General features: G+C 60.0%; 51 protein-coding genes. 28 read left to right on the top strand and 23 right to left on the bottom strand.

From position 1 onward, the window contains the following. The first annotated feature begins 92 nt into the window (after positions 1-92). Complete coding sequence (locus ACM110_RS24435) at positions 93-1,292, top strand: MFS transporter (RefSeq protein ID WP_416129789.1); 1,200 nt, start codon at positions 93-95, stop codon at positions 1,290-1,292. Here ACM110_RS24435 and arfB read toward each other — a convergent pair. The 9 genes from arfB to ACM110_RS24390 all read right to left on the bottom strand — a co-directional run bounded on the left by arfB (position 1,289) and on the right by ACM110_RS24390 (position 9,783). After that, the gene (gene arfB, locus ACM110_RS24430) at positions 1,289-1,702 is read right to left on the bottom strand and encodes an alternative ribosome rescue aminoacyl-tRNA hydrolase ArfB (RefSeq protein WP_416129788.1); all 414 of its coding nucleotides are present in this window, start codon (positions 1,700-1,702) and stop codon (positions 1,289-1,291) included. The genes ACM110_RS24435 and arfB overlap by 4 nt on opposite strands. A gap of 421 nt (positions 1,703-2,123) precedes the next feature. Next, a complete protein-coding gene (locus ACM110_RS24425; protein ID WP_416129787.1) occupies positions 2,124-2,546 on the bottom strand; it encodes a DUF4225 domain-containing protein in 423 nt (140 codons plus the stop codon). Further along, positions 2,536-2,652 (bottom strand): type VI secretion system tube protein Hcp, encoded by a 117-nt coding sequence (locus ACM110_RS24420; protein ID WP_416129813.1) that lies wholly within the window; start codon positions 2,650-2,652, stop codon positions 2,536-2,538. Before ACM110_RS24420 ends, ACM110_RS24425 begins: the two co-directional genes overlap by 11 nt. Positions 2,653-2,768: 116 nt before the next feature. Further along, on the bottom strand, positions 2,769-4,181 hold the full coding sequence (locus ACM110_RS24415; protein ID WP_416129786.1) for an amino acid permease: 1,413 nt from the start codon (positions 4,179-4,181) through the stop codon (positions 2,769-2,771). A gap of 830 nt (positions 4,182-5,011) precedes the next feature. Beyond that, positions 5,012-6,223, bottom strand: coding sequence for a 23S rRNA pseudouridine(2605) synthase RluB (gene rluB, locus ACM110_RS24410; RefSeq protein WP_416129785.1), 1,212 nt, complete (start codon positions 6,221-6,223; stop codon positions 5,012-5,014). Between the two features lie 251 nt (positions 6,224-6,474). Next, entirely contained in the window at positions 6,475-7,446 is a 972-nt protein-coding gene (gene scpB / locus ACM110_RS24405) for an SMC-Scp complex subunit ScpB (protein ID WP_416129784.1), read from the bottom strand. Positions 7,447-7,457: 11 nt separating this feature from the next. Continuing rightward, on the bottom strand, positions 7,458-8,156 hold the full coding sequence (locus tag ACM110_RS24400) for a segregation and condensation protein A (protein WP_416129812.1): 699 nt from the start codon (positions 8,154-8,156) through the stop codon (positions 7,458-7,460). Positions 8,157-8,276: 120 nt separating this feature from the next. After that, the gene (locus ACM110_RS24395; protein WP_338582410.1) at positions 8,277-8,906 is read right to left on the bottom strand and encodes an L-threonylcarbamoyladenylate synthase; all 630 of its coding nucleotides are present in this window, start codon (positions 8,904-8,906) and stop codon (positions 8,277-8,279) included. Positions 8,907-8,919: 13 nt separating this feature from the next. Beyond that, positions 8,920-9,783: a PHP domain-containing protein gene (locus tag ACM110_RS24390; RefSeq protein WP_416129783.1), complete on the bottom strand. Its 864-nt coding sequence runs from the start codon at positions 9,781-9,783 to the stop codon at positions 8,920-8,922. Positions 9,784-9,870: 87 nt separating this feature from the next. Between ACM110_RS24390 and ACM110_RS24385 the strand changes: the two genes are divergently transcribed. The 6 genes from ACM110_RS24385 (at position 9,871) to ACM110_RS24360 (ending at position 14,168) form a co-directional block, all read left to right on the top strand. After that, positions 9,871-10,467, top strand: coding sequence for a septation protein A (locus ACM110_RS24385; protein ID WP_416129782.1), 597 nt, complete (start codon positions 9,871-9,873; stop codon positions 10,465-10,467). A gap of 1 nt (position 10,468) precedes the next feature. Next, on the top strand, positions 10,469-10,768 hold the full coding sequence (locus tag ACM110_RS24380; protein WP_008156126.1) for a YciI family protein: 300 nt from the start codon (positions 10,469-10,471) through the stop codon (positions 10,766-10,768). A 111-nt stretch (positions 10,769-10,879) separates the two neighbouring features. Then, positions 10,880-11,293 carry a translation initiation factor 2 gene (locus ACM110_RS24375; protein WP_416129781.1) on the top strand — a complete coding sequence of 138 codons (414 nt, stop codon included), beginning with the start codon at positions 10,880-10,882 and terminating at the stop codon, positions 11,291-11,293. 7 nt (positions 11,294-11,300) lie between these two features. Next, the gene (locus ACM110_RS24370; protein WP_338582414.1) at positions 11,301-11,978 is read left to right on the top strand and encodes a response regulator transcription factor; all 678 of its coding nucleotides are present in this window, start codon (positions 11,301-11,303) and stop codon (positions 11,976-11,978) included. A gap of 221 nt (positions 11,979-12,199) precedes the next feature. Further along, positions 12,200-12,649: a Spy/CpxP family protein refolding chaperone gene (locus tag ACM110_RS24365; RefSeq protein ID WP_416129780.1), complete on the top strand. Its 450-nt coding sequence runs from the start codon at positions 12,200-12,202 to the stop codon at positions 12,647-12,649. Between the two features lie 175 nt (positions 12,650-12,824). Then, positions 12,825-14,168, top strand: coding sequence for a sensor histidine kinase (locus ACM110_RS24360; protein ID WP_416129779.1), 1,344 nt, complete (start codon positions 12,825-12,827; stop codon positions 14,166-14,168). A gap of 112 nt (positions 14,169-14,280) precedes the next feature. Here ACM110_RS24360 and ACM110_RS24355 read toward each other — a convergent pair whose 3' ends face one another. After that, a complete protein-coding gene (locus ACM110_RS24355; RefSeq protein ID WP_416129778.1) occupies positions 14,281-14,847 on the bottom strand; it encodes an NAD(P)H nitroreductase in 567 nt (188 codons plus the stop codon). A 122-nt stretch (positions 14,848-14,969) separates the two neighbouring features. Between ACM110_RS24355 and ACM110_RS24350 the strand changes: the two genes are divergently transcribed. Beyond that, positions 14,970-16,424, top strand: a complete 1,455-nt coding sequence (locus ACM110_RS24350; RefSeq protein WP_416129777.1) for a TrkH family potassium uptake protein — start codon at positions 14,970-14,972, stop codon at positions 16,422-16,424. On the opposite strand, the gene ACM110_RS24345 is transcribed toward ACM110_RS24350, so the two are convergent. Further along, entirely contained in the window at positions 16,381-17,442 is a 1,062-nt protein-coding gene (locus ACM110_RS24345; RefSeq protein ID WP_416129776.1) for an AraC family transcriptional regulator, read from the bottom strand. The two genes, ACM110_RS24350 and ACM110_RS24345, sit on opposite strands and share 44 nt — an antisense overlap. A 160-nt stretch (positions 17,443-17,602) precedes the next feature. Here ACM110_RS24345 and ACM110_RS24340 point away from each other — a divergent pair, with 160 nt between their 5' ends. Both ACM110_RS24340 and ACM110_RS24335 read left to right on the top strand, forming a co-directional pair. Then, positions 17,603-17,914, top strand: a complete 312-nt coding sequence (locus ACM110_RS24340; protein ID WP_056853062.1) for a DUF962 domain-containing protein — start codon at positions 17,603-17,605, stop codon at positions 17,912-17,914. A gap of 18 nt (positions 17,915-17,932) precedes the next feature. Continuing rightward, positions 17,933-18,523: an HD domain-containing protein gene (locus ACM110_RS24335; RefSeq protein ID WP_416129775.1), complete on the top strand. Its 591-nt coding sequence runs from the start codon at positions 17,933-17,935 to the stop codon at positions 18,521-18,523. A 149-nt stretch (positions 18,524-18,672) separates the two neighbouring features. On the opposite strand, the gene ACM110_RS24330 is transcribed toward ACM110_RS24335, so the two are convergent. Next, a complete protein-coding gene (locus tag ACM110_RS24330; protein ID WP_416129774.1) occupies positions 18,673-19,488 on the bottom strand; it encodes a UDP-2,3-diacylglucosamine diphosphatase in 816 nt (271 codons plus the stop codon). A gap of 135 nt (positions 19,489-19,623) precedes the next feature. On the opposite strand from ACM110_RS24330, the gene ACM110_RS24325 reads away from it, so the two are divergent. Both ACM110_RS24325 and ACM110_RS24320 read left to right on the top strand, forming a co-directional pair. Next, complete coding sequence (locus ACM110_RS24325; protein WP_416129773.1) at positions 19,624-20,382, top strand: AraC family transcriptional regulator; 759 nt, start codon at positions 19,624-19,626, stop codon at positions 20,380-20,382. Between the two features lie 225 nt (positions 20,383-20,607). Next, a complete protein-coding gene (locus ACM110_RS24320) occupies positions 20,608-21,501 on the top strand; it encodes a DMT family transporter (protein WP_416129772.1) in 894 nt (297 codons plus the stop codon). Here the strand turns inward: ACM110_RS24320 and ACM110_RS24315 are convergent. The 4 genes from ACM110_RS24315 to recQ all read right to left on the bottom strand — a co-directional run bounded on the left by ACM110_RS24315 (position 21,495) and on the right by recQ (position 26,293). Continuing rightward, the gene (locus tag ACM110_RS24315; protein WP_416129771.1) at positions 21,495-21,782 is read right to left on the bottom strand and encodes a SelT/SelW/SelH family protein; all 288 of its coding nucleotides are present in this window, start codon (positions 21,780-21,782) and stop codon (positions 21,495-21,497) included. The genes ACM110_RS24320 and ACM110_RS24315 overlap by 7 nt on opposite strands. 47 nt (positions 21,783-21,829) lie before the next feature. Continuing rightward, on the bottom strand, positions 21,830-23,485 hold the full coding sequence (locus ACM110_RS24310; protein WP_416129811.1) for a FimV/HubP family polar landmark protein: 1,656 nt from the start codon (positions 23,483-23,485) through the stop codon (positions 21,830-21,832). Positions 23,486-23,612: 127 nt separating this feature from the next. After that, positions 23,613-24,047 (bottom strand): MarR family transcriptional regulator, encoded by a 435-nt coding sequence (locus tag ACM110_RS24305; protein WP_416129770.1) that lies wholly within the window; start codon positions 24,045-24,047, stop codon positions 23,613-23,615. A gap of 119 nt (positions 24,048-24,166) precedes the next feature. Beyond that, complete coding sequence (recQ, locus tag ACM110_RS24300) at positions 24,167-26,293, bottom strand: DNA helicase RecQ (RefSeq protein ID WP_416129769.1); 2,127 nt, start codon at positions 26,291-26,293, stop codon at positions 24,167-24,169. 273 nt (positions 26,294-26,566) lie between these two features. Between recQ and ACM110_RS24295 the strand changes: the two genes are divergently transcribed. The 4 genes from ACM110_RS24295 to lapD all read left to right on the top strand — a co-directional run bounded on the left by ACM110_RS24295 (position 26,567) and on the right by lapD (position 30,860). Beyond that, positions 26,567-27,154 carry a YecA family protein gene (locus ACM110_RS24295; protein WP_338582428.1) on the top strand — a complete coding sequence of 196 codons (588 nt, stop codon included), beginning with the start codon at positions 26,567-26,569 and terminating at the stop codon, positions 27,152-27,154. Positions 27,155-27,164: 10 nt separating this feature from the next. Next, positions 27,165-27,560, top strand: a complete 396-nt coding sequence (locus ACM110_RS24290; protein ID WP_416129768.1) for a YbaN family protein — start codon at positions 27,165-27,167, stop codon at positions 27,558-27,560. Positions 27,561-28,189: 629 nt separating this feature from the next. Continuing rightward, on the top strand, positions 28,190-28,897 hold the full coding sequence (lapG, locus tag ACM110_RS24285; RefSeq protein ID WP_416129767.1) for a cysteine protease LapG: 708 nt from the start codon (positions 28,190-28,192) through the stop codon (positions 28,895-28,897). A gap of 22 nt (positions 28,898-28,919) precedes the next feature. Beyond that, on the top strand, positions 28,920-30,860 hold the full coding sequence (lapD, locus tag ACM110_RS24280) for a cyclic di-GMP receptor LapD (RefSeq protein ID WP_416129766.1): 1,941 nt from the start codon (positions 28,920-28,922) through the stop codon (positions 30,858-30,860). Positions 30,861-30,967: 107 nt separating this feature from the next. On the opposite strand, the gene ACM110_RS24275 is transcribed toward lapD, so the two are convergent. Then, entirely contained in the window at positions 30,968-38,095 is a 7,128-nt protein-coding gene (locus tag ACM110_RS24275; protein ID WP_416129765.1) for a retention module-containing protein, read from the bottom strand. A gap of 593 nt (positions 38,096-38,688) precedes the next feature. Between ACM110_RS24275 and ACM110_RS24270 the strand changes: the two genes are divergently transcribed. The 3 genes from ACM110_RS24270 to ACM110_RS24260 all read left to right on the top strand — a co-directional run bounded on the left by ACM110_RS24270 (position 38,689) and on the right by ACM110_RS24260 (position 43,728). Next, entirely contained in the window at positions 38,689-40,047 is a 1,359-nt protein-coding gene (locus ACM110_RS24270; RefSeq protein ID WP_416129764.1) for a TolC family outer membrane protein, read from the top strand. Between the two features lie 147 nt (positions 40,048-40,194). Continuing rightward, positions 40,195-42,354 carry a type I secretion system permease/ATPase gene (locus ACM110_RS24265; protein ID WP_338582434.1) on the top strand — a complete coding sequence of 720 codons (2,160 nt, stop codon included), beginning with the start codon at positions 40,195-40,197 and terminating at the stop codon, positions 42,352-42,354. Positions 42,355-42,363: 9 nt separating this feature from the next. Continuing rightward, on the top strand, positions 42,364-43,728 hold the full coding sequence (locus tag ACM110_RS24260) for an HlyD family type I secretion periplasmic adaptor subunit (RefSeq protein ID WP_416129763.1): 1,365 nt from the start codon (positions 42,364-42,366) through the stop codon (positions 43,726-43,728). An 84-nt stretch (positions 43,729-43,812) separates the two neighbouring features. On the opposite strand, the gene ACM110_RS24255 is transcribed toward ACM110_RS24260, so the two are convergent. Together ACM110_RS24255 and ACM110_RS24250 are read right to left on the bottom strand one after the other, a co-directional pair. Next, positions 43,813-44,406, bottom strand: a complete 594-nt coding sequence (locus tag ACM110_RS24255; RefSeq protein WP_416129762.1) for a tRNA-uridine aminocarboxypropyltransferase — start codon at positions 44,404-44,406, stop codon at positions 43,813-43,815. A gap of 5 nt (positions 44,407-44,411) precedes the next feature. Next, positions 44,412-45,305 (bottom strand): LysR family transcriptional regulator, encoded by an 894-nt coding sequence (locus tag ACM110_RS24250; RefSeq protein WP_007972518.1) that lies wholly within the window; start codon positions 45,303-45,305, stop codon positions 44,412-44,414. A 347-nt stretch (positions 45,306-45,652) separates the two neighbouring features. Between ACM110_RS24250 and speB the strand changes: the two genes are divergently transcribed. From speB to ACM110_RS24225, 5 genes are all read left to right on the top strand, one after another. Then, positions 45,653-46,603, top strand: coding sequence for an agmatinase (gene speB, locus ACM110_RS24245; RefSeq protein WP_416129761.1), 951 nt, complete (start codon positions 45,653-45,655; stop codon positions 46,601-46,603). Positions 46,604-46,612: 9 nt separating this feature from the next. Further along, positions 46,613-47,035 carry a YybH family protein gene (locus ACM110_RS24240; protein ID WP_416129760.1) on the top strand — a complete coding sequence of 141 codons (423 nt, stop codon included), beginning with the start codon at positions 46,613-46,615 and terminating at the stop codon, positions 47,033-47,035. Positions 47,036-47,089: 54 nt separating this feature from the next. Beyond that, positions 47,090-48,598: a purine-cytosine permease family protein gene (locus ACM110_RS24235; protein ID WP_416129759.1), complete on the top strand. Its 1,509-nt coding sequence runs from the start codon at positions 47,090-47,092 to the stop codon at positions 48,596-48,598. A gap of 42 nt (positions 48,599-48,640) precedes the next feature. Continuing rightward, positions 48,641-50,020, top strand: a complete 1,380-nt coding sequence (locus ACM110_RS24230; RefSeq protein WP_416129758.1) for a sodium:solute symporter — start codon at positions 48,641-48,643, stop codon at positions 50,018-50,020. A gap of 168 nt (positions 50,021-50,188) precedes the next feature. After that, a complete protein-coding gene (locus ACM110_RS24225; protein ID WP_416129757.1) occupies positions 50,189-50,440 on the top strand; it encodes an acyl carrier protein in 252 nt (83 codons plus the stop codon). A 201-nt stretch (positions 50,441-50,641) separates the two neighbouring features. On the opposite strand, the gene ACM110_RS24220 is transcribed toward ACM110_RS24225, so the two are convergent. Together ACM110_RS24220 and ptrR are read right to left on the bottom strand one after the other, a co-directional pair. Then, positions 50,642-50,770: a PA1414 family protein gene (locus tag ACM110_RS24220; protein ID WP_007914492.1), complete on the bottom strand. Its 129-nt coding sequence runs from the start codon at positions 50,768-50,770 to the stop codon at positions 50,642-50,644. A gap of 139 nt (positions 50,771-50,909) precedes the next feature. Continuing rightward, positions 50,910-51,803 carry a putrescine utilization regulator PtrR gene (gene ptrR, locus ACM110_RS24215; RefSeq protein ID WP_416129756.1) on the bottom strand — a complete coding sequence of 298 codons (894 nt, stop codon included), beginning with the start codon at positions 51,801-51,803 and terminating at the stop codon, positions 50,910-50,912. A 103-nt stretch (positions 51,804-51,906) separates the two neighbouring features. On the opposite strand from ptrR, the gene ACM110_RS24210 reads away from it, so the two are divergent. Next, positions 51,907-53,088, top strand: coding sequence for an MFS transporter (locus tag ACM110_RS24210; protein ID WP_416129755.1), 1,182 nt, complete (start codon positions 51,907-51,909; stop codon positions 53,086-53,088). Here the strand turns inward: ACM110_RS24210 and ACM110_RS24205 are convergent. Both ACM110_RS24205 and ACM110_RS24200 read right to left on the bottom strand, forming a co-directional pair. Then, positions 53,033-53,965 (bottom strand): DMT family transporter, encoded by a 933-nt coding sequence (locus ACM110_RS24205; RefSeq protein WP_416129754.1) that lies wholly within the window; start codon positions 53,963-53,965, stop codon positions 53,033-53,035. The genes ACM110_RS24210 and ACM110_RS24205 overlap by 56 nt on opposite strands. A gap of 156 nt (positions 53,966-54,121) precedes the next feature. Further along, positions 54,122-54,958, bottom strand: a complete 837-nt coding sequence (locus ACM110_RS24200; RefSeq protein WP_338586569.1) for a S1 RNA-binding domain-containing protein — start codon at positions 54,956-54,958, stop codon at positions 54,122-54,124. 349 nt (positions 54,959-55,307) lie between these two features. Here ACM110_RS24200 and ACM110_RS24195 point away from each other — a divergent pair, with 349 nt between their 5' ends. From ACM110_RS24195 to ACM110_RS24185, 3 genes are all read left to right on the top strand, one after another. Next, positions 55,308-55,496, top strand: coding sequence for a hypothetical protein (locus tag ACM110_RS24195; protein ID WP_028621608.1), 189 nt, complete (start codon positions 55,308-55,310; stop codon positions 55,494-55,496). A 208-nt stretch (positions 55,497-55,704) separates the two neighbouring features. Further along, positions 55,705-56,427: a TorF family putative porin gene (locus ACM110_RS24190; RefSeq protein WP_416129753.1), complete on the top strand. Its 723-nt coding sequence runs from the start codon at positions 55,705-55,707 to the stop codon at positions 56,425-56,427. A 77-nt stretch (positions 56,428-56,504) separates the two neighbouring features. Then, the gene (locus tag ACM110_RS24185) at positions 56,505-57,374 is read left to right on the top strand and encodes a DUF6279 family lipoprotein (RefSeq protein WP_416129752.1); all 870 of its coding nucleotides are present in this window, start codon (positions 56,505-56,507) and stop codon (positions 57,372-57,374) included. The last annotated feature ends 108 nt before the right edge of the window (positions 57,375-57,482 follow it).

The raw sequence follows: 57,482 nt of genomic DNA, 5'->3' as shown, positions 1-57,482 counted from the left end.
AGGCAAATAGTTTTACTTTTTCACAACCCACGACAGCCAGCACCGCTATCATAAGCAGCCTATCTATCCTGCTTTGCCGTGGACCTTTACCCATGTCTGAAAACCAGCGCCCCCTGGCGGTCACGCTGCAAGTTGTTTCCATCGTCCTTTTTACCTTCATCGGCTACCTGAACATCGGCATTCCCCTCGCCGTATTGCCGGGTTACGTCCACAGCGACCTGGGTTTCGGCGCGGTGATCGCAGGTCTGGTGATCAGCGTGCAATACCTGGCTACCCTGCTGAGCCGCCCGTATGCCGGGAAAATCATCGATAACAAAGGCAGCAAACTGGCGGTCATGTACGGCCTCGCCGGTTGCGGTTTAAGTGGCGTATTCATGTTGATTTCGGCATGGACGCAAAGCTTGCCGATGCTCAGCCTGATCAGCCTGTTGATCGGTCGCCTGGTACTCGGCAGCGCGGAAAGCCTGGTGGGTTCGGGTTCGATTGGCTGGGGCATTGGCCGCGTCGGCGCGGCGAACACCGCCAAAGTCATTTCGTGGAACGGCATCGCCAGTTACGGCGCACTGGCGGTCGGCGCACCGCTGGGGGTGCTGCTGGTCAATCAAATGGGCTTGTGGAGCATGGGCGTGAGCATTGTGCTGCTGGCGGTGCTTGGCCTGCTGTTGGCCTGGCCGAAAACCGCCGCGCCGATTGTTGTCGGTGAACGTCTGCCGTTCATGCATGTGCTCGGCCGCGTGCTGCCCCACGGTTGCGGCCTGGCCTTGGGCTCCATCGGTTTCGGCACCATCGCCACGTTCATCACCCTGTATTACGCCACGCAGCACTGGGATAACGCGGTGCTGTGCCTGAGCCTGTTCGGCGCCAGCTTCATCGGCGCGCGTCTGTTGTTCGGCAACCTGATCAATCGTCTCGGCGGTTTTCGCGTAGCGATTGTCTGTCTGTCGGTGGAGACCCTGGGCCTGTTGCTGCTGTGGCTGGCACCGGATGCTCATTGGGCGCTGGCGGGCGCAGCGTTGAGCGGTTTCGGTTTCTCGCTGGTATTTCCGGCGTTGGGAGTGGAAGCAGTCAATCTGGTGCCAGCTTCCAGCCGTGGCGCGGCGGTCGGTGCTTACTCGCTGTTCATCGATTTGTCGCTGGGCATCACCGGACCGTTGGCCGGTGCGATTGCGGCAGGTTTCGGCTTTGCTTCGATCTTTCTGTTCGCCGCACTGGCCGCACTCAGCGGCCTGGGGCTCAGCGTTTACTTGTACCGGCAGGCGCCGAAGCAACGCGAAGCGCGGGACATGCGTTAGAAATCGACTTTGCCGCGCCCGGCCTTGATGTTGCCGCGCTTGGATTTGGATTCCAGCCGACGGGTTTTCGAACCGAAGGTCGGCTTGGTCGGACGGCGTTTCTTTTCGACCTTGGTGGCGCTCTGGATCAACTCGACCAGACGTTCCAGCGCATCGGCACGGTTCTGCTCCTGCGTCCGGTATTGCTGGGCCTTGATGATCAACACGCCATCGCTGGTGATCCGGCTGTCGCGCAGCGCCAACAACCGCTCCTTGTAGAACTCAGGCAAGGACGAGGCCGGAATGTCAAAGCGCAGGTGCACCGCACTGGAGACCTTGTTGACGTTCTGCCCACCGGCACCCTGTGCGCGAATGGCCGTCAACTCGATCTCGGCATCCGGCAGATGCACGTTGTTGGAAATCACCAGCATGGAAAAGCGTCCGGGTTCTTGAGGGTGCAGGATACCGCGAATAACGTCCTGAATTGCAGATGATCACGGGCACAAGCGAAACCTTGAAAGCCCCTGACTTTTCTTACAGTGTTTTCGTATTTACACAGTGGAAGTTGCATTGTTTCTAACGGTGATGATACTAACCTAAGCCCCTAATGGACAGAATTAGCCAAAGTGAACTTTGAAAATATTAGATACCACATCGCGGTTACCTTACTGGTTCTAGGCTGCTCAATTCCAATCACGGGCGCGGTTGTCTGGGTAATTACTGAAATAGTCCCATTGGAGGAATGCTCCCTAGATATTGCCTATGTAGCTACGTATATACCTATTGCGCTATTGGGCTTGCGCTTCTATTTGCCAAGGATGCGTGGCTGGACATAACTAAAGCTTGCTAAAATCACTTTTCTACACCCTCCTTTAACCGTACTTCCTCCGCGATCATATTCAAGGTTATCGAATCCGCCAGCCCCTCAAATAACAATGCCAGAGCTCCGGCTTGCCGATAGGCCTTTTCATGACTCATTGGATCGAATCTAAATAGCTGCGCAGAACCAGGCTTACGCACAACCCTAAACGCCCCAAAGCCCGAGAGAATCAAGTCGGTTGTGTAATACGCCACATTACCTTTATAACTATCCTTAAAGAGAACTTTATATCCTTGCCGGATAGGTCCCTGAGCACTAGGTGCATCGGGACCGTTGTAAATATTAGCCGCGCTTTCGGCAATATTATTTCCCCCATGAGCTATTAAAAGCGCACCTGGCACAACCCCAGCGCCTCCCGACATTCCCGTTATGGCTATGCCAGCCTCAATTTGCATTGCACCCGCCAGTACGGTAGAAATTTATGACGCACTCGACTTCTTCACACTCATGCAGCGCGCTCGCTAACAGCGGTGACGATTTATCGATAGCCTTGGTAATCATGATCGGCATGTGCTTACCACGACCGCCTGAAATGGGAATAAGCCAGCACGATGATTTCAAAAGCATCAAGAACAAATAACCCGGCACATGGCCGGGTTTTTTGTTTTTTCGCGGAGTTACTCCGTCGCAGCCTGCAAGGTGCGCTGGGCACTGCGCTTGTTCTTGATGCCGTAGCAGACCCACATGAACACGAGCCACACCGGAATCGCGTACACGGATGTCTGGATCCCCGGAATCAACAGCATCACGCCGAGGATGAACAACACGAACGCCAGGCAGATGTAGTTGCCATACGGATACCAAAAGGCCTTGAACAGCGGCGTCTGCTTGGTTTTGTTCATGTGTTGGCGGAACTTGAAGTGCGAGTAGCTGATCATCGCCCAGTTGATCACCAGCGTGGCCACTACCAGCGACATCAGCAACTCGAGCGCGCTGTGCGGGATCAGGTAGTTCAGCAGTACGGCAATCAGCGTAACGGCAGCCGAAGCCAGGATCGAACGCACCGGCACGCCGCGCTTGTCGATCTTCGCCAAGGCCTTCGGCGCGTCGCCCTGCTCGGCCATACCCAGCAGCATGCGGCTGTTGCAGTAGGTGCCGCTGTTGTACACCGACAACGCCGCAGTCAGGACCACGAAGTTGAGGATGTGCGCGGCGGTGTTGCTGCCGAGCATCGAGAACACTTGCACGAACGGACTGCCGCTGTAGGAATCACCGGAGGCGTTCAGCGTGGTCAGCAAGCTGTCCCACGGGGTCAGCGACAGCAGGATCACCAGGGCACCGATGTAGAAAATCAGGATCCGGTAGATCACCTGGTTGATGGCCTTCGGGATTACGGTTTTCGGTTTGTCGGCTTCGGCTGCGGTGAAACCGAGCATTTCCAGGCCGCCAAAGGAGAACATGATGAACGCCATGGCCATGATCAGGCCGGTCGTGCCGTTCGGGAAGAAGCCACCGTGGGACCACAGGTTGCTGACCGCTGCTTGCGGGCCGCCATTACCGCTGACCAGCAGGTAGCTGCCCAGGGCAATCATGCCGACGATCGCCACGACCTTGATGATCGCGAACCAGAACTCGGCCTCGCCGAACACTTTGACGTTGGCCAGGTTGATCGCGTTGATCAGCACGAAGAAGGCCGCCGCAGAGACCCAGGTCGGGATGTCCGGCGCCCAGTAGTGGATGTATTTGCCGACCGCGGTCAGTTCCGACATGCCCACCAGAATGTACAGAATCCAGCAGTTCCAGCCCGACAGGAAGCCGGCAAAGCCGCCCCAGTACTTGTGCGCAAAATGGCTGAAGGAGCCGGCTACCGGATCTTCGACGATCATTTCGCCCAGTTGGCGCATGATCATGAAGGCAATGAAGCCGCAGATGGCATAGCCGAGGATCATCGACGGCCCGGCGGATTTCAGCACCCCGGCCGAGCCGAGGAACAATCCGGTACCGATCGCGCCACCGAGGGCAATCAATTGAATGTGGCGATTCTTCAGGCCGCGTTTCAGCTCGCCTGAATGCGAGTTTTGTCCACTCATGAAAAGGGTCTCACGCAAGGTTTGATGATGTTCGAAAGACGTTGCAGCTTGGGAAAAACGTTAAGCGGCACCGATCAAACCCCAGCGCAGGCACCAGGAGTTCAGCGTATTTACAACGGTCATGCGTCACCTGTTTGTTTTTATCTGTGACGAAATCGAACCCGACACGCTCGTGACGCGGCGGAGTGAACAAGGCGGATAGCCTTGAGGTTTGCGCAGGTGCGCAGGAGGTCACAGGTAAAACGCGGCGCATTGTACACCGCTAACCCCCTGCTGCCAGACCCGCTGGATCAGCGTGTCGGTTGCCGGGATTGCCTGTGTCCGCCCCGATGGCTTCGGGCGGCTGCAAAAAAGGAGTCAGACCTTTGCGGGTCGTTGACGGGGACGATGGAAAAACCGGCCCGCGCGAAGAGCTGGAAACGGATTGCGGCGTTCATTGCGCCTCCTTTTTGTTATGCACCTGCACGACAGGCATGGGGCGCATGACACCTTGCATCAGTCACTGAAACAAGCGGGCTAGAGGGCTTGGAGGGTTAAAGATGGCGCCGATTCGTAAGCGGTTTTTTACAGTATTGAGAGCGTGGCGAATTCAGGGGGGAAAGCTGTGGATTTCGTAAGGCTTTCTTTACGGGGCGTAATGCTTGATTTCCACTTGGACATATTCGGTGCGGCGACTGGCGCTATCGCGAGCAGGCTCGCTCCTACAGGAGACCGAGTTATCTGATGCAAATGCGATCCCCTGATGGCGCCCTTAAAAACAACACAGACATAAAAGCCAGACAAAAAAACGCCAACCCGAAGGTTGGCGTTTTTTATGAAGCGCTTGCCGATTACTCAGGCTTGCGACGACCGAAGCCCGGGCGCTGACCCGATCCGGCCGGTGCACCGCGACGCTTGCCCGACGGCTTGTCGCCATCGACCAGTTTGATCCCCGGACGCTTCGGCGCAGGCTTGGCCGGGCGCTTGGTGTCGGCTGGGCGATCGGCTACCGGCGTACCACGACTTTCGCCGCGCTCGGTACGACCATTGGCCGGACGTGGCGTGCGAGGACCGCGCTCGCCGTCCTGACGCGCAACTGGCTTGCGACCTGGACGCTCGCCTTCGATCTGTGGCTCGCGGTTTTCCCGCGGCGCGGCAGGTGCGGCAGAGGCCGGACGCAAGGTACGCACACGTTCAGCTTTGGCCATCGGACGCGACGATTTACGCTGCATCCGGTCGAGCTTGTCTTTGCTCTTGGCGTTCATCTGCGGCATCGCGACCGGCGTCAGGCCGACCTCGGCACTCAGGATGTCGACTTCGTACTGGCTCATTTCGCGCCAGCGGCCCATCGGCAAGTCGGAGTTGAGGAACACCGGACCGAAACGCACGCGCTTCAGTCGGCTGACCACCAGGCCCTGGGATTCCCACAGACGACGCACTTCACGGTTACGACCTTCCATCACCACGCAGTGATACCAGTGGTTGAAACCTTCACCACCTGGCGCCTGCTTGATGTCGGTGAACTTGGCCGGGCCGTCTTCGAGGACAACGCCAGCCTTCAGGCGCTCGATCATCTCGTCATCGACTTCGCCACGTACACGTACCGCGTATTCACGGTCCATTTCGTAGGAAGGGTGCATCAGGCGGTTGGCCAGCTCACCGTCAGTGGTGAACATCAACAGACCGGTGGTGTTGATGTCGAGACGACCGATGTTGATCCAGCGGCCTTCTTTCGGCTTTGGCATCTTGTCGAATACGGTCGGGCGACCTTCCGGGTCGACACGGGTGCAGATCTCGCCGTCAGGCTTGTTGTACATGATCACGCGGCGGACCGACTCGGCGGCCTCTTCGCGCTTGATCACCTTGCCATCGATGGTGATGGCGTCGTGCATATCGACGCGCTGGCCAAGGGTGGCGTCTTTGCCGTTGACCTTGATGCGGCCGTGGCTGATCCAGGCTTCCACGTCACGGCGCGAGCCGACGCCGATACGGGCGAGGACTTTCTGCAGTTTTTCGCCTGCTGGGCCGATTTCCTGGTCGTCTTTCTGGTCTTTGATACTCATCTGGGCACCTCCCGGTGTGTTCTGAAAACTGGGTACTCGGGCGAAGGGATCGCCGAAGGGTCGCGAATCATACGCGCATGAATGCGTTTGCGCATCAGAGACTAGCTGATCGAGGCAAGGTTATTGGATTTTCCGCCGATCGGTGGTGCTGTCTGTTAAGAGCAAGATTAAAAGATCGCAGCCTGCGGCAGCTCCTACATTGGAATGCGTTCCTCTGTAGGAGCTGCCGCAGGCTGCGATCTTTTGACGCTTCAGTCTTCGAATTCGCGGCGTTCAGCTTCGATAGCTTCGGCGAGCGCCAGGGCTTCGGCTTCTTCGTCGCTTAACTCGGGCTCGGATTTCGGCTGTTCCAGCGCGGCAACGGCGGCCAGGAGTTTTTCACGAGCCTCGGCTACGCCAAGAATGTCGTCTTCCTGCTCGGGTTCAATTTCCGGTTCAGGCTCGATTTGGGCAGTTTCAGGTTCCGGTTCGATGTCGGGCTGCTCCGAATCAAACTCAGGCGCCACGCCGTCTCGCAACAAATCATCGAAATCGGTCTTGATCCCCTCTTCCATGCTGTCCAGTTCCAGCAACAGCGTATGGAAACTGGTCTCTTCCTTCGGCTCTTCCGGCTCGGCGCTAGCATCGGCCAACTCTTGCAGCGATGCCGGCACAGGTGCGTCGTCGAAATCGAGGACTGGATCGGGTTCCAGCTCACGCAACTCCGCCAGCGGCGGCAGGTCGTCGAGGTTCTTCAGGTTGAAGTGATCGAGAAACGCCTTGGTGGTGGCGAACATCGCCGGTTTACCTGGCACGTCGCGGTATCCGACGATGCGGATCCACTCGCGTTCCATCAGCGTCTTGACGATTTGGCTGTTGACCGCCACGCCCCGCACATCTTCGATTTCGCCGCGAGTAATCGGCTGTCGGTAGGCGATCAGCGCGATGGTTTCGAGCATGGCGCGCGAGTAACGCTGCGGCCGCTCTTCCCACAAACGCCCGACCCACGGCGAAAACTTCTCGCGAATCTGCAGGCGATAGCCGGAAGCGACTTCCTTCAACTCATACGCGCGACCATCGCAGGACTTGCCCAGAATGGTCAGGGCTTTTTTGAAAACCGCGGGCTCCGGGCGCTCGCCTTCTTCGAAGAGTTCGAACAGGCGCTCCAGGGATTGCGGTTTTCCCGAGGCCAACAGAAAGGCTTCAAGCAGTGGCGCCAGCTCGCGGGGTTCACTCAGGTTCATGATTCGACTCGTTATTCGGCTCGGGCTCGCACATGGATCGCGGCGAACGGCTCATTCTGCACCAGCTCGACCAAAGATTCCTTCACCAGTTCGAGGATCGCCATAAAGGTCACGACGACCCCCAGCTTCCCCTCTTCCGCGGTGAACAGCTCGACGAACGGCACGAAACCGCCGCCCTTGAGGCGTTCGAGCACATCGCTCATGCGTTCGCGGGTGGACAGCGCCTCGCGGCTGACCTGGTGACTTTCGAACATGTCGCCACGGCGCAGCACCTCGGCCATGGACAGCAGCAGCTCCGACAGACGCACGTCCGGCAACAGCTTGCGCGCCCGGGCCTCCGGGGCATCGAGCTTGGGTACCACCACGTCGCGACCGACGCGGGTCAGGCCATCGATGCCTTCAGCGGCAGCCTTGAAGCGCTCGTACTCCTGCAAGCGGCGAATCAGCTCGGCGCGAGGGTCTTCTTCCTCGTCCTCGACGGTTTCGGCCCGGGGCAGCAGCATCCGCGATTTGATCTCGGCGAGCATCGCGGCCATCACCAGGTACTCGGCAGCGAGTTCCAGGCGCACCGATTGCATCAACTCGACATAGCCCATGTACTGGCGAGTGATTTCCGCCACCGGGATGTCGAGGATGTTGATGTTCTGTTTGCGGATCAGGTACAGCAGCAGGTCGAGCGGGCCTTCGAAGGCTTCGAGAAAGACTTCCAGTGCATCCGGCGGGATGTACAGGTCCAGCGGCATTTCCATGACCGCCTGGCCATAGACCATGGCAAAGGGCAGCTCTTGCTGGGCTCCGGCCTGACTGTCGACGGGTTCTACTGCGGACATCTAGGCCTCGGCCATGAACGGCGCTGGGTCGCCGCAACCGACGCGGATCACTTCCGGTTCGCCATCGGCGAGGCTGATCACGGTGGACGCCTTGATCCCGCCGAAACCGCCGTCGATGATCAGGTCGACCTGATGCTCCAGCAACTGGCGCATTTCATAGGGATCAAACATCGGGTCGGTTTCACCGGGCATGATCAGGCTCACGCTCATCAACGGCTCGCCGAGTTGATCCAGCAGTGCCAGCGCGATTGGATGACTGGGCACCCGCAGGCCGATGGTGCGTTTTTTCGGGTGCAACAACAGCCGCGGGACTTCGCGGGTGGCGTTGAGAATGAAGGTATACGGCCCCGGCAGATGAGCCTTGAGGATGCGGAAGGTGCCGGTGTCAATCTTGGCGAACAGGCCCAGTTGCGACAGGTCGCTGCAGATCAGCGCGAAGTTGTGCTTGTCGTCCAGCCCACGCAAACGGCGCACACGTTCCACGGCGACCTTGTCACCGATCTGGCAACCGATTGCGTAGGAGGAGTCCGTGGGATAAATCACCACCCCGCCGCTACGGATGATTTCGACAGCCTGTTTGATCAGGCGCGGTTGCGGGTTTTCCGGATGAATCTGGAAAAATTGACTCACATTCTCTACCTGTTCAGACGGCGGCAATAACTGGGTCATGTTTGAACCGACACCACAGGGGTGGCAGATCCTCCGGGAGCGGGCGGTACTCACCGATTTCCGACCACCCGCCTGGGCCATGGAAATCACTGCCGGCGCTGACCAGCAGACCGAACTCGCGGGCCAGAATGGCCAGGCTGCCCACTTGATCGGCAGGCTGATAGCCATTGACCACTTCGATCGCGTGGCCCCCCGCTTGAATATAGTCGGCAATCAGGCGGCGACGCTTGCTGCGAGTAAATTCGTAATGCCAGGGATGGGCCAGACTGACCCAGGCCTTGGCTGCGCGCAGGGTTTCGACCGTGTCTTCCAGGGTCGGCCAGTGCTGCTTGACGTCCCCGAGCTTACCGGCGCCCAGCCATTTGCGAAACGCTTCGGCGCGATCCTTGACGAAACCTTCACGCACCATCCAATCGGCGAAGTGCGGTCGGGCAGGTGCGTTGCCGCTATCGCCCAGTTCCTGCTGGATCTCGCGCGCGCCTTCCAGCGCGCCGGGCATGCCTTTGAGCGCCAGTTTGCGGCTTATTTCTTCGGACCGCAGCCAGCGGCCATCGTGCAATTTGGCAATCGCTTCGACCAACGGCGCGGCATTGACATCGAAACCGTAGCCCAGCACATGAATGGTCGCGCCGCCCCAGGTGCAGGACAATTCGACGCCGTTGACCAGTTGCATCCCCAGCGCAGTCGCCGCTTCCCGGGCTTCAGCGATGCCTTCGAGGGTGTCGTGATCGGTCAAGGCCAGGACTCGCACGCCTTTCTCGAACGCACGCGCAACCAGAACCGCGGGCGCCAGGGCGCCATCGGAGGCCGTGCTATGGCAGTGCAAATCAACATTCACGGGGCTTTGTAACCTCAAATCAGCTGGCGCTATCGCGCGCCCATATGTTTGTTATTATGCCGCCACATCCTGCTTCTGGCTGCCACTGTGAAACAATTCATCGATTTCATCCCGCTCCTGCTGTTTTTCATCGTCTTCAAAATCGATCCACGGGTCGTCGACATTGCCGGCCACGAGGTAACTGTAGGCGGTATTTACAGCGCCACCGCGATGCTGATCATCAGTTCGCTGGTGGTCTACGGCACGCTGTTCATCAAACAGCGCAAGCTGGAGAAGAGCCAGTGGCTGACCCTCGTCGCCTGCCTGGTCTTCGGCAGCCTGACCCTGGCCTTCCACAGCGAGACATTCCTGAAATGGAAAGCCCCGGTGGTCAACTGGCTGTTCGCCCTGGGTTTCATCGGCAGCCACTTCATCGGTGACCGCCTGCTGATCAAACGCATCATGGGCCACGCGCTGACCCTGCCGGAGCCGGTCTGGACGCGCCTGAACATCGCCTGGATCGTGTTTTTCCTGTTTTGCGGTGCCGCCAACCTGTTCGTCGCGTTCACCTTCCAGAGCTACTGGGTCGACTTCAAGGTCTTCGGCAGCCTGGGCATGACACTGATTTTCCTGGTCGGCCAGGGCATCTACCTGTCCCGCCACCTGCACGATGCCGATACCACATCGCCAAAAACCGAGGACTGACATGCTTTACGCAATCATTGCCACAGACGTCGCCAACTCCCTGGAAGCCCGCCTGGCCGCACGCCCGGCACACCTTGAGCGCCTGCAAGTGCTCAAAGGCGAAGGTCGCATCGTATTGGCCGGCCCGCACCCGGCGGTCGACAGCAATGATCCGGGCGCAGCGGGTTTCACCGGCAGCCTGATCGTCGCCGAATTCGACTCCCTGAGCGCCGCCCAGGCCTGGGCCGACGCCGATCCGTACATCGCCGCCGGCGTCTACGCCAACGTCTCGGTCAAGCCGTTCAAGCAAGTCCTTCCGTAATATCCTTCCGCGCGATGAACCTTTAACGGTTCATCGCGATCTCAATCGCTCATTATTCTCGTTTGCCTGCCGACAACCTGCCAAATACCCGTATTGGAATCAGGAGTCGCGATGCGCAAAGGTCCTTTGTGTCTGATGTTGGTCACGCTGTCGATCGTGGCCCCCGCCCACGGTGAAGAAAGCGCCGAGGGTGGCGGTTCGACGCCTTTGTCCTTGAGCGCCGGCAGCCAGATCAACGAATTGCAGCAACGCTTGAAGGAAAGCGAGCGGCAACGAGAAGAACTGAACAAACAATTGCAGACTGCCGATGGCGAACGCGAAAGCGCCCAACTGACCCGGTTGCGCCAGGAGAACCAGCGTTTGAAGCTGCAACTCAAGGAAACCCAGGCCGGCAGTTCGATCCCGCGCTTGCTGACCGATCAGCAACAGTGGTTCGTCATTGGCGCCGGAGTTGCGCTACTGGCCCTGCTCTGCGGTATCTTCGCCAGTGGTGCAAGTCGAAAACGTCGACAATGGCTAAATTGAGTGAGTCATGAGCGAGCTGTTACTAATTGATGATGACCAGGAGCTGTGTGAGCTCCTGAGCAGTTGGCTGAGCCAGGAAGGCTTTCAGGTACGTGCCTGTCACGATGGCCAGAGCGCTCGTCGCGCGCTGGCCGAAACCTCTCCGGCAGCCGTGGTGCTGGATGTGATGCTGCCGGACGGCAGCGGCCTGGAACTGCTCAAGCAGTTGCGCAGCGATCATCCGGATTTGCCGGTGCTGATGCTCTCGGCCCGGGGCGAACCCCTGGACCGCATCCTCGGCCTGGAACTGGGCGCCGACGATTACCTGGCCAAGCCCTGCGATCCACGGGAATTGACAGCCCGCCTGCGCGCCGTATTGCGGCGCAGTCATCCGGCGGCGGTGTCCAGCCAGTTGGAGCTGGGCGACCTGTGTTTCAGCCCGGTGCGCGGTGTGGTCAGCATTGATGAGCAAGAGTTTTCCCTCACCGTTTCCGAAAGCCGTTTGCTCGAAGCCCTGCTCAAGCAACCCGGCGAGCCGCTGGACAAACAGGAACTGGCGCAAATCGCCCTCGGCCGCAAGCTGACCCTGTACGACCGCAGCCTCGACATGCACGTCAGCAACCTGCGCAAGAAGATCGGCCCGCATCCTGATGGCCGCCCGCGCATCGTGGCCCTGCGTAGTCGCGGCTATTACTACAGCCTCTGAATCCTTCTGTAGGAGCTGCCGGAGGCTGCGATCTTTTGACTTTGGTTCAGAAGATCAAAAGATCGCAGCCTTCGGCAGCTCCTACACAGCCGGTAAGTTTTGTCAGGTCAGCCGAAAATCATGTTTACCAAAGCTTTACGCTCCGCTGACCGCCGCTGACCTTGATCTCCGTAATCTGCACACATCCGGAACGTACCGGGAATGAGACAAGGAGATTCACCATGCGCAAGACTCTTATCGCTCTGATGTTCGCCGCTGCCCTGCCGACCGTTGCCATGGCCATGCCTGAAGGCGCCGGCCCGATGGGTGGCCCAATGGACGGTTCGCGCCATGGCGGTCAGATGCACGGCATGCACGGTAAAGGCCCCTACAGCCAGCTGGACCTGAGCCGCGAACAGCGCGAGCAGATCCGCAAGATCATGGGCGAGCAGATGCACGAGCGTAAGCAACTGGTCGACAAATACCTGGAGAAACTCTCCCCGGCCGACCAGAAAGCCATGAAAGACGAAATGGCCGCCAAGCATCAGAAAGCCGAAGCCGATGTGCGCGCCGTGTTGAAACCGGATCAACAGAGGAAATTCGACGAGATCCAGAAAAAACAGGCTGAACGTCGCGCCGAATGGGCAGAGTTCAAAGCCTGGAAAGCGCAACAACCGCAAAAAGCGCAATAATGCACTGACCCCGGACCCAACGGCTGAACACCGTTGGGTCTTGCACTACACAATCCACTGTGGGAGCGAGCTTGCTCGCGATGGCGGACTTTCTGACACGTTGATGTCGGATGTGTCTACGCCTTCGCGAGCAAGCCCGCTCCCACACTGATCTGTGTTTGATTGAGGATTTTCCGTGCGTTCACTGTTCTGGCGTATCCTGGCGAGCTTCTGGCTGGCCATCGCTCTGGTTGCAGGGCTGTCCATATTGCTCGGGCACATGCTCAACCAGGACGCATGGATTCTCAGCCGCCATCCGGGCCTCAACACCCTGGCCGAACAGTGGACGCAAACCTACGAAGCCCAAGGCGAAGTAGACGCCCAGGACCTACTGGAAGAGCGCAAGCGCCAGTATCACATCGACGTCCAGGTGCTCAACGAGAGCGGTGACCCGGTGGTGCGCGGCACCTTTCCGCGCCGCGCCGCCGCCTTCGAAGCACGGCAGAACAACGACGACCGACGCCTGCCATGGCGGCGCCTGACCGACGAATACACCAGCGAAAAAACCGGCGACACCTACCTGTTCATCTACCGGATCCCCCACCCCGAACTCAACGCCTGGCACCGCGAAAGCCTGCTCTGGCCGCTGAGTGCACTGGGCATTGCCCTGGTGGTGCTGACCTTGTTCAGCCTGTTCGTTACCCTTTCCATCACCCGTCCCCTCAGCCGTTTACGCGGCGCGGTGCATGATCTCGGGCAAACCACGTACCAACAGAACAGCCTGATCAAACTGGCAAACCGGCGCGATGAATTCGGGGTACTGGCCAACGACTTCAACCGCATGGGTTCGCGCCTGCAAAGCCTGATCGGCAGCCAACGTCAGCTGCTGCGAGACGTCTCCCACGAACTGCGCTCCCCGCTTGCCCGACTGCGCATCGCCCTTGCATTGGCCGAACGGGCCACGCCTGAGGAACGGGAAAAACTCTGGCCGCGCCTCACCCGCGAATGCGACCGGCTCGAAGCGTTGATCAGTGAAATCCTGGTACTGGCGCGGGTCGATGCCGACAACGCCAGCGCTGAAGACGTAGACCTGAACTCGCTGCTCAATACTCTGCAAAAAGATGCGCAACTGGGTTCACCGGATCAACTGGTCCATCTCGAAGCCGAGGCGCAACTGAGTCTCAAGGGCTGGCCGACCATGATCGAACGCGCCGTCGACAACCTGCTGCGCAATGCCCAACGCTTCAATCCGGTCGGCGGCCTGCCAATTGAAATGCAGGCGTTGCGCAATGGCGAACGGATCGTGGTGAGCGTGCGTGATCATGGGCCGGGGGTTGATGCTGAACATTTGAACCAGCTCGGCGAACCGTTCTACCGTGCGCCGGGGCAGACAGCTGCCGGGCATGGCCTGGGCCTGGCAATTGCCCGGCGTGCGGCGGAGCGCCATGGCGGAAATCTGGTGCTGGCCAATCACCCGGAGGGCGGTTTTATTGCCAGTCTGGAATTGCCGTTGGTGCCGGGGGCTGTCGTTTCGCCGTAAAAATGGGGTGATGCAAAAAGATCGCAGCCTCATTTCACTCGACAGTTCCTACAAGTTTTTGTGTACGCCTGTAGGAGCTGTCGAGTGAAACGAGGCTGCGATCTTTTGATCTTCAGGCCTTACCGGGCCAGGCGCTGACGAATTCGGCCAGATCGACTTTCTCCGCCACTCGCGGTTCCTTCTGTGGTGTGCCGAGGTACAGGAAGGCAATCACCTCTTCGCCTTCCGCCAACCCCAACCCCTTGGCCACGTGCGGCGAATAAGCCAGATCCCCGGTGCGCCATACCGCGCCAATACCCTGCGCATAGGCCGCCAGCAAAATCCCGTGGGCCGCACAACCTGCCGCCAGCAATTGCTCGGACTTCGGATACTTGACGTGGTCCTGCACCTTAGCGATCACGACCACCACCAACGGCGCCCGCAGCGGTCCGTTACGCGCCTTGTCGATGGCCGCTTCGGTGACTTCGCTGTCCTGCAGCTTTGCCGCCTCGGCCAGCAACTCGCCCATTTGCTCACGCGCCTCGCCTTCGACGGTGAGGAACCGCCACGGCTGCAAATGACCGTGATCCGGTGCGCGCATGGCGGCGGCAAACAGCACTTCGCGCTGTGCCTGGGACGGTGCCGGCTCGATCAGGCGCGGGACGGAAACACGGTTGAGCAAAACGTCGAGAGCCTGCATCGGCCACCTCCAGAAAAAATTGTGCGGCTATTCTAGCTGTAACCGCGAAGGCAGTGCCGGTTTACATGCCCTGCCCCGCAGGTAGAATGGCGCCCTTCCCTATTTCAGCCCGAGCGGACTTCATGGCGTTGCCGACCTTACGTCTCATTGGTTTCATCATCGGCATCTTCCTGATAACCCTGGCCATCGCCATGGTCGTACCGATGGGCACGCTGGTGATCTTCGATCGCACCGGCGACCTGCCGTCGTTCCTCTGGGCCAGCATGATCACCTTTGTCGCCGGTCTGGCCCTGGTGATTCCCGGGCGCCCCGAGCATGTACACCTGCGACCGCGGGACATGTACCTGCTGACCGTCAGCAGTTGGCTGGTGGTGTGTATCTTTGCCGCGCTGCCGTTTTTGTTGACCCAGCACATCAGCTACACCGACTCATTCTTCGAAAGCATGTCCGGCATCACGGCCACCGGTTCGACCGTGCTCAACCATCTGGACGAAATGTCCCCCGGCATCCTGATGTGGCGCTCGCTGTTGCACTGGATCGGCGGCATCGGCTTCATCGGTATGGCGGTCGCGATTCTGCCGCTGCTGCGTATCGGTGGCATGCGGCTGTTCCAGACCGAATCGTCGGACCGATCGGAAAAGGTCATGCCCCGCTCGCACATGGTGGCGCGCCTGATCGTGGCGGCCTACGTCGGTATCACGATTCTCGGCAGCCTGGCGTTCTGGTGGGCCGGGATGAGCCCGTTCGATGCGATCAACCATGCGATGTCGGCGATTTCCACCGGCGGTTTCTCGACCTCGGACCAATCACTGGCCAAGTGGACGCAACCGGCGGTGCACTGGGTGGCGATCGTCATCATGATTCTCGGCAGCCTGCCGTTCACCCTCTACGTGGCGACTCTGCGCGGCAACCGCCGGGCGCTGATCAAGGATCAACAGGTGCAAGGCCTGCTCGGCATGCTGCTGGTGACCTGGCTGGTGCTCGGCACCTGGTATTGGTGGACCACCCAGCTGCATTGGCTGGACGCGTTACGGCATGTGGCGTTGAACGTGACCTCGGTGGTCACCACCACCGGTTTCGCGCTGGGGGACTACAGCCTGTGGGGCAACTTCTCACTGATGTTGTTCTTTTATCTGGGCTTCGTTGGCGGTTGTTCCGGCTCGACTGCCGGCGGGATCAAGATTTTCCGCTTCCAGGTGGCCTACATCCTGCTCAAGGCCAACCTTAACCAACTGATTCACCCGCGTGCGGTGATCAAGCAGAAGTACAACGGTCACCGCCTCGACGAAGAGATCGTGCGTTCGATTCTGACGTTCTCGTTCTTCTTCGCCATCACCATCTGCGTGATCGCGCTGTTGCTGTCGCTGCTCGGCGTCGACTGGATGACCGCCCTCACAGGCGCGGCCAGCACCGTGTCCGGCGTCGGTCCGGGCCTCGGGGAAACCATTGGCCCGGCGGGCAACTTCGCCACTCTGCCTGACGCCGCCAAGTGGATTCTGTCGTTCGGCATGCTGCTGGGCCGACTGGAGATCATCACCGTGTTTGTGCTGTGTATTCCGGCATTTTGGCGTCATTGACCGCCGCAGGCATTTGCAGCAGCCGCGCCCGGTATTCGCCGGGCGTGGTGTCGAACCAGCGGCGGAAGGCGCGGAAAAAATTGCTCGGATCGGCAAACCCCAGCAGGTAGGCAATTTCCAGGAGGGTCATGGTCGGTTGCGCCAGATACTGCTCGGCCAGCTCGCGCCGGGTGTCATCGAGCAACGTCTGGAAACTCGTGCCCTCTTCCTGCAACCGTCGCTGCAAGGTGCGCTGCGACAGGTGCAGCGTCTGCGCCACCGTATCGCGCTTCGGTTCACCTTGAGGCAACAAGCGGCATAACACCTGCCGTGCCTTGTGGGTCACGCGACTCTCGGAAAACCGCGCCAGGTATTCACCGGCAAACCGGTCATGCAGCAGCGCCATCGCCTCGTTGGCGGTCGGCAGCGGCGCTTCCATATCGGCACGTTCGAAAATCAACGCATCGTACGGCGCGTTGAACACCAGCGGCGCATGGAAGGCTTGTTTGTAGGGTTCGAGATTGACCGGTTGATCGCCCTGCACCAGCACCTTGCGCGGTTGCAGCGTACGCCCGGTCAACCAGCCACATAACGCCAGGGCGCAGGCCAGCGAGGCCTCGGCGCTTTGCCGGGTCGGCGGCAAGTGGTCGCCGTGCACCGTCAGGATCAGTGCGTAGCCTTCATCCAGCAGGCGAAAACTCAGGTCGGCACTTTCGGCAATGATGCGTTGAAATCGCACCAGACGCTGAAAGCCTTCGGCCAGGGTCTGGCTGGACATCAAGGCATAGCCCGCAACGTGAAATTGCGCAGGCCGCACCACTTTGCCCATGTTCAGGCCAATCGCCGGGTTGCCGGACAGCTCGACCGCGCGCTGCCACAGTCGTGTCATGGAATCTTGCGGGAAGCGTGCATCCGGATCATCCAGTGCCGCGTAGTCGAGCCCCAGCTGTTTGAACAGAACCCGGCAATCCAGGCCGTCCATTTCCAGTGCTTTGACAATCCCCATCGCCCAGCTTGCAGAAGTCGTTCGTTCGCTCATGTCGGGTTCTTGCATGATGAGCCGTATTTCACGGCCAATTTCCGAAGGATACTAAAGTGGCGCCGATTGTCACTGGCTGACGCCATTGATCACTCTAGACTCAAATAAGCTACCCGCAGAACAACTTGCAGTCAGAACAATAACCACAGAGATCGCAGTCGTGGAAAACATCAAGCGTTTCAACAGCTTCGCTGAGTTTTACCCGTATTACCTCAGCGAGCACAGCAACAGCACCTGCCGACGACTGCACTTCATCGGCACCACGCTGGTGATTTTCATTCTGGCACTGACCATCGGTCGGGGCGCCTGGATGCTGTTGTGGGCCTTGCCGCTGGCGGGCTACAGCTTCGCCTGGGTCGGCCATTTCTTCTTCGAGAAGAATCGTCCTGCGACTTTCCAGCATCCTTTCTACAGCCTGCTCGGCGATTTCGTCATGTATCGCGACATGATTCTGGGGCGCGTGCCGTTCTAGATCACAAGAGGATTGCCGATGAATGCCAATGCTCGTTTCACCCACATGAAGGACGGCACGCAAGAAGACTGGGCGATCATTGCCGCGGACTTCAGTGCCTATGCCCGCCAATTGCCGACACGGATCGCGGCGCACCTGAAGCTGCTGGAGGGTGATTTCGGCGGTTTTCCGGTGGATCGCCTGACCCATTCCCTGCAAACCGCCACCCGCGCCTGGCGCGACGGTCGCGATGAAGAGTACGTGGTCTGCGCCCTGCTCCACGATATCGGCGACACCTTGGGCTCCTACAATCACCCGGATATCGCGGCGGCGATTCTCAAGCCGTTCGTCAGCGCCGAAAATCTGTGGATGGTGGAGAAACACGGGATTTTCCAGGGCTACTATTTCTTCCATCACCTGGGCATGGACCGGCACCTGCGCGAGCAATTCAGCGAACATCCGCAGTACAAGGCGACCATCGAGTTTTGCGCCAAGTACGATGCCGCGGCGTTCGATCCGGCGTATGACACGCTGCCGCTGAGCTTCTTCGAGCCGATGATGGAGCGGTTGTTTGCGCAGCCGAAGAACTCGATTTACAAGGCGGCGATGCAAGAGCATTCGCCGGCCTGACAGATCCAGCGGGACCGCTGCGCGGTCCATCGCGGGCAAGCCCGCTCCCACAGGGTTCCTGGCGTTCACAAACTGTGTGTTCACCTCGAACACTGTGGGAGCGGGCTTGCCCGCGAAGAGGCCCTTTCAGGCACTGCATTGCTAACAGACTATGCCGGCTCGGCGACCTTCAAAGCCTTCAACTGCGCCGCCCGCGCCTGTGCATCGGCCAGGCGATACAACTCGATCGTGCCATCCCAATGCTCGATCAACGCCGTGCACGACTCCACCCAATCACCGCAATTGAGGTAGTCCACCTCACCCACCTTGCGAATCTCGGCATGGTGAATGTGGCCGCACACCACGCCGTGCAACTCGCGCTTGACGCACTCATGGGCGATGGCTTCTTCGAAGTCGCTGATGAAGCTGACTGCGGTTTTCACCTTGTGCTTGAGGTACGCCGACAGCGACCAGTAGCCGTAGCCATAACGCGCGCGCCAATGGTTGAGCCAGCGGTTGAGGGTCAGGGTGATTTCGTAGGCCGAGTCGCCAAGAAAGGCCAGCCAGCGGTGGTAGCGAGTAATCACGTCGAACTGGTCGCCGTGGATCACCAGCAGGTGCCGGCCATCAGCGGTGACGTGCACGGCTTCGTCCACCAACTGGATGTTGCCCAGAATCAGCTTCGAATAGCGGCGCAGGAATTCGTCGTGGTTGCCGGTGACGTAGATCACCTCGGTGCCGCGCTTGCTCATGGTCAGCAGGCGCCGGATGACATTGGTGTGCGCCTGCGGCCAATACATGCCGCCGCGCAGTTTCCAGCCGTCGATGATGTCGCCGACCAAATAGATCTTGTCTGCGTGGTAACCCTTGAGAAACTGCGACAAGTGCTCGGCCTGGCAATCGCGGGTGCCAAGATGCACGTCGGAAATCCACAGGGTCCGCACTCGTTGTTTACGGCTGGGTTTGGCGAGCTCGGCGCTGGTCATGGGCAACCCTCAGGACAAGTTTTGGCAAGCTTGCGCCGGTCGGGTTAATGGCCCATGACAGCGGCAAGTCAGTCCTGTGACAGCGCGTGCAGGCCGGGTCGGTGTAGACTGGCGCCCAGAACCGGGAGACCCGTGATGAGACCGATCCTCACCCTGCGCCAATACACCGAAGACCTGATCGTCCACAGCCACGAGCATGCGCAACTGGTGTTCGGGCTGTCGGGTGCGCTGGATTTCGAGGTCGACGGGCTCGGCAGTCAGGTGGTCCAGCAAAGTTTCGTGGTGATTCCCTCAGGCTTTCATCATGCCTGCGGCAGCGCCAATGGCAGCCGTTGCCTGGTACTGGACGTGCCCGGCGACCAGTGGATTGGCCAGTCACTGGGCGAGCATGCCGAGGCCAGTCGACGCTTGCTCGACAACGCCGGGCGTTTGTCACTGGATGCTGGTCAGAGCCAATTGGTCGATTGGCTGGCCAACAGCAAGGTCGATGACCCGCTGATTGCGCAACAGGGCGCGGTGCTGTTGCTGGCCAGTCTCAACAACGCCAGGCCCGAGAGCATCGGCGGTCGGCGCCTGCCCTATGCCGCGTTGAATGCGCACATCGACCAGTACGCCGCCTACCCGCTGCAAGTCGCCGATCTCGCTCGCGTGGCCGGTCTCTCCAGCGCTCGTTTGCATGCACGCTTCGTTGCCGAATGCGGGCAGACGCCGATGGATTACATCCGCAGCCGTCGCCTGCACAAGGCCGTCGCATTGCTGCGAAACTCGCAACTGCCCATCGGCGAGGTTGCCTGTCGGGTCGGCTACAGCTCCCAAAGTGCCTTTGCTGCTGCGGTACTGCGCGAGTTCGGCGCATCACCCGGCAAGCTGCGGCGCGAGGCTGGCGACAAATAACGCGAGTCTGGCGACAGACAGGACCAAGCGTTGCGCGATTAAATGTAGCAGCTGGCGAAGCCTGCGTTCGACTGCGAAGCGGTCGCGATCCGGATGAATGCGATTTACCTGACCCACCGATTAGATCGGTTTTACGACCGCTTCGCAGTCGAACGCAGGCTCCGCCAGCTGCTACAGGACGACGGTGTCTGTCGGTCTCGTTTTATACATTTCTCAAGGATTGCCATGACTCCCCGCACCGCCCTTGGCGCCCTGCATATCGGCGCACTGATGTTCGGCCTGACCGGCGTGTTCGGCAAGCTCGCCGCCGCGTCGCCGGCGATCATCGTGTTCGGCCGGGCGGCGTTCGCGGTGTTGGCGCTGGCGTTCTTTGCGCGCTTCGCCAGCAATACCCGCTGGCAAAAACTCGAAGCCGTGGATGTGCGCCGACTGTTGCTCAGCGGCTTGTTGCTGGCCGGACACTGGGTGAGCTTCTTCATTTCGGTGAAGATCGCCGGCGTAGCCATCGCGACCCTGGGCTTTGCCAGTTTCCCGGCCTTTACCGTGATCCTCGAAGGGCTGATTTTCCGCGAGCGCATTCGTGCCAATGAAGTCCTGCTGGTGGCGCTGGTCAGCATCGGGTTGGTGCTGGTCACGCCTGAGTTCGATCTGGCCAGCGGTGCTACCACAGGCCTGCTGTGGTCGGTGCTTTCCGGATTACTGTTCTCCCTGTTGTCGCTGACCAACCGCGCGAGTTCCGCACGCATCCCGCCGGTACAGGCCGCGCTGTGTCAGAACGTTGTGGTCGCATTGTGTCTGTTGCCGGCGGCGGCACCGCACTTGAGTGAAGTGCGTACCATCGACTGGTTGTGGATCGGCCTGCTCGGGGTGTTCTGTACCGGGGTCGCCCACAGTTTGTTCGTCGCCAGCCTTGCAGTGATCAAGGCGCGGACCGCCGCCGTGGTCTTCGCGCTGGAGCCGGTTTACGGCATCACCATGGCGTGGTTGCTGTTCAATGAAAACCCGACCCTGCGCATGCTGCTCGGCGGTGCGCTGATCATCGTCGCAATCGTGGTGTCCAGCCGACTCGCCGGCAGTTCAAGCAAGAAAGCCGTGGCGGCCGAAGCGACGTCTCACTGAGTGCGATCGTTGTGTCCCAGGTCGCGGTCCGGATCAATTTGATCGCGGACCTTTTGTTTCAGCACTTTTGCTTCGGGGAAGCCGCCATCGGCCTTGCGTTCCCAGATCTGCACGTCGTCGCAGAAGATGTGAAAGACCCCGCCGGTGCCGGGCACCAGGGACACTTTGCCAAGGTCGTCGCCAAACGTACTGAGTAGTTCCTGGGCCAGCCAGGCCGCACGCAACAGCCACTGGCACTGGGTGCAATAGGTGATGACGATTTCCGGTTTATGGGCGGTCATGGGTGACGGGGTTCCTGAGGTAGAGTGATCGATCTCGATACCCAAGGTTATCGTATTCCGGCCAGTAAACTTCGGGCGGTCTGCTTCAGCGGCTCATCGGCGTCCCTTAGCAGCTCGTTGAGCAGTTCGATGGCGCTGTCCAGGTCACCGTCGTCGATGCAGGTCTGAGCCTGCTCCAGTTTGCCTGCGTTACCGGGCCCGGTCGGTTCCAGGTTCAGTGGCTCAAGTTCGAACGACTGATCCGGCTCGCTGAATGCCTCAAGAAAGCTGTCGTCCAGGGATTGGGCAACCGGCTCGATTTCCCACTCTATCTCCGGCTCGGGCAGCGTTGGCACGCTCGATGGCTTGCCAGAAGATGAACTGGCTTCCATTGGGTCCAGGTCCCAATTGGTGTCCATCGAAAGGTCATCCAGATTCAACTGGAACTCGTCCTTCGGCATCGGCTCCGGCATCGTAGCAACCGGCCCCAGTTTCGGATGATGCGCACGCATCTCCTGAAGTTTCTGCCCATCGAACCCGGCATTACGCAGGCTGGTTTCCTGCGCGTTGTAAGCAGTCACATCACCCTGTTTGCCGAGAACTTCCAGCAACTGCACAGCGACATCGGTGCGCTGCGGCTCCTTGATCATCGCCTCTCGCAGCAGACTAATTGCTTCGCCATAGCGGCCGTAGGTCAGATAGATCGCGACCGCTTCGAGCACATCGCTCGCGGGTGTTTCTTCGTGGTGTGCATGTGTGGGTTGCAGTGCGGCAGCTTGTACAGCGGGTTCTGACATGTGATCTGGCAGCGATTCATGTAGGGGTGGATGAGAGGATGTCGATCCGAACGTTGCCTGATCCTGCTGCCGTTGCCGACGAATCCACACAGCCAGAATCACCAACGCGACCAATCCCAACAATCCGCCCATCAACAGCCAGTTTGTCCCGGGCTCCTCGACAACCACGGGCGCCGGAGCCACAGCAACGGGTGCAACTGGCTCCGGCGGCACTTGCTTGACCTCGGCCAATCGGGTTTGCAGCTCGGCTACCTGTTTTTTCTCAGCGGCGATCTGCTCGTCCTGAGCCTGAAGCTTCGCTTTAAACTCATCGATGGTGGCCTGCAATTGCTGGTTCTGCAGGACGCTGGCGGCCAGTTGCTCTGCGAGCGGATCCGCCGCGGGTGCAGCGACAGGTTTTGGCAGCGGTTCCTTTGCTGTTGGCTTTGCCGCGACGGCGGGCCGGACACTCGGAAAGGCCGAAGCTGGACGACTGGCCACCGGTTCATCGATGGCGGGCTCAATGCCCGGCGTCCCCGGCGGATCGATCAACACCGTGTACTCGCGCAGCACTCGGCCGTTGGGCTGATTGAGTTGTACGAGGAAATTCAGGAACGGTTCATTGACCGGTTTGCTGGACGTGACCTGGATCAGGCTGCGGTTGCCTCGCAGGACAGGTGTGAATTTGAGATCGTTGAGGAAGAGCACCCGCTCGACACCCGCACGATTGAACTCATCCGCCGTCGCCAGCCTGGCCGACAGCTCGCCCTCTTCGAGACCGGCGGCGTCCACCAAAGCGATGTCGGCACGCAGCGGCTGATTCAGCGCCGAGTGCAGGGTGATATCACCCAGGCCCAAAGCTGGCGCCAGCGCTGACCAAGTGACAGCAACAGCGGCCAGCAACCACCGCAAACAACAGCGTACAACGACTCGCCGACTTTCAAGCATGAGCATCCCTTAGGTAACCAGAACCGACCTGCACGTGTTCGCACATCCGGTACGAACACGATATTGCGCAGTAGTTCTTATAGTCGGCTCAACGCGGTATCTCAAAAACCTGGCGCGGGGTTATGCCTCAAGATTTTTCAAGGTTACCCAGGATGTGCCCGTGAACCCGCATGCAGATCCGCAAATCCGCCTCATCGACGCCTTCGAACAGTTCGTGGCGCAGTTGAGTGGCAATGGTTTCAATTTGTTCGATCAGGGGAAGCGCCGGGGCGCAGAGGACGATTTTTTTCGCCCGACGGTCTTCCAGCACCGCTTGGCGTTGTACCAGACCCTGGCTTTCCAGGCTGTCGAGCAAACGCGCCAGGGTCGGACCCTCGACGCCGACACTCTGCGCCAGTTCACGTTGGGTCGGGGCCTCTTCGAAACGTGCCAGATGCAGCAGCACCAGCCAGCGGGCCTGGGACAGCCCGAGGCCGGCAAGTCGGCGATCCAGTTCAGCGCGCCAGCCGCGCGACATCTGGGCCAATTGCATGCCAAAGCGGTGTTGATCGGTTAACGGCATAAAACACTCATGGTTAGACTGAAATAGAGAAAAACTAATTATTAGTCAGCTAAGCATGAGCCTCGACTGGAGGCAAGGACTGTTCTGTACTGAATCGTTACATCAGTGAGAGCTATTACTCAAATTTCAAATTCGGACTGTAAAGCGGCCCGAACGCAATACAAAACCCCTTCCGGCACTCGTCCGGCAAACAGTGCGGAAATCTCCGAAACGGGCGGCAACTCACCTTCACCGTCGAGGAACGCGTCCTGAACTTCGCCCATCAGTTCTTCGGGCAGATCCAGCGCCTGCTCCAGCGACAACTGCTGTTTGCCAATGGCTTCGGCGAGCATGGTATAGACGTTCTTTTCCGAACATTGCAGTTGACCGGCGATCTGCAACGGCGTCATGCCGGCGCGGGCCAGGGTGATCAGTTCGTGGCGCACATCGGCCACCGGTTTCGGCGCCTCGACCTGACCGCCGAGGACTTCGAGGAAGGCCTCGCCGTAGCGTTCGAGCTTGCGCGCACCGACGCCGCTGACCGTGGCCATTTCCGCCAGCGAGGTTGGCTGGCTGCGCAGCATTTCCAGCAAGGTCGAGTCGGGAAAAATGACGTACGGTGGCACGCCATGTTCTTCGGCGAGTTTGCGCCGCAGGGCGCGCAAAGCTTCCCACTGCTCGCGCTCTTCACCGCGGACCAGTTGGCTCGCCTGGCTCTTGCTGCTTTTGGCAGTGGTTTGCGCCTTGAGGTCGCGGCGCAGCTCCAGGGTCACTTCACCTTTGAGCAATGGCCGGCACGTGTCACTCAGGCGCAACCCGCCATAACCTTCATGATCGACATCGGCCAGACCGCGAGCCACCAACTGGCGGAACAGCGATCGCCACTCCCCTTCGGCCCGCGCCTTGCCGACCCCGAACACCGACAGGTGCTGATGGCCGAAACTGCGGACTTTTTCGTTGTCTTTGCCCAACAAGACGTCCACCAGATGCCCGACGCCGTAGCGCTGGCCGGTACGGTAGATCGCCGAAAGCGCCTGACGCGCAGGCTCAGTAGCATCCCAGGTTTGCACACCGTCGACACAGTTGTCGCAATGGCCGCACGGCTCTGGCATGTCTTCGTCGAAGTAGGCCAGCAGGGTCTGGCGGCGGCAGCGGGTTTCTTCGCACAGCGAGAGCATGGCGTCGAGCTTGTGCTGCTCCAGACGCTTGTGGCGCTCGTCGCCCTCGGAGTTTTGCAGCATCTGCTTGAGCATCACCACGTCTTGCAGGCCGTAGGCCATCCAGGCATCCGCCGGCAGACCGTCACGGCCACCGCGCCCGGTTTCCTGGTAATAGGCCTCAAGGGATTTCGGCAAATCGAGGTGCGCAACGAAACGCACGTTCGGCTTGTCGATGCCCATGCCGAACGCCACGGTGGCGACCATGATCAAGCCTTCCTCGTTGAGGAAGCGCTTCTGGTGGTGGGCCCGCGTGTCGTTGGGCAGGCCGGCGTGGTACGGCAGCGCCGGGAAGCCTTGTTCACTGAGGAACACCGCGACTTCGTCGACTTTCTTGCGTGACAGGCAATAGACGATGCCGGCATCGCTGCGCCGCTCGGCGAGGAACGCCAGCAACTGCTTGCGCGGCTGTTCCTTGGGCACGATGCGGTAAAAAATGTTCGGTCGGTCGAAGCTCGACAGGAAGCGCTCGGCATTCTGCAAATGAAGGCGAGTGACGATCTCTTCGCGGGTACGCTTGTCGGCGGTGGCGGTCAGGGCGATGCGCGGCACGTCGGGGAACACCTCCGCCAACTGACCCAATTGCAGGTATTCCGGGCGGAAGTCATGGCCCCACTGCGACACGCAGTGCGCTTCGTCGATGGCGAACAGGGAAATGTTCAGCCCTTGCAGGAAGGACAGCATGCGCGGCTGGACCAGGCGTTCCGGGGCGAGGTAAAGCATTTTCACCTCACCGCGACGGATGCGGGCCGCCAGATCGCGTTGCTGCTCGGCGCTGAGGGTGGAGTTCAACGCAGCGGCAGCCACACCCAGCTCTTCGAGGGTGGCGACCTGATCGTCCATCAACGCGATCAACGGCGACACCACTACCGCCAGGCCTTCGCGCAACAGCGCCGGGACCTGGAAGCACAGGGACTTGCCGCCACCGGTAGGCATCAGGACCAGGGCATCGCCGCCACTGGCCACGCGCTCAATGATTGCACCCTGGCGGCCACGGAAACTGTCGTAGCCGAAGATGTCCTTGAGGACGCGTTGAGCCTGTTCGAGCATAAAAACTCCAAAAATCACCGAAACATCCCTGCAAGGCTGGTTCAGAACCCGCGACGCTGCACCGACAAATCGTAAGTGCGCATTGCATGACGCTTCACATTTCAGCCGTGAAGCCGGCAGGGCATCACAAAACGCGCGAGTATACCCGAGCCCTGTCCGGCAAAGGGCGCCGCTGATAAGACACATGGACGCGCAAATATGCCTTGCGGCTGGCCCAAGCGCGCAAGAAGGCCTAGAATTCCCGCATCGAATATTCCCCAAGGTAGTCCTTTAATGTCCTTCGCTGAGCAACTAACCCGCCTGCAAGTCTTCCTCGACGCCGATGAACTGCATGACGAGGCGCTGGACTACGTGGCCGCCCACGGCTACCTCACCGCGCTGTCGATCTGTTCCGAAGTCGTTCCCGATCGTGAGTGGATCGATGCCCTCTTCGCCGAAGAGCCGCACTACAGCAGCGAAGCCCAACGCGAAGAGATCGAAGCCACTTTGATCGGTCTCAAGGCCCACATCGCCCGCCAACTGGCGTCGGATGAAGAATTCGAGTTGCCGTGCGACCTGGACCTGGGCGACGACCCGGACGATTCCGAATTGCGCGGCTGGTGCATTGGTTTCATGGAAGGCGTGTTCCTGCGTGAAGCGGCCTGGTTCGAAAGCGCCGAGGAAGAAGTCAGCGAAATGCTGCTGCCGATCATGGTCGGTTCGGGCCTGTTCGACGAGCAGCCTGAGTTCGAAGACATCGCCAAAGACGCCAACCTGATGGACGACATGATCGTTCAGATCCCGGAAGCCCTGACCGCGCTGTACCTGCTGTGCAACGCGCCAGACGAAAAACCGGCGATCCTCAAGCCTCGTCACCACTAAGGTCCTGCCTATGGACAACCCCATAGGCAACCGCTCCCTGATGTTGCGCTACGTGCTGCTGGCCATCGGTTGGCTGAGCGTAGCGTTGGGGGTGATCGGGATTTTCCTGCCGGTGTTGCCCACCACACCTTTCCTGTTGCTCGCGGCCGCCTGTTTCGCCCGCAGTTCGCCGCGGTTCTATCAATGGCTGGTCGGTCATCCGCGGCTTGGGCCCTGGATTCGTGACTATCTTGATGGCAATGGTATTCCGCTCAAGGGCAAGGTGTATGCCATTGGGTTGATGTGGGTGAGCATTCTGTTTTCCTGCTATCTGGTGCCGATGCCTTGGGCGCGGGGGTTCATGTTGACCAGTGCGGTGTTGGTGACGATTTATATTCTGAGGCAGAAGACTTTGCGCAAATTTTGAGTCTTTGGTTGTTGGTTTTGGTGTACATATCCGTTTCTTCGGTAACGCCTGCTGGCGGTTTCGCTCTTACAGCGAGTCCCTTTTTCAAACGCCAAAAAGGAACCAAAAGGCTTTGCCCCGGCGTACGGCACCTCGCTGAGGCTCGGTGTTCCCTCGCTACGGTGTCCATCAGGGGGCATCGCCTACGGTCTGCTTCGCGACGACCTCCTCTCGATGTGTGCGGCTTCGCCGCACGGCGCTGCGCGCCCACCCCCTGATGAACACCTCCGCTCGGCCTGCCGAAGGGGCAAAAGATCAAAAGCCAGATCAAAAGCGAGGCGGCCTACCGGCCGGCCTGGCTCTTGATGCGTGCGCGCATCTCTGTAGGAGCTGTCGAGTGCAACGAGGCTGCGATCTTTTGATCTGATGCATCCGCGAAATTCTGGTCGGCTATCAGGCCGTCATCGCCAGCAGGCTGGCTCCCACAGTTTGGAATGCGTACGAACCAAACAAACAGGCCGGCCGTAAGGGCGAAACCATAGATGGCCGTTACCGCAGCAACGGATATGTAAACAATAAGCCCGACGACCAACCCCACCTTTCAAAAAACACCACCTAAACTCCACAAATCTGCATACGAGCAGCCCGACATGCCCCGCGGTCCGCGTAGTCCAGGATGGCCAACGCCCCGACTTCGGTTCGGCGGATGGCTGCTGCTGACCGCTTTCCTGCTGGCCGGACTGAACACTGTCTGGGCCGACTGGGATTTCACACAGATCCTGCAAATCGCCGAAAAACGCTACGGCACCCTCGGCCCCGCGCGCGGGCGAATCGAGGCCTGGAGTCAATTGCTGCAAAGCGAGCGCGATGCGCCTGAGCGCGAGCAGCTGACCGCGGTCAATCGCTTCTTCAATCAACAACTGAATTTCCAGGACGACACCCGCATCTGGCGGCAGACCGATTACTGGGCCACGCCCGTCGAATCCCTGATCAAGGGCGCTGCCGACTGCGAGGACTACGCCCTGGCGAAATACTTCAGCCTGCGCGAACTCGGTATTCCCAGCGAAAAACTGCGCATCACCTACGTCAAGGCCCTGACCCAGAACCAGGCGCACATGGTGCTCACTTTCTACAGCAGCCCCACTGCCGACCCGCTGGTGCTGGATAACCTGATCGGCGACATCCGCCCCGCCTCGCAACGCAAAGACCTGCTGCCGGTGTACGCCTTCAATGCGGAAGGCCTGTACCTGCCGGGTGCCAATGGCGGAAAACGCAGCAGCGACTCGAAAAAGCTGTCGCGCTGGCAAGACGTACTGCAAAAGATGCAGGCCGAAGGCTTCGCCGTGGGCGATGGCTGAAGTCCGCAGCAAGGAGCGTTGAATGAAACTGCGCAACCAATTGTTTCTCGCCATTTGCCTGTTTTTGCTGGTGGCGTTCAGCGGCAGTTTTTTTGTCAGCCTGGAAAGCTCTCGCGAGCAGACCCTCGGCCAGTTGCGCGCTCACGCCCAGGACGCGGCCACCGCACTCGGGCTATCGCTGACCGCGCAGATCGATGACCCGGCGATGATGGAGTTGATGGTCAGTTCGATTTTCGACAGTGGCTATTTCAGCAACATCCGCATCGTCAGCATCGACAATCAGCAAGTACTGGTAGAACGCAGCATTCCGGCGCAGACCAAAGGCGTGCCGGGCTGGTTTGTCAGCCTGGTCAATCTGCGTCACGAGGGTGGCGACGCATTGATCATGCGCGGCTGGGAGCAGGCGGCACGGGTCGAAGTGCTGAGCAATCCGCAGTTCGCCCTGGCCAAACTCTGGGACAGTACCCTCGGCAGTCTGATCTGGTTGTTGGTCTGCGGACTGCTCAGCGCCGTGTTCGGTGGCTGGTTGTTGCGTCGGCAACTGCGTCCTCTCGAATCGTTGGTCAAACAGGCCGAGGCCATCAGTAAACGCGAGTTTTTGAGCCTGCCGAAACTGCCCCGTACGCCGGAACTGAAACGCGTGGTGCTGGCGATGAACCAGATGGTCGAGAAGCTCAAAGCCTTGTTCACCGAAGAGGCTGCGCGCAGTGAAAAACTGCGCAGCGAGTCCTATCAGGACAGCCTGACCGGACTCGCCAACCGGCGCATGCTGGATGAACAACTGGCGGACCATTTGCTGGTCGCCGAGCAACATGGCGACGGTCATTTGCTGACGCTGCGGATCAATGATCTGAGCGGGCTCAACCAGCGCCTGGGCGGTCAACGCACAGATGCGTTGATCAGTGCGGTCGGCGAATTGCTCAAGCGTCTGACCCGACTCCCGGAGCGTCGCACCTGGCTGGCGGCCCGTAATCGCGGGGGCGAATTCAGCCTGTTGTCGCCGGGCCTGAACGCCGAAGACGCTGCACGCCTGGCCGCAGAAATCAGCGCCACCCTGGAAAATCTGCGCCTGACCGGTGCCAGTGACTGCATGCCGGTTGCGCATCTGGGCATCGTCGCCTGGCACCCCGGCGAACCGGCCAGTGACGTGTTGATGCGACTCGATCAGGCACTGACCCAGGCCCGCCAACACCCCGAACGTCCCTGGATGCAGTTGAGCCACGACGAGACAGTACCGAACCACGCGCAACATGACTGGCGCGGCTGGATCGACGATGCCCTGACCCAAGGTAAATTGCAGCTGTACTTCCAACCCGTGGTGCAATGCGCCGACACCAGTGAGGTGCTGCATCACAAAGTCCTCGCACGGCTGCTCGACCCGCAGGGCCAAGCGATTGCCGCCGGGCATTTCCTGCCGTGGATCGAGCGACTTGGCTGGTCGGCACGCTTCGACCTGGCAATGCTTGAGGCGACACTCGACTACCTTGCCGTCAATCGCTGGCCGCTGGCACTGAGCCTGTCCGGTGGCACCTTGCGCGATCAGTCGCAGCTGCAACTGATCCTCGACATGCTCGAATCACTGCCGGAACTGGCACCGTTGCTGACCCTGGAAATCGACGAACGCCAACTGCCGCCCCCCGACGATCTGCAACGACTGAGCCACAACCTGCTCGACACCGGTTATCGCATCGGCCTGCAGCATTTCGGCGGCAGCTTCAGCCAGATCGGCAACCTCACTCAACTGGGCCTGGCGTACTTGAAAATCGATGGAGCCTATATCCGACACATTGATCAGCAGCGGGATAAACGGCTGTTCATCGACGCGATTTACCGGGCGACCAACAGCATTGACTTGCCGTTGATTGCGGAAATGGTCGAGACCCAGGGTGAACTGGAGGCGATCAGGGAGTTGGGGGTGTTCGGGGTGATGGGCAGATTGATCGGGCCGCCGGAGCCGATGTGAGCTTCACGGAAAAACCTGTGGGAGCGAGCTTGCTCGCGATTGCGGTTTCACATTCAACAGTGAAGTTGACTGATCCAACGCGATCGCGAGTAAGCCCACTTTCCAGATCAAACAGTATCCACCTTCAACGAATGATCATTGAGCATGCCGTTGATGATGGTTGCCGTATCCGCCCCGGAAATCACCCCACCCGCCCCCGGCGTTACACCGTAGTGGCTGGCCAGGTTGACGCCCGCCAGGTCGATGGTCTGGTTCGGCGCCGCGCCGGCCATGCCGCTGACGTCGATGCTGGTGACCAGTGACGCACCACTGCCGCTGACGGTGAAGTGCAAGTAGTCATCCAGCGAGGCAGCGGTGCCGTTTTCCCCTTGCAGCAATTGCGACAGGTCGAGTTTGTCGGTGCCCGGTGTGAAGTCGGTGATCAGGTCGTGGCCGCTGTTGCCCTTGAGCCACTGGAAGGTGTCGGCGCCGCTGCCGCCGGTCAGGGTGTTGTTGCCCAGGCCGCCGATCAGGAAGTCGTCACCGCCCTCGCCCTTGAGCACGTCATTGCCCAGGCCGCCGGTGATGGTGTTGCTGTTGTTGTCGCCGGTCAGTTTGTCGTTGAAGTCGGAGCCGATGAGATTCTCGATGGCGGTCAGGGTGTCGGTGCCGGCGCCAAATGTGTTCTGCGGACCGCTCGTGCCCAGGTTGACCGTGACAGCTGAGGTGGCATGCGCATAGCTGGCAGTGTCATTGCCGGTGCCGCCATCGAGCAAGTCGTTGCCGATGCCGCTGAACAGCAAGTCATTGCCCGCATCGCCATGCAGCGTGTTGTTGCCGGTGCCTGCGGTGAGGATGTCATTGCCGTCACCGGCATTGATGACGTTGTCACCGTTGCCCGCCACCAGCGTGTCGTTGCCCGCGGTCCCGGTGAGGGTGTGGCCGTCCTGGTAGCTGATGGACACGTTGGCATTGTCGCTGCCGCCATGGTTGTCGCTGGCGGTGTAGCTGCCGTGGTAGTCCGGCGTGGTGTCGTGGGCGCCGGAATAATCGAGCTTCATGGTCAGCTGATAGCCTTCCGCGTTGCCTGCACCGCTGCCTCCACCGACGTTGGCAATGTTGGTGACATGAATCTGGTAAACGCCATCGGCGTTTGCCGTGATGGTCTGGCCATCGGCGAGGGGAATCCAGGCGCCGCCGTTGATCGAATACTCCATGGTGATATGGCCGGCGGCCAGGTTGTGGTCCAGATTGAGGGTTTCGCCCTGCTTGAGGTTGACGGTGATGCGGTCCTCATCGTTGGTATTGGCGGCGGTGACCGGGCCCAGGTAACCACTGATCACCAACAGGGCCGTCATCGTTGCGGTGGTGGCCGCGAACGAGCCGCGCACATTGCTCAGGCTCTGGTTGCTCGGTTTGACGCCGCTGCCGGAGAAGTCGATCGCACCGGTGCCGATGAAGTCCGCTCCCTTGGCAACCCAGCCGGTATTGAAGGTGGTTGGCGAAGCCTTGAGCGGGTCGCCGTCGGCGTCGGTGTCGTTGGCCAGCAGCAACTCGCCCGGTACTGTCACGCTGTTCGACAGCACGTTGGTGATGATGTGGTCATCGGTGGCCATCGGTGCCGCGTTCGGAATGACTTTGATCACCAGCGTCGAGTTGGCGAGATCGCCGTCGTTGTCGCTGACGGTGAAACCAATGTTTTCGGTGAGCACCACCGACGTGGTTTTCTGCGACACGTAGTTGTATTCGCCGGTGTCGAGGTTCACCACCAGGGTGCCTTTGTTGTCGGTGGCGATGCTCAGCGTGTTGTTGGTGGTGTTGAACGTGCCGTGGTTGGCGCCGCCGCTGAAGTTCAGCGAACCCTGGTTGTTGTTGCCTTTCGGATCGTAGGTGTACGTGGTGCCATCGACGGTGATGGTTTTGATGAAGCCGCCGTCCGCGCCGAACGTACCGCCCTCGCCCAGCAGCGAACCGGTGACCGGTGCGCCGATCACGGTGCCCGAGAGCACCGAGTTGAGTTGACCGAGGTCGGTGACGATCACCGCGTTGGTATTGGTGCCCGTACCGGTGCCGTCATAGGCCAGTGGATCGAGGGCATCGTTGTCGACGTTTTTACCCAGGCCGATCGCGTAGTTCTTGATTTGATTGTCGGTGAGGAAGTCTTTCCAGTTCGCCTCATCCTGAGTGCCGATCGAGCCTTCGTTAGGTTTGCCGTCGGAGAAGAAGTAGCCGACGTTCTGTGCGCCAGTCAGTTTGCCGTTGGTGTTGAACGCATCTTGCGCCACGTCGACCGCCGCGTCGTAATTGGTACCACCGCCCGCCGACAGGCCGGAAACGATCGCCTTGGCAGTCGCCACATCCACCCAGATTGAAGTCTTGTCGGTGGCGTTGCTGCTGAACGTCACGATCTGCACTTTGACGTCGCCGAGGTCGTCGTACTTGTCGAGCAAGGCGCTGATGGCCTGCTTGGCCAATTCCAGCCGCGACAGGTCCGTAACGCCGGAGGCGTCGGCCATACTGCCGGACACGTCGATCACCAGCAGCAGGTTGGTGTCGATCTCCACCGCTGCCACCGAACGTTCCGACGCCACGGCCTTGGGCACGTCATCGACGATGTTGACCACGATGGTGCTGGTGGTGCTGTTGCCCGCTGCGTCGGTGGCCTTGTAGGTGAAACTGTCGCTCAGGGTGTTCGGGCCATCGTTGGCGCCCGGCGTGGTTTTCGGTGCCGAGGTCAGGGTGTAGGTGTAGGTGCCGTTGGGGTTGAGCAGGATTTGCCCGAAGGCGCCGTTGGCACTACCGACCAGCGTATAGGTGATCGCGCCCGCCGCGCCGTTGACTGAACCCACCAGGGTTCCGGTAGCGGTTTCACCGGTGTTGCCCGGCTCGCTGCCGGTGACCGTACCGGCCGCCAGGTCCTGGCCGTCCTTGCTCAGGTCGAGGGCTTTTTCGTAGACCGTCGCGTCGGTGTCGGTCACGGCTTTGATGTTGCTGTTGCAGACATCGATGGTGATGGTGGTGGTGCTTTGATCGCCATCGGCATCGCGCACGGTGTAGGTGAACACATCCACTGCGCCCGGGCCGCTGACTGCGTTCGGATTGCTGTGATAGACCGCGTTGCCGTTGGCGTCGAGAGTCAGGTAACCGTAGTTGCCGTCGATCTGCGTGTTGAGCCCGCCCACCGCTGCGGTCGAGGTGTTGCTGCCGGCGCGCACGCCGATCACGGCACCGAGACCATCGGCACCGCCACTGTCGTTGTCCAGCACATTTCCACTGACGGTGCCGCCCTCTTGTACCGAATCAAAATCGGCTTTGGCCGTCGGTACGTCATCGACGATGTTCACCACGATGGTGCTGGTGACGACGTTGCCGAGTGAATCGGTGGCCTGATAGGTGAAGGTTTCGTGAGTGACGTTCGGGCCATCGTTGGCGTTCGGCGAGGTGCTCGCCGGCGAGGTCAACGTATAGGTGTAGGTGCCATTCGGGTTGAGCACGATTTGCCCGTGCTCCCCGGTAGCGCTGCCGACCAGCGCATAGGTGATCGCACCGACCGCGCCGCTGACCGAGCCGACCAAGGTGCCGGACGCGGTTTCACCTGTGCTGCCCGGTTGGCTGCCGACCACGGTGCCAGCCGCCAGATCCTGGCCGTCCTTGGTCAGGTCGAGGGCCTTTTCGTAGACCGTTACGTCAGTGTCGCTGACTGCTTTCAGGCAGCTGTTGTAGACATCGATGGTGATGGTGGTGGTGCTTTGGTCACCGTCAGAATCGCGCACGGTGTAGGTGAACACATCCACTGCGCCGGGGCCGCTAACCGCATTCGGATTGCTGTGGTAGACCGCGTTGCCATTGGCGTCGAGAGTCAGGTAACCGTAGTTGCCATCGATCTGCGTGTTGAGCCCGCCCACCGCTGCGGTCGAGGTATTGCTGCCGGCGCGCACGCCGATCACGGCACCGAGACCGTCGGCGCCTCCGCTGTCGTTATCCAGCACATTACCGCTGACAATCCCGCCCTCTTGTACCGAATCAAAATCAGCTTTGGCCGTCGGTACGTCATCGACGATGTTGACCACGATGGTGCTGGTGACGACGTTGCCGAGGGAATCGGTGGCCTGATAGGTGAAGGTTTCATGGGTGACGTTCGGGCCGTCATTGGCGTTTGGCGAGGTAGTCGCTGGTGATGTCAGGGTGTAAGTGTAAGTGCCATTCGGGTTGAGCACGATTTGCCCATGCTCTCCGCTAGCGCTGCCGACCAATGCATAGGTGATCGCACCAACTGCGCCGCTGACCGAACCGACCAACGTGCCCGACGCCGTTTCACCGGTGCTGCCCGGCTGGCTACCAACGACCGTACCGGCGGCCAGATCCTGACCATCCTTGTTCAGGTCGAGGGCTTTTTCGTAGACCGTCACGTCGGTATCGCTGACTGCTTTCAGGCAGCTGTTGTAGACGTCGATGGTGATGGTGGTGGTGCTTTGATCGCCATCGGCATCGCGCACGGTGTAGGTGAACACATCCACTGCGCCCGGGCCGCTGACTGCGTTCGGATTGCTGTGGTAGACCGCGTTGCCATTGGCGTCGAGAGTCAGGTAACCGTAGTTGCCATCGATCTGCGTGTTGAGCCCGCCTACCGCTGCGGTCGAGGTGTTGCTGCCGGCGCGCACGCCGATCACGGCACCGAGACCATCGGCACCGCCGCTGTCGTTGTCCAGCACATTGCCGCTGACGATGCCGCCCTCTTGTACCGAATCAAAATCAGCTTTGGCCGTCGGTACGTCATCGACGATGTTGACCACGATGGTGCTGGTGACGACGTTGCCGAGTGAATCGGTGGCCTGATAGGTGAAGGTTTCGTGAGTGACGTTCGGGCCATCGTTGGCGTTCGGCGAGGTGCTCGCCGGCGAGGTCAACGTATAGGTGTAGGTGCCATTCGGGTTGAGCACGATCTGTCCGTGCTCCCCGGTGGCGCTACCGACCAGCGCATAGGTGATCGCACCCACGGCGCCGCTGACCGAACCGACCAGGGTGCCGGACGCGGTTTCACCGGTACTGCCCGGTTGACTGCCGACCACGGTGCCGGCGGCCAGGTCCTGGCCGTCCTTGGTCAGGTCGAGGGCTTTTTCGTAGACCGTCACGTCGGTGTCGCTGATTGCTTTCAGGCAGCTGTTGTACACGTCGATGGTGATGGTGGTGGTGCTTTCATCTCCATCGGCATCGCGCACGGTGTAGGTGAACACATCCACTGCACCGGGACCGCTCACTGCATTCGGATTGCTGTGATAGACCGCGTTGCCGTTGGCATCGAGGGTCAGGTAACCGTAGGTGCCGTTGATCTGGCTGTTCAGGCCGCCGATGGCCGAGGTCGAAGTGTCGCCACCGGCACGCACGCCGACCACCGCGCCACTCGCCGCGGGGCCATCTGCGCCGCCGATGTCGTTGTCCAGCACGTTGCCCGTGACGGTGCCGCCCTCCGCCACTGAGGCCGAATCCGGTTTGGCCGTCGGCACGTCATCGACGATGTTGACGTTCAGTTCGCCATGGGCGGTGGTGTTGTTGTCATCGGTCACGACCACGGCAAACGGCTCGGAAATGCTGTTGGTGCCGTTGCCAGTCGGGTGACTTTCGTTATCGGCCAGGGTGTAGCTGTAGCTCACAACACCGGTGACAGGATCAAACCCGGTGATGGTCAGCGTGCTGCCCAGAGGAGTGACGACCGATTGCGGGAAGCCTGCGACCACGCCACCGCTGACGACGGCGATACCGCCAACGGTCAGGGTTTGCACACCGTCCAGCGCGGTTATGGTGAAGGTGCCGCTTTGGGTCAGGGCCGGTGTGTTGGGGTCAGTGCCGTCGCTGAGGTTTTTTTCGTAGACGGTCAGTTCGCCGCCTTCGACATTCAGGCCGTCGATGGTCACGCCATCGTCGTTGTTGTGAATGTTCAGCACCAGGTTGGCGGTGCTGGAGTCGCCGTCGGCATCGGTCAAGGTGTAGGTGAAGGTTTCAGTGCCGTTGCCACCGCCATGCAGGGCTTTGAAGTCGGCGTCGCTGGTGTTCAGGGTGTAGGTGTAAGTGCCGTTGGCATTCAGCACAAGGGTGCCGTAAGTGCCGACGAAAGTGCCGGGGGTAATCGGCCCGGAATTTTGGCCCACCGGCACACGGTCCGCACCTTGCACATCGTTGGTCAGCACGTTGCCGTTGAGGGTCAGCTGGGTTTCCGACGCCACGCCGTTATCGTCGTCGACGGCTTTGGGCACGTCGTCGGTGATGTTGATGTCCAGCGATCCGGTCGCGGTGTCGCCATTGCTGTCGCCGGCCACCACGGTGAAGTGTTCACTGAGGGTGGTGCCGTCGCCGCTCGTATGGGTTTCGTTGCCGTTGAGGGTGTAGCTGTAACTCACAACGCCGGTGGACGGGTTGTAACCGGTGATGGTCAGGGTGCTGCCCAACGGGGTCGTGATCGATTGCGGGAAGCCCACCGCGACACCGCCGCTGATCACGTTGATCCCGCCGATGCTCAGGTTGCTCAGCCCGTCGAGGGCTGTGATGGTGAACGTGCCGTTCTGGGTCAGTGCGCCGGCATTGCTGGCCGAGCCGTCGGCGAGATTGGCTTCGTTGACGGTGAGTTCACCGCCCTCCACCGACAGGCCCTTGAGGGTGACGGGATTGTCCGCCACCGGTGGAATGACTGGCGGAACGACTGGAGGAACAACCGGCTCGATCGCGGCCGCTGGCGTGCCGGCGTCAGGGTCGGCATCGCCATCGTGGCGCTCTTCTGGAAACTCGGGAATGCCGTTGAAACCGGCAGTGGGAAAGCCGATGTTCGGATCGACGCGCCCACCGACTTCCTCAAGCATGACGAAACTGTGCCCGCCACCCGCCGCGCCGCCTGGTGCACCGCTCGACGGACCGGCTGCCGTGGCTTCAGCGGTTTGCGTCGGGTCGTCACCGGCGGCAATGGCTTTTTGCAGTTGTTCGACATCGCTCAGTTGCGCCTGACTCGGCGTCACCGCTTCGGCCGTGTCGACGTGGGGCGCGTGATCAGCCAGCAACTGTGGCGTCATTTGCAGGCTGCTGCCCCGACCAAGGGTCAATTCCTGGCCATTTTGCAAATGCACCGCTACCGCGCCCTCGGCCCCGGTCGTCAGTTGATCACCGGCGAATAACCGGTCTCCTTCGATCAGGACACGACGAGTGCCGTCGCTTGAAACCGCGAACACCTGCCCGACGATCTTACTGACGATACCGATGAGCGTAGCCATGTACATTTCCTCCGCTGCCAACCGCTGTCGGCACTTTTTTTATTGCGCGGAGCAATGCTTATGGATGGCTCAACGGGTTGCCCGGCGGATCGTCTACCGGTCAGCGGGTTTACTTGAGTAAACCGCTGCCCTGGCGACGATCTCGCCCAGCGTGTTGCCCGCGGGCACGTTTCGTTGCGCAACAAACCCCTTTGCAATCAAAGGCATCGGGAACACATCGTAAATACGTTGCCCTGCGAGCGATGCGTAACGGTTTTGAATCACCCGAGTGACAAAAAACCGTCACTCAATTCCGCTGCGCCTCCCTCCCCTCCAGCACTTCTCCGCCCTATGTCGATAAGTGGATCTGAACTTTTCAATCGCCCTGATGAGCGCCCTAAAGCTCATAAATCAAGGGCTTTCGAAGTGAACAATGTGCTGGATTTTGCAGAGCGCATAAGTTTTTTTCGGCATAACTCTTATGAGAAACACTTCTTAGGTTCTCTCCAGAATGTTCTTAGCTCTTCTGTAAAACGCGTGAAACGGTTTACCTATAAATGTCGTCAAATATTTGGCGACTAATAAAGCACCATCAGGAATCAGGGAGATGCACCATGCGCCTTTTAACCCCCCTATGCAGCGCGGTTCTGCTGGCCATGGCCTGCACTTCCCAAGCACATGCCATGTCATTGACCGAAGCCATTCAAAGCACCATCGCCACTCACCCGGAACTGGCGTCGCGGGTGGACAGCCGTCTGTCGGCTGACGAAGACGTGAAGGTCGCGAAGGGGGGCTTTTATCCGTCGGTTGACTTGAATGCCGCGTACGGGCGCGGGTACAGCGACAACACCAACACCCGGGCGTTTGGTAATCACCACACCGAAATTCTCAATTACACCCAATCGGAACTGCGTCTGCGGCAGATGCTCTTCGATGGTTTCAACACCGCCAACGAAGTCGAGCGCACCAAAGGCGTGGTCAATTCCCGGGCCTATTACGCCCAGGGCACCGCTCAGGATCTGGCCCTGCGTACCATCGAGGTCTATCTCGAAGTGCTCAAGCGCCGTGAACTGGTGACGCTGGCCAAGAACAACCTGCAGGCGCATTTGCGGGTCAACGATCAAATCGGCCTGCGCACCGAGCGCGGGATCGGCAGCAACGCCGACGCCGACCAGTCCACCGCTCGTCGGGCGCTGGCGGAGAACAACCTCGACACCGCCGAAGTGGATCTGGCGGATGCCGAGTCGAACTTCGCCGCCGTGGTCGGGCGCCTGCCCGATGAACTCGAATCACCGCCTTCGACCCGCGGCGAATTGCCGGCCACTTTCCAGGAAGCGCAGCAGAGCATGGTGGACAACAACCCGTACCTGAAATCCGCGCAAGCCGACGTGCAATCGGCCGAGAGCCAATACGAAGTCGCCAAGTCGCCGTTCTACCCACGCTTCGACGCCGAAGCCGCGGTGGGCGCGAACAACAACATTGCCGGCGAAGAAGGCCACGACAACGAATGGCGAGTCGGTGTGGTGATGAACTACAACCTGTTCCGCGGTGGCAGCGACAAGGCTCGCCTGCAATCGGATGCGCACAAGATCAATCAGGCGATGGACATCCGCAACAACGCCCTGCGCCAGCTCAACGAAAACATTCACCTGGCCTGGAACGCCATGGTCAATGCCAAGAAACAAACCCCGACCGCCCGTGAATACGCCGACACCAGCAAACGCGTACGCGTGGCGTATCAGGATCAGTTCGGCCTCGGCCAACGCACCCTGCTCGACCTGCTGGACAGTGAAAACGAACTCTACAACGCCAACCGTCGCTACACCGAAGTGCGCTACACCGAAGAGTATTCGATGTACCGTGTACTGGCGAACATGGGCCAGCTGTTGAGCAAGCAGCGGGTCGTACTGCCCGCCGATGCCATCGCCCAGGCCGAAGTGAAGAGCGAAGCTCGTTTGCCTACTCTCAAATAAACACCCCCGTAGGAGCTGCCGAAGGCTGCGATCTTTTGATTTTGTTTTTTAAGATCAAGATCAAAAGATCGCAGCCTTCGGCAGCTCCTACAGGGGGGGCTTGTAGATATTCGTGCCAATTGTTGTAGCTCAACCGGAGCGATAAAATTGACCAGCATGGAACCCGGCAACACCGGTGTCGATCCGCGCCTGAGCTTCGATGACCCGCTTCTGGACGGTCTGTTGATCCTCTGCAAACTTCATGGCGCGACTGTCAGTCGCGCCAGCCTGAGTGCCGGGCTGCCAATGGCACACCAACGACTGAGCCTGGACCTGCTGCCCCGAGCAGCGGCCCGGGCCGGTTTGCAGGCGCGTCTGCTGCGCCGCGACCTCAAGGACATTTCCCCGCTCAACCTGCCTGTGATGCTGCTGCTCAACAATGGCCGCACTGCGGTCCTGCGCCGTTATGGCGAGGACGGCCGGGTGCTGATCCTGCCCAGCGAAGCCGATGGCGGCGAACAATGGATCAGCCCGCAAGAGCTCGCCGAACACTACACCGGCCAGGCATTGTTCGCCCGGCCACGGCATGAACTCGAAGACCTGCGCTCGCCGCTGGTGCCCCGCGTACAAGCCTGGTTTCGCGACACGCTGAAGCTGTCGAAGTGGTTGTACAGCGATGCGATTCTCGCCAGTTTCCTGATCAACCTGTTGGGCCTGATGGTGCCGCTGTTCGTGATGCAGACCTACGATCGCGTGGTGCCGAACCAGGCCACGTCGACCTTGTGGGTGTTGTCCATCGGCCTGTTGATCGGCACCGGTTTCGAACTCGTCCTGCGCGTGGTGCGCGCGCATTTGCTGGACACCGCCGGCAAAAAGACCGACGTGATCCTCTCGGCGACTTTGTTTGAACGCATCACCGGCATGGCGATGAAAGCGCGGCCGGCGACCATTGGCGGCTTTGCCCAGAGCATCCATGACTTTCAGGGCCTGCGGGAATTTCTCACCGCGGTGACGCTGACCAGCCTGATCGACCTGCCCTTCGCCTTATTGATGCTGGTAGTGATCGGCCTGCTTGGCGGCTGGCTGGTGGTGATTCCGGTGCTGGCGTTTCCGATCACCATCATCTTCGCCATGATCATTCAGGCACGCCTTCGCGACACCGTGCAGAAGAGCCTGAGCCTCGGCGCCGAACGCCAGGCGTTGCTGATCGAAACCCTCGGCGGCCTGGAAACCCTCAAGGCCTGCAGCGCCGAAAGCGAGCGCCAGCACAAATGGGAAAGCACCCACGGCGCCCTCACCCGCCTCGACAGCCACGCGCGCAACCTCTCGGCGCTGGCGACCAACGGCACATTGTTCATCCAGCAGTTTTCCGGCATGGCGACCATCGTCGCCGGGGTCTACAGCATCATCGCCGGCAATCTCAGCGTCGGTGCACTCGTGGCGACCTACATGCTCGGCAGCCGGGTACTGGCGCCGCTGGGGCAAATCGCCGGGTTGATCACCCGCTACCAGCAAGCGCAACTGACCATGAAAAGCACCGATGCGCTGATGTCGTTGCCTCAGGAGCGCGATGCCCGGCAACGGCCGCTGGAGCGCACCCAACTGCAAGGCGCGCTGGATGTGGTCGGTGTGACCTTCCACTACAACGGCCAGAACGCCCCGGCGCTGGCCAACATCAGTTTCAGCGTCAAACCCGGTGAACGCATCGGCATCATCGGCCGCAGCGGCTCGGGCAAAAGCACCCTGGGGCGACTGGTGATGGGCTTCTACGAACCGGAAGAAGGCCAGTTGCTGCTCGATGGCCTGGACCTGCGGCAACTCGACGTCGCCGACCTGCGCCATCAAATCGGTTACGTCGCCCATGACTTGCCGCTGTTGGCCGGCAGCCTGCGCGACAACCTGACCCTCGGCGCGCGCTACATCAGCGACGCCCGCATGCTCGAAGTGGCCGAACTCACCGGCGTTACCGAACTGGCCCGGCAACACCCGCAAGGCTTCGACCGCCCTGTCGGCGAGCGCGGCCAATTGCTCTCCGGCGGCCAACGCCAGGCTGTGCTGCTGGCACGGGCGTTGTTGCTCGACCCGCCGATCATGTTGCTCGACGAACCCACCAGCGCCATGGACAACAGCAGCGAAGACGTACTGCGGCAAAAACTCCACGGTTGGGTCCAGGGCAAAACCGTGCTGCTGGTCACGCACCGCACCTCGATGCTCAGCCTGGTGGACCGGCTGGTGGTGCTGGACAACGGGCGGATCGTCGCCGACGGACCGAAAGAAGCGGTCATCGATGCACTGCGCAAGGGCCGTGTCGGCTCTGCGGCGGTCTAGGAGTTGCCCATGCCTGCTTCATCGGATTCTTCGAAAGATCGCGGCTACTTCGACAGTTTCGGCAAAAGCGCCGAAGCCGAATTCATGCCGGAAACCGCCGGCGCTTCATTGCAGGACTCGCCGCGCTGGTCGCGGGTGACCGTTTGGCTGGCGGCCGCGCTGTTGATCAGCGCGTTGGTCTGGGCCAAGTTCGCCGTATTGCAGGAAGTGACGATGGGCGAAGGCAAGGCGATTCCGTCGAGCAAGGTGCAGGTGATCCAGAACCTGGAGGGCGGCATCGTTACTGAGATCTTCGTGCGCGAAGGGCAAATGGTGAACAAGGGCGACACCTTGCTGCGCCTGGATGACACGCGCTACCTGTCGAACAAGGGCGAAAGTGAAGTCGATCGTTATGCACTGACCGCGCAGGTCGAGCGCTTGTCGGCGGAAGCCGAAGGCCGACCTTTCAAACTCTCGGATGAAGTGATCGCCAAGGCGCCGCAAGTGGCCGAGGACGAGCGCTCGCTGTACGAACAGCGGCAACGCCGACTGGCCAGCGAACAACGCACCCTGTCAGAACAACTGAGGCAAAAAACCCAGGAACTGGCGGAGTTCCGCTCGAAAGCCGGGCAGTACAGTTCCAGCCTTGCGCTGGTCAACCAAGAGATGAACATGTCCGAGCCACTGGTCAAGACCGGCGCCGTGTCGCCGGTGGAGATCCTGCGGCTCAAGCGCAGCGCCGTTGAGATCCGTGGCTCGCTGAACGCCACCACGCTGGCGATTCCCCGGGCGGAATCGGCCATTGCCGAGATCAGGAGCAAGATCGACGAATCGGAACAATCCTTCCGTTCGGACGCGGCCAAAGAGCTGAATGAAAAACGCACCGACCTGTCGAAAATCACGGCATCGAGCATCGCCATCGACGACCGCGTAACGCGCACCACGGTGACCTCGCCCGTCAAAGGCATCATCAAGGTGTTGAAGGTCAATACCATCGGCGGCGTAGTTCAGCCCGGCAGCGACATGGTGGAAATCGTGCCGCTGGAAGACAACCTGCTGATCGAAGCCAAGGTCCGCCCACAGGACGTCGCGTTCCTCCATCCCGGCCAGAAAGCCATGGTCAAGTTCACGGCTTACGACTACACGATCTACGGCGGGCTGAGCGCGAAGCTGGAACTGATCGGCGCCGACACCATCACCGATGACAAGGGCAACAGTTTCTACCTGATTCAGGTGCGCACCGATAAAAACCATTTGGGCGGGGACGTGAAACCGTTGCTGATCATTCCGGGGATGGTGGCGACGGTGGACATTATTACCGGGGAGAAAACGGTGCTGGATTACCTGCTGAAACCGGTGTTGAAGGCGCGGACCGAGGCGATGCGGGAACGATAAGATCAAAAGATCGCAGCCTTCGGCAGCTCCTACAGAGGATTGCGTACACCCTGTAGGAGCTGCCGAAGGCTGCGATCTTTTGCTTTACCCTCCATGATTACGCTGGAAAACCTCCTCCCCCATCGCCGCAATCTGCCCTTCGATCAACGCTTCGAACGGCTTCAACAATGGTGAAAACGTTGCAGGCGCCTCCAGCGTTTCCAACGCCTGCACAATCGCCTCCACCGTCGACAACGCTCCCGGCCCCGGCGCCTTGCGCAGTCGATAGCGGGACACGCCGCCTTCAGCCAGCGTCACCCTCGGCAATGCTGCCAGCAACGGATTGAGGTGCAGCATCTTGCGCGCCTTGCGCCAGGTGCCGTCCGGGACCACCAGCAACAGCGGCTCATCGGATGCGACATACGTCTGCATCGGCTGCGCGTCCTCACCGGGAAACAACAAGCGCGCCCGATACCCCGGTTGATTCAACAGGCTGGGCAAATCCTCAAACACTTCGCCGACGATCAGCTCGGCATTCTTCAACCCCAGCGCCGCCAGCCGCGCGGTATTCAACGCATGGTTCACTTCGCTCGGATGCTGCAACAACAGCACCCGAGTACGGCTGTCGAGGCTGGGGATCAACGGGCACAGGCAATGCGATTGCGGTCGCAGACAACGGGGGCATTGAATTCTGGACATCGTCTTCAGGCCTGATTCAGTTGTGCTTTGAGCAGATCGCGGAAAGTCTGGATCAACGGCTCGCGGCTGCGACCCCGGCGCACGATCATCGAGAACGGCGCCTGATAGCCAAAAGTCGCCGGCAACAGCACGCGCAAATCGCCCTTGTCGGCCCAAGCCTGGGCGTAGTGCTCCGGCAAGTAGCCGATGTAGGCGCCAGACAGCACCAGAATCAACTGCGCCTCCATACTCTCCACCGTCGCAGCGCTGTGCTTGAAGCCGTGGCGGGCCAGTTCGGCCTGGCTCCAATAGCCGCGACCGACCATGCGCTGCTGGGTGATGACCTGCTCGGGAATGCGCCGCTCGTTGAACAGCGGATGCCGCGTGCTGCAATAAAGCCAGTGCTGCTCGCGGTACAACGGCATGTACACCAGACCGCTCATGCGCGTCGAAAACGCGCCGATGGCCAGGTCGAGGCGATTGTCCTGCACACCAAGCTGCAACTCATAAGGGCTCATCACCGACAGGTGCAAGTGCACGGCCGGGTGTTCCTGGCTGTAGGCGCCGATGGCTTCGGCGAACGGCAAGGCCTTGTCGCTGACCGTGGAATCGATCACCCCAAGGTTCAGCGTGCCGCGCAATTCACCCTTGAGCGCGGCGGCGTATTGTTCGAAACCTTCCAGTTCGCCGAGCAGGCGCAGAGTTTCCTGATGGAACAACTCACCCTTGCTGGTCAGGCTGAAACCACCCCGACCACGATGACACAGCACCAGACCCAGCGCGGCTTCGAGCTGGCTCATGTAGGTGCTGATGGCCGACGTTGAAAGGTTGAGCTCTTGCTGGGCGTTGGCGAATCCCTGATGACGCACCACGCTGACGAAGATGCGCAATAGTTTCAGGTCGGGTAAAGCGTTGGCCATGGAAGGCTCCGAAACGGGGTGACACGCAGTGCGGAAGGTAATGAGATCATTGTGGGAGCGAGCTTGCTCGCGATTGCGGTGGGTCAGTCAATGATGATGTTGACTGTCACTCCCTCATCGCGAGCAAGCTCGCTCCCACAGGTGTTGCACAATTCGACCCATCGTAGGTTCATGGAAGAAGTCTATCCCCGCCATCGCCATTAGTTTAGAAAAATCTGAACTAAGTATTTGCGCGTAGCGATTCTTCCCGGCCACTACATTTCGCAGAATCGGCGCCACAAGGTTCGTCCGTACTTCCGTGAACGGCGAAACCCAATAAATAAAACAACGACGATGAGGCCCTACCCGTGGACAAGATTCTTCACCAACCACTGGGCGGCAACGAAATGCCGCGCTTCGGCGGCATCGCCACCATGCTCCGACTCCCCCATGTACCTACCGCTGCCGGTCTGGACGCTGCCTTCGTAGGCGTGCCGCTGGACATCGGTACTTCGCTGCGCCCCGGCACCCGCTTCGGGCCGCGTGACATCCGCGCCGAATCGGTAATGATCCGCCCGTACAACATGGCCACCGGTGCTGCACCGTTCGACTCGCTGTCCGTTGCCGACATCGGCGACGTGGCGATCAACACCTTCAACCTGCTGGATGCCGTACGGATCATCGAAGAGTCCTACGACAACATCCTCGAACACGATGTGATCCCGTTGACCCTGGGCGGCGACCACACCATCACCCTGCCGATCCTGCGTGCCATCCATAAAAAGCATGGCAAGGTCGGCCTTGTGCACATCGACGCCCACGCCGATGTGAACGATCACATGTTCGGCGAGAAAATCGCCCACGGCACCACCTTCCGTCGCGCCGTCGAAGAAGGCCTGATCGACCCCGACCGCGTTGTGCAAATCGGTCTGCGCGCCCAGGGCTACACCGCTGACGACTTCAATTGGAGCCGCAACCAAGGCTTCCGTGTGGTCCAGGCCGAAGAGTGCTGGCACAAATCCCTGGCACCGCTGATGGCCGAAGTTCGCGAGAAAGTCGGCGGCGGTCCGGTGTACCTGAGCTTCGACATCGACGGCATCGACCCGGCGTGGGCACCAGGCACCGGCACACCGGAAATCGGCGGTCTGACGACCATTCAGGCGATCGAAATCATTCGCGGCTGCCAAGGCCTCGACCTGATCGGTTGCGATCTGGTAGAAGTCTCGCCCGCTTACGACACCACCGGCAACACCTCGCTGCTGGCGGCCAACCTGCTGTACGAAATGCTCTGCGTACTGCCTGGCGTGGTCCATCGCTGAGGATCGGCCATGAACGAACGTGATCAGGTTTTGAACGCGGCTGCCGATCTGGTATCCGCCTTCGCCCGTAACGATCGCGAAGCCTACTTCGGCGCGTTCAGCGCCGATGCCAGCTTCGTCTTCTACACCCTCGAACAACCGCTTCTGTCGCGCGATGCCTACCAGGCGTTGTGGGACAGCTGGCGTGCCGAGGATGGCTTCGAAGTGCTGTCGTGCACATCGAGCAACGCCTTTGTCAGCCTGCAGGGTGACGTGGCGATTTTCATCCATGACGTGGCCACCGAGCTGCGCATGCAAGGGGAGCACCACTTCAGCCAGGAGCGCGAGACGATTGTTTTCAAGAAACAAGCGTCTGGCCAAGAACAACAAGGCCTATGGCTGGCCTGCCACGAACATTTGTCCGCAATGCCGGAAGGGCTGCCACCCCCTTAGCCAAACAGGTGACGCTCACACACGATGAGCGCGCCTTTATGATCGGAGCAGATCATGAATAACAACAACAAAGACAATAGCCTTAGCATCGAAACAAACGGGGTCGAACAGATCCCGGACAATGAGCGCACCGCCCGGCCCAGCGACCTGTTTCGCTTGATCTTCGGTGGCGCCAATACCTTTGCAACCGCCGTGCTCGGCAGTTTCCCGGTACTGTTCGGCCTGTCCTTCCAGGCTGGCGTCTGGGCGATTGTGCTGGGCGTGGTGCTCGGGGCATTGATCCTCGCGCCGATGGGCCTGTTCGGTCCGATCAACGGCACCAACAACGCCGTGTCTTCCGGTGCACACTTCGGCGTGCACGGGCGCATCGTCGGTTCTTTCCTGTCGCTGCTGACGGCTATCGCGTTCTTCTCGCTCTCCGTCTGGAGTTCGGGTGATGCACTGGTGGGCGGCGCCAAGCGCTTGATCGATCTGCCGGAAACCGACCTGACCCTGGGCCTGGCCTACGGTCTGTTCGCGCTGCTGGTGTTGACGGTGTGCATCTACGGTTTCCGCTTCATGCTGTGGGTCAACCGCATCGCTGTGTGGGCGGCCAGTCTGCTGTTCCTGCTGGGCATCTTCGCTTTTGCCCCGGCGTTCGACAGCCAGTACGCAGGCACTGTCGCCATGGGTCAGGCCGGTTTCTGGGCCGCGTTCATCGGCGCAGCGTTGGTAGCCATGAGCAATCCGATTTCCTTCGGGGCGTTCCTCGGTGACTGGTCGCGCTACATCCCACGTGAAACGCCGAAAGGCCGGATCATGGTTTCGGTGATCGCCGCACAACTGGCCACGCTGATTCCGTTCCTGTTCGGCCTCGCCACCGCCACCATCGTGGCGATCAAGGCACCGGACTACATCGCGGCCAACAACTACGTTGGTGGCTTGCTGGCGGTTTCGCCGACCTGGTTCTTCCTGCCGGTGTGCCTGATTGCGGTGATCGGCGGCATGTCCACCGGCACCACCTCGCTGTATGGCACCGGGCTGGACATGTCCAGCGTGTTCCCACGGGTGCTGTCGCGGGTCAAGGCGACGTTGCTGATCGGCGTGATGTCGATTGCCTTCATCTTCATCGGTCGCTTCGCGGCAAACCTGGTGCAGAGCGTGTCGACCTTCGCCGTACTGATCATCACCTGCACCACGCCATGGATGGTGATCATGATCATTGGCCTGGTGACGCGTCGCGGCTTCTACTGCCCGGACGACCTGCAAGTGTTCACCCGTGGCGAGAAAGGTGGCCGCTACTGGTTCACCCACGGCTGGAACTGGCGTGGCATGGGTGCCTGGATCCCGAGCGCGGCCGTCGGCCTGTGCTTCGTGAACCTGCCGGGGCAGTTCGTCGGCCCACTGGGCAACCTGGCCGAGGGCATCGACATCAGCTTGCCGGTCACCCTGGGCCTGGCTTCGGTGGTGTACCTGGTGTTGCTCAAGATGTTCCCGGAAGCGAGCGCCGTATTCGGCCCGAATGATTTACGCAGCAAGAGCACGGACCCGCTCGTTGAACCGGCGATGCAATCCGTCGCCTGATTTTTCGCCTCACATAAAAAATACAATCGGAGACACGCCATCATGGCTTTGGATTTAATCGTCGTACTCATCTACGCCGCCGCGATGCTGATACTCGGCTACTACGGCATGCGCAAGGCCAAGACCCACGAAGACTACCTGGTCGCCGGTCGTAACCTCGGCCCGGGCCTGTACATGGGCACCATGGCTGCCACCGTTCTGGGCGGCGCGTCTACCGTGGGCACCGTGCGTCTGGGCTACGTGCACGGCATCTCCGGTTTCTGGCTCTGCGCCGCACTGGGCTGCGGGATCATCGCGCTGAACCTGTTCCTCGCCAAACCGTTGCTGAAACTGAAAGTGTTCACCGTCACCCAGGTGCTGGAAAAACGCTACAACCCAATGGCCCGTACCGCCAGCGCGACCATCATGCTGGCCTATGCCTTGATGATCGGCGTGGTTTCGATCTTGGCCATCGGCACCGTACTGCAAGTTCTGTTTGACCTGCCGTTCTGGGTCTCTGTACTGGTAGGCGGCGGCATCGTCGTCATTTACTCGACAATCGGCGGCATGTGGTCGCTGACCCTGACCGACATCGTCCAGTTTGGTATCCAGACCGTCGGCCTGATGTTCCTGCTGTTGCCTATCTGCCTGTACCGTGTGGGTGGCTGGGATCAACTGGTCGCGCAACTGCCGGCCGCCAGCTTCAATTTCACCAGCATTGGCTGGGACACCATCATCACCTACTTCATGATCTACTTCTTCGGCATCCTGATCGGTCAGGACATCTGGCAACGGGTGTTCACCGCCAAGAGCGAAAAAGTGGCGAAGTACGCCGGTACTTCGGCCGGTATCTACTGCATCATCTACGGCCTGGTTTGCGCGCTGATCGGTATGGCCGCTCACGTGCTGATTCCGGATCTGGACAACGTCAACAACGCCTTCGCCGCTATCGTCAAAGTCTCGCTGCCGGACGGCATCCGTGGCCTGGTGATTGCTGCTGCCCTGGCAGCCATGATGTCCACCGCCAGCGCCGGCTTGCTGGCCGCCTCCACCACCCTGACCGAAGACCTGCTGCCGAAACTGCGCGGTGGTAGAGAGTCCAACATCACCACTAACCGTTTGTTCACCCTGTTGACCGGTATTGTTGTTCTGGGCATCGCACTGGTGGTCAATGACGTGATCAGTGCGCTGACACTGGCCTACAACCTGCTGGTGGGCGGCATGCTGATCCCGCTGATGGGTGCGATCTTCTGGAAACGCGCCACCACCGCCGGTGCCATCGCCGCCATGGCATTGGGTTTCATTACCGCCCTGGTTTTCATGTTCAAGGACGGAATGGATGCCAACACACCGATCTACTACAGCCTCGGTGTCAGCCTCGTGAGCTTCGTGCTCGTCAGCCTGATGTCCCGTCGCCCGGCAACACTGGCGAGCGCAGCCTAAGCTGAACATAACGACTTGATGCTTTCTTCGACGGGTGTGGCGTCGGTTGCCACACCCGTTTTTTTTCGCCTGAAGGAAAGTGCTCGAATTCCCTGAACGTCTGGTGCGCCTCGCCGAGGCCGACATCCTCAGCAGGGATAAAAACAACAACGCCCGCGAAGAACCGCCATGAAAAGAGCCGCCGTTCGTGCTGCCGTGCATCGATACATCAGCCGATTGCTGGAAGGCAGGGATGACTTCGACGACAACACCAGTCTGGTGCAGTTGGGATTGGATAAATCGGAAATTGAAGAGCTGATCTTCCATCTGGAAGACGAACTCGGTTTGACGGCGTTCACCGCCGAGGAAGACCGGATGCTCAACACGGCCAGGACAGCCAGTGACTTGAGCCGGTTTTTGATGGAGATCGCGCGGCATTGAATCTGCTCGCCCTATTAAATTCGCCTGCTTTCCTGTAGCAGCTGCCGAGCATCGCGAGGCTGCGTTCGGCTGCAAAGCAGTCGCCGATGAATTCCACTCGGCACATCAGACGGACTGCATAGGTCTACGGTTTACGACGGCTTCGCCGCCGAACGCAGCCTCGCAAGCTCGGCAGCTGCTACGACAGCCGCGGCATCGCGATTACCGGCGACGCTGCTGGCGTCGGCGTTGTTCGTCGTCAGTACGAATAGGCACAGGTTGCAGAGGCGGTTCGATCAAACCGAGTGCGACACCCAGGTCGTGCAGCCAGTTTTGGATTTTCTCTTTCATGATGCCCCCTTCAGGGTAGTGCCGAGCGGCCAAAATTCTGTAGCCCCTTCGCACTGATAATAGTCCGAAGTCCTGAGCAATGCTCGCCCAAAGTGGCAATGATCTGTTACTGAATCGATCACAATCGGCCGCCATTAAATCATGCAATCGCCCGGGCCTGGCTTTGCGCCGACGGATAGACCGCTTGCTGCTCCTCGATCCAAGCATTCAGATTGGCCCCGACCATGCCCTTGCGCCACATCAGCCAGGTGGTTGCCGTGGCAAACGGCTCGGAAAGCGGGTGCACTGCCACGCTTTCACGGCCCGGAAGACTGGCGAGCATCGACTCCGACATCAGCGCCACGCCGGAGCCGGCAATCACGCACGCAAGCATTCCCGGATACGACTCAATCTCCATTGCCCGGCCCATGGCCGCATGATCACGGGAGAACCAGGACTCCAGGCGCGTCCGATAGGAGCAACCCGGGCGAAAAGTGAACACCGAACGCCCTTCCACATCCCGCGCGCTGAGCACCGGTGGATGGTCGGCCTCACTGATCAGCACCAGCCGTTCCTCACACAACAACACGCCATCGAGCCCGGACAATTCCGGCGGACCGTCCACCAGCGCCGCGTCGAGCCGGCCTGTGAGCAAACCTTCCAGCAGCTCACCGCTGGGCCCGGACTGCACTTGCAGGTTCACCGACGGGTAACGCCGGTGATAGCGTGCCAACAGCGCCGGGAGGTGAATGGCGGCGGTGCTGTACATGGTGCCGAGCACGAAGTCACCCGCCGGTTGCCCACCCTGCACCGCCGCATGGGCTTCGTCGTGCAAGGCGAACAACTTCGCGGTGTAGTCCAGCAGGACTTTTCCCGCAGGCGACAGCTGCAAACGCTGACGCTCGCGAACGAACAGTTCTACGCCCAACTGCTCTTCCAGTTGCTTGAGCCGGGTCGACAGATTGGACGGCACCCGGTGCAGGCGTTCGGCGGCGCGTGTAATGGATGCTTCCTCCGCCACAGCCTGGAAGATCCGCAATTGACTGAATTCCACTACCTTCTCCAAAAAAGAACAAGTTACTCACTATTATTCATTTTTCAAGAAAGTCAATCGAACCTAGCCTGACGGTCATTGAACCTCTGTTGGAACTCTGACCATGTCGCCCTTGATTCGATTGTCCGCCAGTTTTATCGCCCTGATGATGGCCATGGGCATCGGCCGTTTCGCCCTGACCCCGCAACTGCCGCACCTGCTCAGTGAAGGCCAGATCGACCTGACTGGCGCTGGCCTGATTGCCGCCGCCAATTACCTCGGTTACTTCCTCGGTGCCGTGGACGCGATGTTTTCCCGGCGTCCCGCGCAAGTCCGTCGCCGTCTGCTGGGTGGCTTATGGCTGTGCGTGCTGTTGACCCTCGCCTCGTTCTGGGCGCACGGCTTCTGGCCGCATCTGATTTTGCGTTTCGGTACTGGCGTGGCCAGCGCCTGGGTGCTGGTGATGATCACCGCGTTGAGCCAGCCGTTGGCTGCCGCCGCCGGACGCCCGCGACTCGGCGCCTTGGTATTTGCCGGACCAGGTTTGGGGATTTTTCTGACAGGGTTGCTTGCCTTGAGTTCGAACCTGCTGGGTCAGACGTCCGCTACGTTATGGCTGGTGTACGCCGCCGTTGGCCTGGTGATGTTGCTGGGGATTGTGCGAATCCTGCCGCAGCCGCCCGTAACCGTGGCGGCTGTCGCCAGCGTCGCGACTTCCGATCATCGTGGTATCGGCCGGTTAGGCCTGGTCTATGCCTTATACGGCGTGGGCTACATCATCCCGGCAACGTTCCTGTCGCAAATGGCCAGTGCGCAGTTCCATGGCCAATGGCAGGCCGATCTGTTCTGGCCGTGCTTCGGACTGGCGGCGGCGATCGGTGTGGTGTTGGTGAGTGTGCGTCGGCCTACTTGGGGGACGACACGTCACTGGCTGATGGCGACACTATGGCTGCAAGCGGCGGGGGTATTCGCTTGCCTGCTGGGCAATGGTCCCGGCCTCGCGCTCGGGGTGATTCTGTGTGGCACGCCGTTCCTGGCCTGCATGCAACTGGTGATTCAACGCTCGCGGGAACTGGCGCCCCAATCGACGCAACGCAATGCAGGCCTGCTGACCGCATGTTTTGCCGTCGGCCAGCTCAGCGGACCATTGCTAGCGGCGCTGAGCAGCCACTTCAGCGGTGGCTTGCAGCCCGCGCTGGTGGTCGCGGGCATTGGGCTGTTGATCGCCGGGAGTTTGCTGTTCAGTTCGCTCAGGACTGCCCAAGCGCTCTGCGCAAACGGCGGCGAACCCACTGCTCAGCACTGACAAAGGTGATGCCCAACAACACCAGCACCGCGCCGATGACAAAGTTGAGGCTCAGCTCTTCGCCCAGCAACACCACACCGAACGTGACGCCGAACAGCGGCGTCATGAACGAAAACACCGCCAGGTTCGCCGCCAGATAACGGCGCAATAGCCAGAACCAGATCAGGTAACTGAAAAACGATACAACCACGCCCTGAAACAACACACTGGCCACCGCCACGGTGGTCAGGCTGACGTGGGTGATCTGGCCGCTGAGCAGCGCGATCAACAGCAAACCAACGAAACCGATGATCAATTGATAGAACAAGGTCAGGGTCACCGGTGCCTCCGACAACCTCGAAGCCCGAACCACCACGGTGGTCGCGCCCCATGCGGCACCCGCCAGTACGCCCAAAGCATCGCCCAGCAACATGCGGCGATCGAGATTATCCCAGGACACTCCACCGGCAAACGCGATGCCGATTCCGACAAAGGCCAGAATGATCCCCAGCCATTGCACCGGCCGCAACCGCTCACTGGGCAACAACCAGTGCACGCCCAGCGCGGTAAAAATCGGCGCGGTATAGAGGAACACCGACATGTGCGCGGCAGTGGTCAGTTGCAGGCCTTCGGAAATGAAGAAAAACTCCAGGCCAAACAGGGCACCGGCCAACAACCCGCCGCGCCACGTAGCACCGACCTGATCCCAGCCGCCCTTCCAGCAGATCACCAAACCCACGAGCAACGCGGACATGCCCGAGCGCCCGGCCGCTTGCATGACCGGTGCAATGTCGGGCGCCGCCCATTTGATCATCACCTGCTGGACGCCCCAGACCAGGCACAAACCCAGCATCACTTGCAGGGCAAACCCATCGGCGCTACGCCGGGTGGCGCTCACTGGAGAACCTTGACTACGACATGGAACATGGCAACAACTCGGCAGTGGAAGCAAAACTCTGCCCTGTAGGAGCTGCCGCAGGCTGCGATCTTTGTTTTTTAAGTTCCGGATCAAAAGATCGCAGCCTGCGGCAGCTCCTACAGGGTGTTTCGAGTATCAGCTCAGTTCAATGCGATCGGCATGAATGACAATCTGGCCATTCTTGTACAACGCACCGATGGCCTTTTTAAAGTTGCCTTTGCTGACGCCGAACATGCTGCTGATCACTGTCGGGTCGCTCTTGTCGCTGACCGGCAGACTGCCGTTGTTCTCGCGTAACTTGGCGAGGATCTTCGAGTTCAGGCTGGTGGCCGCTTCCTGGCCGACCGGTTGCAGGCTCAGGCTGATCTTGCCGTCGGCACGAACTTCCTTGATGAAGCCCTTCTCTTCTTTGCCGGCGCGCATGAACTTGAAGATTTCGTTCTTGTGAATCAGGCCCCAGTGCTTGTTATTGATGATTGCCTTGAAACCCATATCGGTGGCTTCGGCAACCAGCAAGTCAACTTCCTGGCCCGGCGTGTAGTTGGCCGGCGTCTTGTCGAGGTAGCGGTCAAGACGCGCCGTCGCGGTGATGCGGCGTGTGTGCTTGTCGAGGTAGACATGCACCACGGTGTACTCGCCGGCTGTCATCTGGCGTTTTTCTTCGGAGTACGGCAGCAACAGATCCTTCGGCAGCCCCCAGTCCAGGAACACGCCGATGCTGTTGACTTCAACAACTTTCAAACTGGCGAATTCACCTACCTGAACTTTTGGCTTTTCAGTAGTTGCGATAAGTTTGTCATCGCTATCCAGATAAACAAAAACGTTTAACCAATCTTCATCTTCGCTGGGAATATCTTTTGGAATATAACGATTAGGCAAAAGAATTTCGCCATCCGCGCCACCGTCCAGATATAAACCGAAGTTAGTGTGTTTAACCACTTGCAAACTGTTGTAACGCCCGACTAAAGCCATGTCCAATACCCTCATTACGTGGCGGCATTCTACCCGGTTTTGCCGACCGCGTTCGGTAGCCGGCCCGGTGGCGCAAGAAAATCCTGCGAAGGCCTTAATTTTCCTGGCTTTTGCCATGGGCAGCTGGCCGCTCGTCTGACCGCTCCGACCACTTTCATCACTGTCTGCCAGGCACGAAAAGACATTTTACGAGCCATGTTTTTATTTAAAACAGCGACTTAGGGGAAACAGACCAACAACAATTCGCAGCCTGTTTCGTCCCTCACCTCAAACGTCCAAGGGATATTTGCCAAGCAAATTGCAGGTAATTCCTGTACGATGCCTGGCCAAGTTAATTTTCTACAGGTTAATGGCCGCCATGCGTGTAAAAGCATCCACCAGCAAAGCAAAGCCAGCTCCAGCCGTTGAAACCAGCGAATCGATCAACAACCAGATCGCTGCATTCCTCAAATCCGGCGGTGAAATCCAGCAAATTGCCAAAGGCGTCAGCGGCCAGACGTTCGGCCCGTCCAAGCAGATCACCTTGGGCAAGAAGTAACACTCTTCGCTTCACCTGGTCCCTGGGCGCTTTGAGCTTCGAAGCGCCTGGACTGGCACCCGCGCAGCAACTCCCTCGCAAACAATCAATCTTGTTAAAATCGACGAACGGCCCTCGATGCCCGTCATTCGCCGGTATCCTTGCACGCGTCTAGATCAAGCGTTTCAGCAGGCCTCTCCGCCCGCCCCCGCTGTTCATGGAGCGACGCATGTTCAAACCCTCCTGCTTACCCATCCTGCTCGTCAGCTTTATGGCGTGTTCGATCGCCCATGGGCAAATCTTTCAACGCGAGATGGGGGATTTCGATCTCAAGCTCGGCACCAGTCCCAGCCGTAGCATGGCCCAAGGCTTGGTCAAACCCTCGGCCGCCGGCTCATTTCATGGCGGTCTGGACCTGACGCACAGCAGTGGTTTCTACTTTGGCCAATGGTCGCCCAGCATGGGTATCAGCCCGGGAAAAAATCTCGAGATCGATTCCTACGCAGGCTTTAAACAACCCTTCGACCAAACCTTTGGCTATGAAGTGGGCATGATCCATTACAGTTACCCCGAAGTGGAAACGCTCGACAGCCAGGAGCTGTTCGGTGGCCTGACCTTGCTCGGCAGTCGTTTCGGCATCGCGTTGAGCAACGACCCGGACAAACAGAACAACACGCTCTTCGCCGACCTCAGTGGCAATCAGCCGTTCGGCATCGGGATCAGCATGAAATACACCACCCACCAGCTGAACACGCCCGTCGCGGTGGACGGTGGTTACGTAGGAAGTTTCACCGATTGGTCAGTGAAACTGTCTCGACCGTTCATGGGCATCGACCTCAACCTGATCTACAGCGACTCCAGCCTCAGCGGCAGCTATTGTTCTGCCTATTCCGGGCACAACAGTCAGTGTGACGGACTTGTCACCCTCAAGGCTGAACGCGCCTTCTATTGATTGGCTGAACTGCCGGGCTGATCTTGCGTTCACATGAGAATCAGACCCCGAAGCCAGGCTTTCGCAAGGATTCGCCCATGTCTCGCTGGTTAAAACAGATCGCCTTCGTGCTCATGTTCAGCCTCGCCCTCGGCGCGTGCAGCCGCATGGGCCTGGCCTACCGCAACCTCGACGTGATCATTCCCTGGACGCTCGGCGACTACCTGGACATGAACGGCGAGCAAAAAAGCTGGCTCAACGAGCGCCTCAAGGAACATTTGAGCTGGCATTGCACCACGCAAATGCCGGGTTACCTCGACTGGCTGGATCGACTGCAAACCATGGTCGCCACGAACCAGGTCACCGATGCCGCATTGCAAGCCCGCGCGCTGGAAGCCAAACAGGCGATCGCCGAAACGGCCCGGGAAATCACCCCCTCCGCGGTCGAATTGCTGCAAGGGCTGGACGACACGCAGGTCGCCGAAATGAACGAGGCCTTCGCCAAAGACCAGCGCAAACGCCAGGCGCAATACCTTAAGCCGTCCCTCGACCAGCAGATCAAGGAACGCGGCGAGCGCATGGAAAAACGCCTGGGTGACTGGCTTGGCCCATTGAACGCCACTCAGCATCAGCGCGTCGTGGCATGGTCGAATGCCTTGGGCGACCAGAACACGCAGTGGATCGCCAATCGCGTCCACTGGCAGAAGCAGTTCAGTGCCGCCGTGGCGCAACGCCACAGCCCTGAATTCCCACAACGAATAGAGACGCTTCTGGTCGAACGCGAGCGTTTATGGACGCCTGCGTACCGCCAGGCATTCGCCGCCACGGAAGCGCAGGCACGCTCGCTGTTCGTCGATTTGATGGCTGAAAGCACGCCGGAGCAGCGTCAGCGGTTGCTGACGAAAATCGAGGGAGTGAAGAAAGATTTCAGTGATTTGAAATGTCTGAAAGCCGCAAAACAGAGCTAACAACTCAAATCCCCTGTAGGAGTGAGCCTGCTCGCGATAGCGGTGGATCAGTCGATAAAAATGTCGGCTGATCCACCGCTATCGCGAGCAGGCTCACTCCTACAGGGG

The organism is Pseudomonas sp. NFX98, from assembly GCF_047784845.1.
Lineage (GTDB): Bacteria > Pseudomonadota > Gammaproteobacteria > Pseudomonadales > Pseudomonadaceae > Aquipseudomonas.
The sequence above is the reverse complement of the archived record's forward strand: the minus strand, read 5'-3'. Positions and strand labels throughout refer to the sequence as shown.

Bases quoted from the DNA above. Each gene is read 5' to 3' on its own strand.
- ACM110_RS24235 (WP_416129759.1), top strand. From the start codon at position 47,090: ATGAATAACAACAACAAAGACAATAGCCTTAGCATCGAAACAAACGGG.
- recQ (WP_416129769.1), bottom strand. From the start codon at position 26,293: ATGCTCGAACAGGCTCAACGCGTCCTCAAGGACATCTTCGGCTACGAC.
- ACM110_RS24435 (WP_416129789.1), top strand. From the start codon at position 93: ATGTCTGAAAACCAGCGCCCCCTGGCGGTCACGCTGCAAGTTGTTTCC.
- ACM110_RS24375 (WP_416129781.1), top strand. From the start codon at position 10,880: ATGCGCAAAGGTCCTTTGTGTCTGATGTTGGTCACGCTGTCGATCGTG.
- ACM110_RS24380 (WP_008156126.1), top strand. From the start codon at position 10,469: ATGCTTTACGCAATCATTGCCACAGACGTCGCCAACTCCCTGGAAGCC.
- ACM110_RS24230 (WP_416129758.1), top strand. From the start codon at position 48,641: ATGGCTTTGGATTTAATCGTCGTACTCATCTACGCCGCCGCGATGCTG.
- ACM110_RS24305 (WP_416129770.1), bottom strand. From the start codon at position 24,047: ATGCCGTTAACCGATCAACACCGCTTTGGCATGCAATTGGCCCAGATG.
- ACM110_RS24195 (WP_028621608.1), top strand. From the start codon at position 55,308: ATGGCCGCCATGCGTGTAAAAGCATCCACCAGCAAAGCAAAGCCAGCT.
- lapD (WP_416129766.1), top strand. From the start codon at position 28,920: ATGAAACTGCGCAACCAATTGTTTCTCGCCATTTGCCTGTTTTTGCTG.
- ACM110_RS24225 (WP_416129757.1), top strand. From the start codon at position 50,189: ATGAAAAGAGCCGCCGTTCGTGCTGCCGTGCATCGATACATCAGCCGA.
- lapG (WP_416129767.1), top strand. From the start codon at position 28,190: ATGCCCCGCGGTCCGCGTAGTCCAGGATGGCCAACGCCCCGACTTCGG.
- ACM110_RS24335 (WP_416129775.1), top strand. From the start codon at position 17,933: ATGAATGCCAATGCTCGTTTCACCCACATGAAGGACGGCACGCAAGAA.
- ACM110_RS24420 (WP_416129813.1), bottom strand. From the start codon at position 2,652: ATGATTACCAAGGCTATCGATAAATCGTCACCGCTGTTAGCGAGCGCG.
- scpB (WP_416129784.1), bottom strand. From the start codon at position 7,446: ATGAACCTGAGTGAACCCCGCGAGCTGGCGCCACTGCTTGAAGCCTTT.
- ACM110_RS24295 (WP_338582428.1), top strand. From the start codon at position 26,567: ATGTCCTTCGCTGAGCAACTAACCCGCCTGCAAGTCTTCCTCGACGCC.
- ACM110_RS24260 (WP_416129763.1), top strand. From the start codon at position 42,364: ATGCCTGCTTCATCGGATTCTTCGAAAGATCGCGGCTACTTCGACAGT.
- ACM110_RS24355 (WP_416129778.1), bottom strand. From the start codon at position 14,847: ATGCAGGCTCTCGACGTTTTGCTCAACCGTGTTTCCGTCCCGCGCCTG.
- ACM110_RS24330 (WP_416129774.1), bottom strand. From the start codon at position 19,488: ATGACCAGCGCCGAGCTCGCCAAACCCAGCCGTAAACAACGAGTGCGG.
- rluB (WP_416129785.1), bottom strand. From the start codon at position 6,223: ATGAGTATCAAAGACCAGAAAGACGACCAGGAAATCGGCCCAGCAGGC.
- ACM110_RS24315 (WP_416129771.1), bottom strand. From the start codon at position 21,782: ATGACCGCCCATAAACCGGAAATCGTCATCACCTATTGCACCCAGTGC.
- ACM110_RS24250 (WP_007972518.1), bottom strand. From the start codon at position 45,305: ATGGCCAACGCTTTACCCGACCTGAAACTATTGCGCATCTTCGTCAGC.
- ACM110_RS24270 (WP_416129764.1), top strand. From the start codon at position 38,689: ATGCGCCTTTTAACCCCCCTATGCAGCGCGGTTCTGCTGGCCATGGCC.
- ACM110_RS24310 (WP_416129811.1), bottom strand. From the start codon at position 23,485: ATGCTTGAAAGTCGGCGAGTCGTTGTACGCTGTTGTTTGCGGTGGTTG.
- ACM110_RS24275 (WP_416129765.1), bottom strand. From the start codon at position 38,095: ATGGCTACGCTCATCGGTATCGTCAGTAAGATCGTCGGGCAGGTGTTC.
- ACM110_RS24255 (WP_416129762.1), bottom strand. From the start codon at position 44,406: ATGTCCAGAATTCAATGCCCCCGTTGTCTGCGACCGCAATCGCATTGC.
- arfB (WP_416129788.1), bottom strand. From the start codon at position 1,702: ATGCTGGTGATTTCCAACAACGTGCATCTGCCGGATGCCGAGATCGAG.
- ACM110_RS24350 (WP_416129777.1), top strand. From the start codon at position 14,970: ATGGCGTTGCCGACCTTACGTCTCATTGGTTTCATCATCGGCATCTTC.
- ACM110_RS24210 (WP_416129755.1), top strand. From the start codon at position 51,907: ATGTCGCCCTTGATTCGATTGTCCGCCAGTTTTATCGCCCTGATGATG.
- ACM110_RS24365 (WP_416129780.1), top strand. From the start codon at position 12,200: ATGCGCAAGACTCTTATCGCTCTGATGTTCGCCGCTGCCCTGCCGACC.
- ACM110_RS24415 (WP_416129786.1), bottom strand. From the start codon at position 4,181: ATGAGTGGACAAAACTCGCATTCAGGCGAGCTGAAACGCGGCCTGAAG.
- ACM110_RS24290 (WP_416129768.1), top strand. From the start codon at position 27,165: ATGGACAACCCCATAGGCAACCGCTCCCTGATGTTGCGCTACGTGCTG.
- ACM110_RS24320 (WP_416129772.1), top strand. From the start codon at position 20,608: ATGACTCCCCGCACCGCCCTTGGCGCCCTGCATATCGGCGCACTGATG.
- ACM110_RS24220 (WP_007914492.1), bottom strand. From the start codon at position 50,770: ATGAAAGAGAAAATCCAAAACTGGCTGCACGACCTGGGTGTCGCACTC.
- ACM110_RS24240 (WP_416129760.1), top strand. From the start codon at position 46,613: ATGAACGAACGTGATCAGGTTTTGAACGCGGCTGCCGATCTGGTATCC.
- ACM110_RS24325 (WP_416129773.1), top strand. From the start codon at position 19,624: ATGAGACCGATCCTCACCCTGCGCCAATACACCGAAGACCTGATCGTC.
- ACM110_RS24200 (WP_338586569.1), bottom strand. From the start codon at position 54,958: ATGGCTTTAGTCGGGCGTTACAACAGTTTGCAAGTGGTTAAACACACT.
- ACM110_RS24345 (WP_416129776.1), bottom strand. From the start codon at position 17,442: ATGAGCGAACGAACGACTTCTGCAAGCTGGGCGATGGGGATTGTCAAA.
- ACM110_RS24425 (WP_416129787.1), bottom strand. From the start codon at position 2,546: ATGCAAATTGAGGCTGGCATAGCCATAACGGGAATGTCGGGAGGCGCT.
- ACM110_RS24370 (WP_338582414.1), top strand. From the start codon at position 11,301: ATGAGCGAGCTGTTACTAATTGATGATGACCAGGAGCTGTGTGAGCTC.
- ACM110_RS24185 (WP_416129752.1), top strand. From the start codon at position 56,505: ATGTCTCGCTGGTTAAAACAGATCGCCTTCGTGCTCATGTTCAGCCTC.
- ACM110_RS24190 (WP_416129753.1), top strand. From the start codon at position 55,705: ATGTTCAAACCCTCCTGCTTACCCATCCTGCTCGTCAGCTTTATGGCG.